The following is a 57,671-nucleotide window of genomic DNA, read 5'->3' as shown; positions in this document are numbered from 1 at the left end:
CCCTCGGCCTGTTGGAAGTACGCCGTCAGCCAGCGCTGCGCTTCTTCGATGCCGTCGCCGGCCATCTTCAGCAGCAGATGGTGTTCATATTTGTCGCGCCAGGTTTTCATCCGCTCCGGTAAATGCGCCGGGAAGACGTGGCCGAGCTTCTGCATAAAGCGGTCGGTAAAGTGCGGCTTAAACAGCGACACTTTCTCCAGCATCGCGTCGGTGCGCCCCTTCATGGTGAAGAAGAACGGCATTTTGTCGGTGCCGAGCTTGTCGATCATCAGGAAGGTGTCTTTGCCATACTTCTCGGCGATATCGTAAATATCGCGGTGCATATATTCCCCGGCCACCGGCAGATGCTGGAACTCGGCGAGGATATGGCGGCGGATCTCGGTCAATACCTGCGGCTGATTGGTGCCAATGTAAAACACCTGCTGGCGCTTCTCCGCCGGGAAGGTATCGAGACGCGCGGCGAAAACCGCCAGTTTACCGGCGCAGCCGGAGGATTCGAACAGGCGGTCCGGGTCGGCGTTGTAGCGCGCCGGGGTGTCGGCATCGACATCGCGCACGCGGGTAACATAGTCGTGATCGTGGGCGTGGCGGCCATCATGCAGCACATCGCTATCGCTGATCCGCTCGTCGTCGAGTCGGCTGAGGATCTGCTCCGGCGTACTGCCGAGATCGATGCCCAGATGGTTGACCAGCTTCAGCTTACCGTCGGCGTCAATCTGCGCGAACAGCGACATCTCGGTATAGGCTGGCCCGCGCTGCACCAGGGAGCCGCCGGAATTGTTGCAGATCCCGCCGATCACCGACGCGCCGATGCACGATGAGCCGATCACCGAGTGCGGCTCGCGCCCCAGCGGTTTGAGAGCTTTTTCCAGTGAATAGAGAGTGGTGCCGGGCCAGGCCAGCACCTGCTCGCCTTTGTCCAGCAGATGCAGCTTATCCAGGCGCAGGGTGCTGATAATCACGATCTCGCGATCGTAATCATTGCCGTTGGGGGTGGAGCCTTCGGTCAGGCCGGTGTTGGCCGCCTGCATCAAAATGATTTTATCGGCGTCGACGCAGGCGTTGAGCACGCGCCAGAGCTCCAGCAGGGTGCCGGGAAAGACAACCGCCAGCGCTTCGCCCTGACCGGAGCGGAAGCCTTTGCGGTAGCGCTGGGTTTTTGCCGGGTCGGTCAGCAGATGCGCAGGGCCAACCAGGCGCGCCAGGTCAGCCAGAAACGTTTTATGGGTGTTAGTGGGTGCAGATGACATGTTCCACTCCTTGTGGTGGTGCGCGAAATATCGAGGATAAGCATAGCGCTTTGTATGACAATTTGATGCATGAATGTTTCGCAAAAATCAGAGAAGAACCTTAGCATTCTGCGGGCGCGTTGTTTATATATATGGCAAACTGCGGTTTTTATTATGTTTTACCAAGTCCCCGTCTGAGAAAAAGCGAGATAACAATGAAATGGCTCTCCACTGTAGGCGTCGCCGTGAGTCTGGCGCTGCAACCCGCGCTGGCGGATGAACTGTTTGGTAACCACCCCCTGACCCCGCAGGCGCGGGATGCCTTTGTTACCGACCTGCTGAAAAAAATGACCGTGGACGAGAAAATCGGCCAGCTGCGTCTGATAAGCGTCGGCCCGGATAACCCGAAAGAAGCGATCCGCGAGATGATCAAAGCGGGCCAGGTGGGAGCGATTTTTAACACCGTCACCCGTCCGGATATCCGCGTTATGCAGGATCAGGTGATGCAGCTTAGCCGCCTGAAGATCCCGCTGTTCTTTGCCTACGATGTGCTGCACGGCCAGCGCACTGTCTTCCCGATAAGCCTCGGTCTGGCCTCGTCGTTTAACCTCGACGCGGTGAAAACCGTGGGCCGCGTGTCAGCTTATGAAGCCGCCGATGACGGGCTGAACATGACCTGGGCGCCGATGGTCGACGTCTCCCGCGACCCGCGCTGGGGACGCGCTTCCGAAGGCTTCGGGGAAGACACGTATCTGACCACGATGATGGGCCAGGCGATGGTGGCGTCGATGCAGGGCAAGAGCCCGGCTGACCGCTATTCGGTGATGACCAGCGTCAAGCACTTCGCCGCCTACGGCGCGGTGGAGGGCGGGAAAGAGTACAACACGGTCGACATGAGCCCGCAGCGTCTGTTCAACGACTATATGCCGCCGTATAAAGCCGGACTCGATGCCGGCAGCGGCGCGGTGATGGTGGCCCTGAATTCGCTGAACGGCACCCCGGCGACCGCCGATTCCTGGCTGCTGAAAGATGTCCTGCGCGACCAGTGGGGCTTTAAAGGCATCACGGTTTCCGACCACGGCGCCATCAAAGAGCTGATCAAGCACGGCGTGGCCTCCGACCCGGAAGACGCGGTGCGCGTGGCGCTGAAGTCCGGCATCAACATGAGCATGAGCGACGAGTATTACAGCAAATACCTGCCGGGGCTGGTGAAATCCGGCAAGGTGACCATGGCTGAGCTGGATGACGCCACCCGTCACGTGCTCAACGTCAAATATGACATGGGGCTGTTCAACGATCCGTACAGCCACCTGGGACCAAAAGATTCTGACCCGCAGGACACCAACGCGGAAAGCCGTCTGCATCGTAAAGAGGCGCGCGAAGTGGCCCGCGAGAGCCTGGTGCTGCTGAAAAACCGTCTCGATACGCTGCCGCTGAAAAAATCCGGCACTATCGCGGTGGTGGGCGCGCTGGCGGACAGCAAACGCGACATGATGGGCAGCTGGTCGGCGGCGGGCGTGGCCGATCAGTCGGTGACCGTCCTGACCGGCATCAAAGAAGCGCTGGGCGATAACGGCAAAGTGATTTACGCCAAAGGGGCGAACGTTACCGACGACAAAGGCATTGTTGATTTCCTCAATCTGTATGAGAAAGCAGTGCAGGTTGACCCGCGCTCGCCGCAGGAAATGATCGACGAAGCCGTCGCGGCGGCGAAGCAAGCCGACGTGGTGGTCGCCGTAGTGGGCGAGGCGCAGGGGATGGCCCATGAGGCCTCCAGCCGGACCGACATCACCCTGCCGCAGAGCCAGCGCAATCTGATTGCCGCCCTCAAAGCCACCGGCAAACCGCTGGTGCTGGTGCTGATGAACGGCCGTCCGCTGGCGCTGGTGAAAGAGGATCAGCAAGCCGATGCGCTGCTGGAGACCTGGTTTGCCGGCACCGAAGGCGGGCATGCCATCGCCGACGTGCTGTTTGGCGACTATAACCCGTCGGGCAAGCTGCCGATGTCCTTCCCGCGCTCGGTGGGGCAGATCCCAACCTACTACAGCCATCTGAATACCGGTCGGCCGTATAATCCGGAGAAGCCGAACAAGTACACCTCGCGTTACTTCGATGAGGCCAACGGCCCGCTGTACCCGTTTGGCTACGGCCTGAGCTACACCACCTTTAGCGTCTCCGATGTCACCATGTCGTCGGCCACCCTGCCGCGCGACGGCAGCGTGACCGCCAGCGTGCAGGTGACCAACACCGGCAAACGCGAAGGGGCGACGGTCATTCAGCTGTATCTGCAGGACGTCACCGCCTCCATGAGCCGGCCGGTGAAAATGCTGCGCGGCTTTAAAAAGGTCACCCTCAAGCCGGGTGAAACGCAAACCGTCAGCTTCCCGATCGACGTCGACGGGCTGAAGTTCTGGAACCAGCAGATGAAATACGTCGCTGAGCCGGGCAAATTCAATGTCTTTATCGGCGTGGACTCCGCCCGCGTGAAGCAGAGCGAGTTTGAGCTGTTGTAAGGCAGAGCCCTTAAGCCCAACGTCACACGTTAAAGGCCGATTAATCGGCCTTTTCTTTTTCGTATCGCTGGCAAATGGACTACGCTTTTCTCTTAAGCTTCTGTAAGCGAAGCGCAAAAGAACTGAGGGAAGCGGGATGAAGATGGCGACGAAATGGTCCGGCGCGCTGGCGCTGGCCGCCCTGATAAGTGTGCCGCTGCAGGCGGCGGAGCCGGTGAAGGTCGGCTCGAAAATTGATACCGAAGGGGCGCTGCTGGGCAATATGATCCAGCAGGTGCTGGAAAACCACGGCGTCAAAACGATTAATAAAATCCAGCTCGGCACCACGCCGGTGGTGCGCGGGGCGATTGTCGCCGGCGAGCTGGATATCTATCCGGAGTATACCGGCAATGGCGCTTTCTTCTTTAAAGATGAAAACGACCCGGCATGGAAGAATGCCCGGCAGGGCTATGAGAAGGTGAAACGCCTGGATCAGGAGAAACATCAGCTGGTATGGCTCACCCCGGCGCCGGCTAACAACACCTGGACCCTCGCCGTGCGCCAGGAGCTGGCGGAGAAAAATCATCTGACCTCGCTGGCTGACCTCAGCCGCTATCTGCAGCAGGGCGGCGAATTTAAGCTGGCGGCTTCGGCGGAGTTTATTGAACGCCCGGACGCGCTGCCGGCGTTTGAAAAAGCGTATGACTTCAAACTCAACCAGAACCAACTGCTGTCGCTGGCCGGAGGCGATACGGCGGTGACCATCAAAGCGGCGGCGCAGCAGACCTCCGGCGTCAACGCGGCGATGGCCTACGGCACCGACGGCCCGGTGGCGGCTCTGGGGTTACAGACGCTGAGCGACCCGCAGGGCGTGCAGCCGATTTACGCCCCGACGCCGGTGGTGCGCGAGGCGGTGCTTAAAGCCTACCCGCAGATCGCCGACTGGCTGAAGCCGGTCTTCGCCAGCCTCGATGAAAAGACCCTGCAGCAGCTCAACGCCCGCATCGCGGTGGAAGGCCAGGATGCGAAGCGCGTGGCGGCAGATTATCTGCAGCAGAAAGGCCTGCTGAAGTAAGCCACCGGTGACCATTCGCTGTACTCACCGCGTCGGCCTGCTGCTGACAGGCCTGCTGCTGGTTACGCTGGCGCTGCCGTTTATCGCTTACGCGCCGAATCGCTTACTCTCCGGGGAAGGGCGCGGGCTGTGGCAGGTGATGCCCTGGCTCGCCGGCGTTCAGCTGGCGGCAGCCCTCGCCGGGATCCTGCTCTGCTGGCTGCCGGGCAGGGTTGCGCCGCTTCTCCATCTGCTGCTGGCCGAACTGCTTTTCCCGCTGCTTATCTGGGGCAGCGGCCAGGCGGCGATTGAGCTCTCCCGGCACGGCTCGCCGCTGGCGCGCACCTCGCCCGGCAGCGGTTTGTGGCTGTCGCTGGCGCTCTGCCTGCTGCTGGCCAGCGAGGCCATTCGTCATCTTACCGTCCGGCCGCTGTGGCGCTGGCTGCTCAATGCGCAAGTCTGGCTTCTGCCCATCATCCTGCTCGCCGCCGGGGCGCTCGATCAGCTCTCGCTGCTGAAGGAGTATGCCAACCGCCAGGAGGTGTTTGACGACGCCCTGCGCCAGCATCTGCTTCTGCTGTTTGGCACCCTGCTGCCGGGCCTGATCATTGGCCTGCCGCTGGGGGTATGGCTCTGGCGGCGTCCGCGCTGGCAGGCGCCGGCCTTCACCGTGCTCAATGTGATCCAGACTATCCCGTCGGTGGCGCTGTTCGGCCTGCTGATTGCCCCGCTTGCCGGTCTGGCGCGCTATTTCCCGGCGCTGGGCGAGCTGGGCGTCTCCGGGACCGGCGTGGCGCCGGCCCTGATCGCCCTGACGTTGTATGCGCTGCTGCCGCTGGTGCGCGGGGTGGTGACCGGCCTGCAGCAGGTGCCGCGGGATGCGCTGGAGAGCGCGACGGCGATGGGCATGAGCGCCGGACAGCGCTTTCGTCAGGTACAGCTCCCGCTGGCGATGCCGGTGCTGTTGCGCAGCCTGCGGGTGGTCAGCGTGCAAACCGTCGGCATGGCGGTGGTGGCGGCGCTGATCGGCGCCGGCGGCTTTGGCGCGCTGGTGTTCCAGGGGCTGCTGAGCAGCGCGCTGGATCTGGTGCTGCTCGGGGTCGTGCCGACCATTGCCCTGGCGGTGGTCGTGGATGCCCTGTTCGCCCTGTGGGGCGCCTGGCTGAAAGGAGAGGCCAATGATTGAATTTGAAGGGGTCAGCAAAGCGTTTGCCGGTCACCCGGCGGTGAAGGATCTGACCCTGCAGCTGCGCGAAGGCGCTTTCTCGGTGCTGGTGGGAACCTCCGGCTCGGGCAAGTCGACGACGCTGAAAATGATCAACCGCCTGCTGGAGCCGGACCGGGGCATGATTCGCTTTGCCGGCGAAGACATCCGCCAGCAGCCGCTCCTGACCCTGCGGCGGCGGATGGGCTATGCCATCCAGTCCATCGGCCTGTTTCCCCACTGGACGGTGGCGCAGAATATCGCCACCGTGCCGCAGTTGCAAAAATGGCCGCGGGGGAGGATCGCCGACCGGGTCGACGAGCTGATGGCGCTGCTGGGGCTGGAGGCAACGCTGCGCGACCGCTACCCTCATCAGCTCTCCGGCGGCCAGCAGCAGCGGGTCGGGGTGGCGCGGGCGCTGGCGGCAGACCCGGAGGTACTGCTGATGGATGAGCCCTTCGGCGCCCTCGACCCGGTGACCCGTGAGGCGCTGCAGCAGGAGATGCTGCGCATCCATCGCCTGCTGGGGCGGACGATTGTCCTGGTGACCCATGATATTGACGAAGCGCTGCGTCTCGCGGACCACCTGGTGCTGATGGACGGCGGCGAGGTGGTCCAGCAGGGGGCGCCGCTTGAGATGCTCATGCGGCCAGAGAATCGCTTTGTGCAAACCTTTTTTGGCCGCAGCGAGCTGGGCGTGCGCCTGCTGTCGCTGCGCGAGGTGCGGGACTATCTGCGTCCCGACGAGCGGCTGGCGGGCGAGGGGCTGACCGTCACCATGACCCTGCGGGAAGCGCTGTCGCAGTTTGTCGCCCGGCGCTGCGAGGCGCTGCCGGTGGTGGATGACGAGGGGCAACCCTGCGGCACGCTGCATTTTGCCGATCTGCTGCGCCAGGAGGCGAGTCATGAAGGCGCTTCGTGAGCCGCTGTGGTGGCTTAGCGCGCTGTTTATCGGCCTGCTGGCGGGGCTGCCCTACAGCGCGCCGCTGTTCAGCCGGCTGTTTCCGGAACTGCCGCGGCCGGTCTACCAGCAGGAGAGCTTCTGGGCGCTCACTGTCGATCACGGCTGGCTGGTGGCGGCGTCCAGCCTCGCGGCGACCGCTGTCGGGCTGGGGGCAGGGGTGGCGGTCACCCGGCCCGCGGGCAGCGCGTTTCGTCCGCTGGTGGAGACCATCGCCGCTATCGGGCAGACCTTTCCGCCGGTGGCGGTGCTGGCGATGGCGGTGCCGGTGCTGGGCTTTGGCTGGCTGCCGGCGCTGATCGCCCTCGCGCTGTATGGCATACTGCCGGTGCTGCAAGGGACTCTGGCCGGTCTGGGGTCGATACCGTCGGGCGTGTCAGATGTGGCAGAAGGGATGGGCATGACCGGCTGGCAGCGTCTGTGCAAGGTGGAGCTGCCGCTGGCGGCCCCGGTGATCCTGGCGGGGATCCGCACCTCGGTCATCGTCAATATTGGTACCGCGACGATAGCCTCGACGGTGGGGGCCAATACGCTTGGGACGCCGATCATCATCGGCCTGAGCGGGTTTAATACCGCCTATATCGTGCAGGGGGCGCTGCTGGTGGCGCTGGCGGCGATTATTGTCGACCGCGCGTTTGAGCGCCTGGCCCGCTGGCTCAGCCGACACCGCCACGTACAATAAAGGAATAGCCGGCCAGCATCACGCCGCTGATCCCGCCGATGGCCATAAGTAAGAAGAGAGTGACGACCGCGATTTTCGCTGGCTTCATAATAGGCTCCTGATGTTAACAGGGGGATTATACGGTGAAGCACAGGTGTTAATGAAACATTAATTGCGGTTTAGCGCGCCGCGCCGGGCTTTTTGCCGCTTTCGCTGCGTCACGCGCCGCAAAAAAGTGTGATCCTGCCCGTCATTTTTCATTTTTATGCAGGGCTTCAAAGAAAGTCTCCGCCAGGCAGTGTAAGGTACGCGCTTTCAGGAATGTGTGGTTTGCGGGTATGTACGAGTTTGATCTGGTGTTGCTGCTGCTTCAGCAGATGTGCGTATTTTTGGTCATCGCGTGGTTGATGAGCAAAACCCGACTGTTTATCCCCCTGATGCAAGTCACTGTTCGCCTGCCGCACAAGCTGCTGTGCTACGTCACCTTCTCCATTTTCTGCATTATGGGGACCTATTTTGGCCTGCATATCGAAGACTCTATCGCCAACACCCGCGCCATTGGCGCCGTGATGGGCGGCCTGCTCGGCGGCCCGGTGGTCGGCGGGCTGGTGGGGCTGACCGGCGGCCTGCACCGCTACTCGCTGGGGGGGATGACCGCCTTAAGCTGCATGGTCTCCACCATCGTCGAGGGGCTGCTGGGCGGTCTGGTGCACAGCGTGCTGGTCAAGCGCGGCCGGCCGGACAAAGTCTTTAGCCCGCTGACCGCCGGGGCGATCACCTTCGTGGCCGAGCTGGTGCAGATGATGATTATTCTGCTGATCGCCCGCCCGTTCCAGGACGCCCTGCATCTGGTGCAGAGCATTGCCGCGCCGATGATGGTGACCAATACCGTCGGCGCGGCGCTGTTTATGCGCATTCTGCTGGACAAGCGGGCGATGTTCGAGAAGTACACCTCCGCCTTTTCCGCCACGGCGCTGAAGGTGGCGGCGTCCACCGAGGGGATCCTGCGTCAGGGGTTCAACGAAGAGAACAGCATGAAGGTGGCCCAGGTGCTGATCCAGGAGCTGGATATCGGCGCGGTGGCGATCACCGACCGCGACAAGCTGCTGGCGTTTACCGGCATCGGCGACGACCATCACCTGCCGGGCAAACCTATCTCCTCCTCGTATACGCAACGGGCGATTGAGACTGGCGAGGTGGTGTATGCCGACGGCAACGAGGTGCCCTACCGCTGCTCGATTCATCCGCACTGTAAGCTGGGGTCGACGCTGGTGATCCCCTTGCGCGGCGAGAACCAGCGGGTGATCGGCACCATCAAACTGTATGAGGCGAAAAACCGCCTGTTCAGTTCGATCAACCGCACCCTGGGGGAGGGGATTGCCCAGCTGCTGTCGGCGCAGATCCTCGCCGGGCAGTACGAGCGGCAGAAGGCGCTGCTGACGCAATCCGAAATCAAGCTTCTGCATGCCCAGGTCAACCCGCACTTCCTGTTTAACGCGCTTAACACCCTGAAGGCGGTGATCCGTCGCGACAGCGAGCAGGCCGGCCAGCTGGTGCAGTATCTGTCGACCTTCTTTCGCAAGAACCTGAAGCGGCCGACAGAAATCGTCACCCTCGCCGATGAGATCGAGCATGTTAACGCCTACCTGCAGATTGAGAAGGCCCGCTTTCAGGCTAACCTGCAGATCCAGATGGCGGTGCCGGAAGGGCTGGCGCATCACCAGCTGCCGGCCTTTACCCTGCAGCCGATCGTGGAGAACGCCATTAAGCATGGCACATCGCAACATCTTGGCGTCGGCGAAATTACCATTCGCGCCAGCCAGGACGATCGCTGGCTGCAGCTGGATATCGAAGATAACGCCGGGCTGTACCGGGCCAACCCTCAGGCCAGCGGGCTGGGGATGAATCTGGTGGACAGGCGGCTTCGGGCGCGTTTTGGCGCCGACTGCGGCATCAGCGTCACCTGCGAACCGGAGCGCTTTACCCGTGTCACCCTACGTTTGCCCCTGGAGGAGAATGCATGCTGAGAGTATTGATCGTCGATGATGAGCCGCTGGCGCGGGAAAACCTGCGTATTTTGCTGGAGACTCAGCGCGATATCGAGATCGTCGGCGAATGCGGCAACGCGGTGGAGGCGATTGGCGCGGTCCATAAGCTGCGTCCCGACGTGTTGTTTCTCGACATCCAGATGCCGCGCATCAGCGGCCTGGAGATGGTCGGGATGCTCGACCCGGAGCACCGCCCCTATATCGTGTTTCTCACCGCCTTTGATGAATACGCGGTGAAAGCCTTTGAGGAGCACGCCTTTGACTATCTGCTCAAGCCGATTGAAGCTGCCCGGCTGGAGAAAACCCTCGCCCGTCTGCGCCAGGAGCGTAATCTGCAGGATGTGTCGCTGCTGGATGACGCCCGGCAGACGCTGAAATACATACCCTGTACCGGCCACAGCCGTATCTGGCTGCTGCAGATGGAGGATGTGGCCTTCGTCAGCAGCCGGATGAGCGGGATCTACGTGACCGACCGCGAGGGCAAGGAGGGGTTTACCGAGCTAACCCTGCGCACCCTTGAGAGCCGCACGCCGCTGCTGCGCTGTCATCGCCAGTATCTGGTGAATATGGCGCACCTGAAGGAGATTCGCCTGGAGGAGAATGGTCAGGCGGAGCTGCTGATGCGCGCCGGGCAAACGGTGCCGGTGAGCCGGCGCTATTTAAAAAGTCTGAAAGAGGCGATTGGCCTGTAAAGCTGCTACACTGCGCCCCATTGCATCATCGACAGTAAAAGGCACTCATGCTCAGTAATGATATTCTTCGTAGCCTGCGCTACACCCTGAAAGTCAATAATAACGATATGGTGCGCATTCTTGCGCTATCCGATATGGAATCCACCTCCGCCAGCTTTGACACCTGGACGACGAAAGAGGATGAAGAGGGCTTTGTCCGCTGCCCGGACATTATCCTGTCGGGTTTCCTCAACGGCCTTATCTATGACAAGCGCGGTAAAGACGATTCAGCGCCGGAGCTGGCGCTGGAGCGCCGGGTGAATAACAATACGGTGCTGAAAAAGCTGCGGATCGCCTTCTCGCTGAAAACGGATGATATTGTGGCGATCATGAGCGAGCAGAAATACCGCGTCTCGGTGCCGGAAGTGACCGCCATGATGCGGTCGCCTGACCACAAAAACTACCGCGAGTGCGGCGACCAGTTTCTGCGCAATTTCCTGCGCGGCCTGACCCAGCGGGTGCATAACCCGAAGGCGTGATGGTTAGCCGGGGGGGCGGCTTCGCCTTACCCGGCCTACAAAACCCGTCGGCCCGTGCAAGCGTAGCGCCGCCGGGCAAAAAAAGCCGGAGATATTCTCCGGCTTTTTTATTATTTCACCTGCTGACCCGGCTTCGCGCCGTCGTCAGGGCTTAACAGGAAGATATCCTTCCCGCCAGGGCCGGCGGCCATCACCATCCCTTCCGAGATGCCGAAGCGCATTTTGCGCGGCGCCAGGTTGGCGACCATCACCGTCAGGCGGCCAATCAGCGGCTGCGGATCCGGATAAGCGGAGCGGATGCCGGAGAAGACGTTACGCTTCTCGCCGCCAAGATCCAGCGTCAGGCGCAGCAGCTTGTCGGAGCCCTCGACGAATTCCGCGTTTTCAATCAGCGCCACGCGCAGGTCGACTTTGGCGAAATCGTCAAAGGTGATGGTATCCTGAATCGGATCGTCCGCCAGCGGGCCGCTGACCGGCGCCGCGGTGGCTTTCACCTCTTCTTTAGAGGCTTCCACCAGGGCTTCCACCTGCTTCATCTCGATGCGGTTGTACAGCGCCTTAAACGGATTGACCTTATGCGCCAGCAGCGGCTGCTGGATGGCGTCCCAGCTCAGCTCGCTGTTGAGGAACGCTTCCGCGCGCGCGGCCAGCTGCGGCAGGACCGGCTTCAGCCAGGTCATCAGCACGCGGAACATATTCAGGCCCATGGTGCAGATGGCCTGCAGGTCGGCGTCGCGGCCTTCCTGTTTCGCCACCACCCACGGCGCCTGCTCATCGACATAGCGGTTGGCCACGTCGGCGAGGGCCATGATTTCGCGGATGGCCTTACCGAACTCGCGGCTGTCCCACGCTTCGCCGATGCTTTCCGCCGCGTCGGTGAAGGTTTTGTACAGCGCCGGGTCGGCCAGATCAGCGGCCAGCATGCCGTCAAAACGCTTGCTGATAAAGCCGGCGTTGCGCGAAGCGAGGTTAACCACCTTGTTGACGATGTCGGCGTTAACGCGCTGGATAAAGTCTTCCAGGTTGAGGTCGATATCATCGATGCGCGAAGAGAGCTTGGCGGTGTAGTAGTAGCGCAGGCTGTCGGCATCAAAGTGCTTCAGCCAGGTGCTGGCCTTAATGAAGGTGCCGCGCGACTTAGACATCTTCGCGCCGTTGACCGTCACGTAGCCATGCACGAACAGGTTGGTCGGTTTACGGAACTGGCTGCCTTCCAGCATCGCCGGCCAGAACAGGCTGTGGAAGTAGACGATGTCCTTGCCGATAAAGTGATACAGCTCGGCCGTGGAGTCTTTCTTCCAGTATTCGTCGAAGCTGGTGGTGTCGCCGCGCTTGTCGCACAGGTTCTTGAAAGAGCCCATGTAGCCGATCGGCGCGTCCAGCCAGACGTAGAAATATTTGCCCGGCGCGTTGGGAATTTCGAAGCCGAAGTACGGCGCATCGCGGGAGATGTCCCACTGCTGCAGGCCGGATTCGAACCACTCCTGCATTTTGTTCGCCACCTGCTCCTGCAGCGCGCCGCTGCGGGTCCACGCCTGCAGCATTTCGCTGAACGACGGCAGGTCGAAGAAGAAGTGTTCGGAGTCACGCATCACCGGCGTGGCGCCGGAGACCACCGATTTCGGGTCGATCAGTTCGGTGGGGCTGTAGGTCGCGCCGCACACTTCGCAGTTATCGCCGTACTGGTCCGGAGATTTACACTTCGGACAGGTGCCTTTCACAAAACGGTCCGGCAGGAACATGCCTTTTTCCGGATCGTAGAGCTGAGAGATGGTGCGGTTTTTGATAAAACCGTTCTCTTTCAGACGGGTGTAGATAAGCTCCGACAGCTCGCGGTTCTCGTCGCTGTGCGTCGAGTGATAGTTATCATAGCTGATGTCGAAGCCGGCAAAATCGGTCTGATGCTCCTGACTCATCTCGCCAATCATCTGCTCCGGAGTGATACCGAGCTGTTGCGCCTTGAGCATGATCGGCGTGCCGTGGGCGTCGTCGGCGCAGATGAAGTTGACCTCGTGGCCGCGCATTCGCTGGTAACGGACCCAGACATCAGCCTGGATGTGCTCCAGCATGTGGCCGAGGTGGATGGAGCCGTTGGCGTACGGCAGGGCGCACGTTACCAGAATTTTCTTCGCGACTTGAGTCATAGTGAGCATTACATCTTCTGTTGTAAAAAGGGCTTCCGATATTACCAAAAGGGCTGTGGGTGCGCCATAAATGGCTGCCCATATATGGATAATCCTTTCCTGTGATAAACTCTGTGATTACTGAAAGCATCTCAAAACAACAAAGGAGTCGGGATGAATTCGCAATCCCAGGCCAAATCCCCCGAGCGCCTCCGCGCGATGGTCGCCGGGACGCTGGCCAATTTCCAGCACCCAACCCTGAAGCATAATCTCACCACCCTCAAGGCGCTGCACCATGTCGCCTGGCTGGACGATACCGTTCATATCGAGCTACAAATGCCGTTCGTCTGGAGCAGCGCCTTCGAAGCGCTCAAAGAGCAGTGCAGCGCCGAGCTGTTGCGCATCACTGGCGCGAAGGCCATCGACTGGAAGCTGACCCACAGCATCGCGACCCTCAAGCGCGTGAAAAACCAGCCCGGCATCAACGGCGTGAAGAACATTATCGCCATCAGCTCCGGGAAAGGCGGCGTCGGTAAATCCTCCACGGCGGTAAACCTGGCGCTGGCGCTCGCCGCGGAAGGGGCGAAGGTGGGCATTCTGGATGCCGATATCTACGGCCCGTCGATTCCGACCATGCTTGGCGCGGAAGACAGCCGCCCGACCTCGCCGGACGGTACCCATATGGCGCCGATCATGAAGTTCGGTCTGGCCACCAACTCCATCGGCTACCTGGTGACCGACGACAACGCCATGGTGTGGCGCGGGCCGATGGCCAGCAAGGCGCTGATGCAGATGCTGCAGGAGACCCTGTGGCCGGATCTCGACTACCTGGTGCTGGATATGCCGCCGGGCACTGGCGACATCCAGCTGACGCTGGCGCAGAACATTCCGGTCACCGGCGCGGTGGTAGTCACCACGCCGCAGGATATCGCGCTGATCGACGCCAAAAAAGGCATCGTGATGTTCGAAAAAGTGGAAGTGCCGGTGCTGGGGATCGTGGAAAACATGAGCATGCATATCTGCAGCAACTGCGGGCACCATGAGCCGATCTTCGGCACCGGCGGCGCGCAAAAACTGGCCGAGAAATACCACACCCAGCTGCTGGGCCAGCTGCCGCTGCATATTACGCTGCGGGAAGATCTGGATAACGGCACGCCGACGGTGGTGGCGCGTCCGGAAAGCGAATTTACCGACATCTACCGCCAGCTGGCGGGTCGGGTGGCGGCCCAGATGTACTGGCAGGGAGAAGTGATCCCGGGTGAGATTGCCTTCCGCGCCGTTTAAGGCCGCGGCGAGCGCATCAGCCAGTATCCGCCCTCGGGCGAGGCGCCCTGTGCTTCGATGGTCCAGCCGTGACGCTGGTAGAAGCGCAGGGCGTTTTTATTTTCCATCAGGCACTTCAGCGTCCCGCTGGCGGTAAAGGTCCGTTCGACCTGCGCCAGCAGCGCGCTGCCGATATGTTTGCCCTGCCAGTCCGGGTCGACGAACAGATGGTGAAGAAAGTTATCGGCGATCCATACGGCGGCAAAGCCCACCGGCAGGCCGTCGTATTCCGCGACCCACAGCTGTTCATCCGCGGTGGCGGCATCGAAATCTTCCAGCCGCCACGTCGTGGAGGGAAGCCAGGTCCACGACACACTGCGCGCCCGCAGAAAGAGCTGGCGCAGCGCCGGAGAGTCCGCTGGTTCGCCGGGGCGGATGCGGAGTGTAAGCGGATCAGCGATGATAGAAGATCTCGCCATCGTACACCTTGAGGATTTTGCCTTCGGTGTCGGTGATCAGCACGTAGTTACCGCCCATATAGGTCCAGTGGCTGCCGGCGTCCGGCGCGGGCAGATTACGCTGCTGCCACCCTTTGATGTTGTATTCGGGGGTGAGGTACATCGCCGGAACGGTGTCGCCAATGTGAAACTGGGTGAAGTCGGCGGTGAACTCTTTCAGCGCATACTGATCGATCCCCGCGGCAGAAGCCGTCCAACTGGCGCCGGCGGTGGCAAGGAGTACGCCCAGAAGCATCATTTTTGTTTTACGCATAGTTTCCTCAATATTACCTGGACTCAAAATAGCAGCCTCGTATCATTCCTGATGCGTTGCTGAAATGGCAAGCACTGGATTTTTAAAAAGTGTAAGCAAAACACGGCGCAAGTCCTGCGCCGCTTGCGTTGCAGCGACGGTGATGCCTATTTTGGGAGCAATCTGAAGCAGGGGAGTATCGGCATGTTCAGGCTGGAAGATCTGACCTTATTTGTCCGCGCCGCGGCACTGGGCAGTTTTAGCGACGCCGCGCGCGAGGCGGGGCAGCAACCGGCGCAGGTGAGCGCGGCGATTAAGCGTCTGGAGACGATCCTCAATATTCGCCTGTTCGCCCGCTCGACCCGCAGCCTGCGCCTGACGCCGGAGGGGGAGACCTGGCTGCCGTATGCCACCCAGATGCTCGATACCCTCGAGGCCGGCCTGCAGAAGATCCAGACCCCGGACGATGAAATTCGCGGCATGCTGCAGATCGCCGTGCCGTCGGATCTCGGGCGTAACCTGCTCCTGACCCTGTTCCGCGACTTTCGGCAACGCCACCCGGCGCTGCGCCTGCGCCTGCTCTTTTCCGACCAGCTGACCGACGTGTTTAAAGATCCGGTGGACGTCGCGTTTCGCTATGGCAATAACGATGACGCCTCGTTTATTTCGCTGCCGGTGGCGCCGGAAAATCGTCGGGTGCTGGTGGCCTCTCCTGAGTGGATCGCCCGCCACGGCGAGCCGCAGACCCTTGAGGAGCTTGGCCAGCACAATGCGTTGATCTACATATTGCGCGGCCGCCCGTTCGACCGCTGGTCGCTGAGCCTCGACGGCGAAGTCCTGCAGCAGAAGGTCTCCGGCACGGTGATGAGCGATGACGCGGAGGTGATCCGCCGGCTGGCGGTGGCCGGGGAGGGCATTGCCTATAAATCGATGCTCGACGTCAGCGACGATCTGCGGGCGGGCCGCCTGCGGCGCCTGCTGCCGCGTTACCAGGGGGATGTGGTGCCGTTGAACCTGATTTGTCCGCACCGCAAACAGCTCTCTGCCGCGGTGCGTTTGTTATATGAAGAGGTGAAATCACATTGTGAAGGGCTTAATGTCTAACTAAGGTCGCGAAGTAGTAGACCAGCGGGACGGCCAGCACCCACAGGCCAATCGGGATTTCCCGCCACTTGCCGGCGATGGCCTTGATCACAATGTAAAACAGCAGCCCGCCGGCGATGCCGGTGCCGAAGCTGTTGGCGATGAGGGTGATCATCACCATCATCAGCACCGGCAGGCCGTCGGTGAAGTTGCCAAGATCCACTTTGCGCAGGCCGCTGAACATGTTCAGGCCGATCAGGATCAGCGCCGGGGCGGTGGCCTCCTTCGGGATCATCAGCGCCACCGGCGTGAACAGCAGCATCAGCAGGAACATCACCGCCGCCGACAGCGCGGTGAGGCCGGTTTTGCCGCCGGCTTCCGCCGCCGCCGAGGACTCAATCAGCGCCGTTGCCGCCGGAATACCTACCCACGGGCCGAGCGCCGCGGCAATCGAATCGACCATAAACGGGCGATTAATCTGCGGCATGTTGCCTTCTTCATCCAGCAGACCCGCCTCGCCGCCCACCGCCAGCGTCGTCCCCATGGTGGAGAAAAACTCAGAAGCGAAAAAGACGAACAGGAACGGCAGGAAGGCGATGTTTAACGCCCCCAGCAGGTCAACCTCTCCCAGCACCGGGGCCAGCGAGTGGGGGACATCGATAAAATGCGTCGGCAGTTTCGTGACGCCGAACGGGATCCCCACCAGGGTAGCGCACAGAATGGCCCACAAAATGGCGCCCGGCACCTTACGCGCCTGCAGGGCTATCGCCAGGAACAGGCCGCACAGCGCCACCAGCGCGCCGGGGGCGAGGAAGTCGCCGAGCATCAGGGCGTTGGTTTTGGCATTGGCGAGCACCAGCCCGGCGTTGCGAAAGCCGAGGACGGCGACGAACAGGCCGATGGAGGCCGTCAGCCCCAGCTTGATCGACTGCGGCACCGAGCGGGTGACCACTTCGCGCAGGCCAAAGCGGGTCAGCAGGAAGAAGAGAACCCCCGACCAGCAGGCGATCCCAAGGCCCGTCTGCCAGCCAATCCCCTCGCTACCGGCCAGCGTGACCCCCACCAGCACCGAGCCGCCAATGCCCGGGCCGACGATAAACGGCAGGTTGGCGTAAAACGCCATCAGCAGCGAGCCGACGACGAAGACCAGAATGGTGCCGGTGGTGGCGGCCCCTTTGTCCATTCCGCCTATCGCCAGCAGTCCCGGGATGACTACCAGTAAATAGGCGGCGGCGAGAAAACCGGTGATCCCGGCCAGGCATTCGCTGCGCAGCGTGCCGCCGCGCGAGCGCAGCGCAAAGCGGCGCTCCAGCCAGTTATCGCGGGCGGAAGAGTGAAGTGTGTTATCGGCCATGCTCAGGCTCCCTGAGGATTATTGTTGTGAGGCGTTGGCGCCGGGGTTTCCCGGCAGGCTATCAACGGGTCGACTATCTGGCGGCTGCCGCCGTCGGTCAGACCCAAATCGGTTAAATGCGGCCCGGCGTTACAGGCAAGACAGGTGCCTTCAATGGCCTTAAAGACCCGGTACGGCGGCTCCCAGTCGGCGACTTTGCTGCTCAGATCGCGCAGCTCGCGGAACTGACGCGCCAGCTCGGCGGCCGGGAGATCCGACAGCATGCCGGCAATCGGCATCGCCACATGGGCGAGGATCTCGCCCCGTTGCGCCAGCGCCATCCCGCCGCCGGAGGCGATAAGCTGGTTGGCCGCCTGCGCCATATCCTCAGCATTGCGCCCGAGCACCACCAGATTGTGTGAATCGTGGGAATAGCTGGTGGCGATGGCGCCGCGCAGCTCGCCCCAGCCTTCAAGCAGGGCGATTTGCGGCGTCGCCTGATGGCGGCCGTGGCGGTGCTTGACCCAGATCAGGCTGAAGCCGGCGGGCAGCTGGACCTGGCCGTCGCGGATCTGCACTTCGACCTCGCCCCACTGGGTGAAGCGCGCGCCGCGGATATGGCGCAGGCGGGCAACGCCGTGGCGAATGCCCTTGATGCGCAGGATAAAGTCATCGGCGGCGAGGGGGGCTATCTGCAAGGTATCGCGCGGCGGCGTCACGCCCGGCGCCGGGGCGATCGGCTTCAGCAGGCGGCCGGCATGGGCCAGCCGTTCCCCGCCAACGTAGACTTCGCGGGCCGCCAGTTTCTCCAGGGAATCAAACACCACCAGGTCGGCGCGTCGCCCGGCGGCAATCAGCCCGAGATCGTGGCGCTGCAGGCGAAGAGCGGCGTTGAGGGTGGCGAAACGCAGCGCATCGACCGCCGGTAATCCATGCTCGATCAGCAGGTTGAGCAGGGCGATGATCCCGCCTTTCTCCAGCAGCATATCCGGCGGCACGTCATCGGTGCAGACGGTGATCTGCGAGGAGAGGTGAGGCAGCGTTTTCAACGCCGCCACGATATCCGGCAGCAGGTAGGGGTGCGAGCCGCGGATCTCGATCGTCAGCCCGGCGCGCAGTTTTTCCAGCGCGTCGTCCGCCGAGGTCAGTTCATGATCGGAGGTGACGCCGGCGGCGAGGTAGGCCTGCAGGTCGGCGCCGCTCAGCCCGCGGGCGTGGCCTTCAATCAGTTTTCCGCTGTTGAGACCGGCCTGGACAATCTCCTGCATTCGCTCGCTGCCGTGCAGCACGCCGTGCATATCCATCACTTCCGCCACGCCGCGCACTTCCGGCCAGCCGAGCATGGTCTCCATTTCCGCGCCGGCGAAATCGGCGCCGGACATTTCGAGGCCGGGGGTGGAGGGCACGCTCGACGGCGCGGCGACCATCACCTGCAGCGGCAGGTGGCGGCTGGCGTCTACCGCGTAACGCACGCCCTCGACGCCGAGCACATTGGCCAGCTCATGCGGATCCCAGAACACCGCGGTGGTGCCCTGGGTGAGGACGATTTCGGCGTAGCGCTCGGGCGGCAGGTGGGAGCTTTCGAGGTGCACGTGGGTGTCCATCAGGCCGGGCGACAGGTAGCCGCCGGACAGGGAACGCACTTCATGGGCGTCGACGCGGCTGCCGCGCGGGTGGACGCTGGCGATCATCTCGCCGACGATACCGACGTCAGCCGGGCGGATTTCGCCCGTGGCCATATCGACGATCTGCGCATCGACCAGCAGCAGATCAAACGGGGATTCGCCGCGCGCGGCCTGCACGGCGCGACGGCGGACTTGAGCATTGCTGGACATAACCACTCCGGCACAAGGATAATGCGGATACTCTAGGGGCACAGCAAACGTTTGCCCAGATGAATAAATTTATCACCCGATAAGCTCGGGTTATTGTGCAGGACCACCGTAGCGAACCCGATGATGAACGAACCCTGGCAGCGGCTGCCCGCGCTCTCTCTTAAACAGCTTCAGTATTTCGTCACCCTGGCCCAGCTGCGCCATTTTACCGATACCGCCAGTCGGCTGGCGATTAGCCAGCCGGCGCTGAGCAGCGCTCTGCGGCAGATTGAAACGGTGCTCGGCGGCAAGCTGGTCAACCGCACCGCTTCGGCGGTCACCCTGACTGAACTGGGGGCGGCGATTTTACCCCACGCCCAGCGGATCCTCAGCGTGGCGCAGGCGGCCTTTTTCGATATGCAGCAGATCGTCGAGGCGGGCGGCGACGGGACGGTGCGCATCGGCCTGGTGCCGTCGGTCAGTTCGCTGCTGTTTCCGCTGCTGCCGCAGACCCTGGCCCAGGCCTTTCCCCGCCTGCGTATTGAATTTCACGATCAGACTAACGATGCGCTCATCCAGGCGCTGCTGCGCGGCGAGATTGATTTCGGCATCGGGGCGATCGACAGCTCACTGCCCGCAGAACTGCTGATCTATCCGCTGCGCGACGATCCCTTCGTGGCGGTGCTGCACCGCGACGATCCGCTGGCCGCGCAGGCGCATCTGCCGTGGAAACAGCTGGTGGGGCGGGACATTGCCGTCTTCTCGAAGGGCAATATTCAGCGGCTGGTGGCGGCATTAGTGGAGAGCCATCGCCTGACGCTGACCACCCGCTACCAGGTGGACTATATCGAAACCCTGTATGGCCTGGTGCGCTCGCGCTTAGCGGTGGCGATACTGCCGGAGCTGTACACCACCCATCTGCAGGACCCGGCGCTCAAGGTCGCCGAGCTGCAGCAGCCGGCGTTGACCCGCACGGTGGCCCTGATGCGCGGGCCGCAGGCGCTGCCGCCGCTTATCGAAGACTGTTTTTCCCTGCTACAGGCCGCCTTGCGCTAGCGCAGGTGCTTGATCAGCACGTCTATGGTTAAGTGGTTGATGTACTCCAGCGAGTGTGAGGAGAGGACGCCCAGCAGCCGGTTATGGTGCCCGGCAATAATTAAATCGATCTGCCGCTGTCGAACGCAGGTTTCGACATCTTCAAAGCGGCGGGTGGTCACCAGCGAGAGGGTATCCACCGGCAGGGAGACGGTGCAGGCCAGCTCGTTGAGCAGGGCTTTGGCCTGGATCACCTCCTGCGAGACCTGATCGTCGCGCAGGCTGTCGGAAACATAGTTCAGCGCCCGGTAGTCGGTGCTGATGTGGGCGATAGTGATGCGCATGCCGTTCTCTTCCGCCATTCTGGCGGCATGCTCGAGCAGCGGGACGCCGTCCTGACTGCTGTTAATCAGTACCAGCGCATGGTGATAAAGCGCCATAAATACCTCCGCGCAAAAAAGTTGTCCTCAGCGTATTTTGAGCCGCGGGCGGGGGGATGGCAAACCCTCGGCGCGTTTGTCTGCAGATAAAGTTCCCCCGCGGCCTGACAGGCGGCGGGGGAGCGTGGGGCGCGTTGCGCTTACGGGGTGACGATGTTGAACCAGAAGGCAAAGGTGTCCATATAGCTCAGCATTTCGTCGAGCTTAGCGCCATTGCCGCTAATGTTAACCTCGCCGTTAGCCTGAGCCTGCTTCAGCGTCTCCTGTTTCAGGATGATCTTATTCAGGGTGTCGCGGCTGAGCGAGATGCTGGCGTCTGCGTTGTCGGCTACCGCATTGGCGGTATGGTTAAGCACGCCGTTTTCCAGCTCCAGTTTGTACTTGCCGCCGTCTTTACCCAGGTCGATGTTAAAGACCGCTTTAGCCGCCCCGGCTTTTTCGCCGTTGATATGCACCCCGAGATAATCGAAGAACATTTCCGGCGTCATCGCCCGCACGGTATCCGGACTGGCGGTATTCGGCGTCGGCAGTTTCTGTACGCCGTTACGCAGCTCCTGAGCGCCGGTGAGGTAGAAGTTGCGCCAGGTCCCGGCTTCCGCCTGATACCCGAGCTGCTCCAGGGCGTCGGCTTCCAGATGACGCGCCTGCTGATTGTTCGGATCGGCGAAGACGATTTTGCTGGTCACCTGCGCCACCCAGCGGTAGTTCCCCTGCTGGTAGTCGGCTTTGGCTTTCTGCATGATGGCATCGGCGCCGCCCATATATTCCACGAACTTCTTCGCCGCCTGCTCTGGCGGCAGCTCGTCGAGGGTGGCCGGGTTGCCGTCGAACCAGCCGAGGTAGAAGACGTAGGTCGCTTTCACATCGTGGCTGACGGAACCGTAGTAGCCGCGGCTGGACCACTGTTTCTCAAGGGACTCCGGCAGCTTGAAGTTGGCGGCGATCTCATCGCGGGTCATGCCCAAATTCGCCATCCGCAGAGTCTGGTCGTTGATATAGCGATACATATCGCGCTGACCTTTCATCAGCTTAACGATATTATCGTTGCCCCAGGTCGGCCAGTGGTGCTGCGCGATAATCACTTCCGCATCGTTGCCCCAGCGGTCGATGGCGGCATTGATGTATTTCGACCACGCCAGCGGATCGCGGATTTTGGCGCCGCGCAGCGAGTAGGTGTTGTGCAGGGTATGGGTGACATCCTCTGCCGCCTCGATCATTTTCTTCTCTTTGACATACCACAGCATCTCAGACGGCGCTTCCGAGCCCGGCGCCATCATAAAGTCATAGGTCAGGCCGTCGATCACTTCCTGCTGACCGGTATGGGTAATGTAGTTGGTCGGCGGGATCAGCGTGACGGTACCCGCCGAGGTGGTGGTGCCGAGACCGGCGCCAACCTGACCTTTGGCGTCCGGCTTCAGCAGGTTGCCATACATATAGCTGGCGCGGCGGCTCATCGCGGTACCGGCCATGATATTTTCGGAAACCGCTTCTTTCATAAAGCCGTCCGGGGCGTAAATCTTCACTTTTCCGGCTTTGACATCGGCTTCATCCACCACCCCGCGGATACCGCCGTAGTGGTCCACATGGCTGTGGGTAAACAGCACCGCCACCACCGGTTTTTTCGGCCGGTGGGCAAAATAGAGCGCCAGAGCCTCTTTAGCCGGTTCGGCGCTTAGCAGCGGGTCGATGATGGTGATCCCGGTTTTGCCTTCAATAATGGTCATATTGGAAAGATCGAGATTACGGATCTGGTAAACGCCGTCGGTGACTTTGAACAGACCGCCGATATTCAGCAGCTGCGACTGTCGCCACAGGCTGGGATTGACGGTGTCCGGCGCCTTTTCGCCCTCTTTGACGAAATTATATTTGGCCGGATCCCAGATAATATTTCCCTGGTCACCTTTGAGCATCGCCGGCGGCAGGGGCGCGATAAATCCCTGATGGGCGTTGTTAAAGTCGGTTTTATCCGCAAACGGCAGTTTACGGTATAGCGCCTGGTTCGCCTCCCGCGTGGCCGGTGTGGCATCCTGTTGTTGCGCGGCGGCAAAGGCGGTTACCGACAAAGACGATAACATTCCGGCCAGCGCCAGATTTTTGGCTATCTGATTTAATTTCATCACTACCTCTCAGGTAATTTATTTTGCGGAAATAAAAAATATCTCCCGCTTAAAAAGTGAATGGCTTGTCGTTTATTCTAAAGACTAATATTCCGCTGAATAGTCCCATATGGGACTGGCGCGGCGCCGCCAAAGGATCCCCTCGTCTTTAGCAGGCGAGGACTGCTATACTGTCGCTAACGGCGCAGGCGAGGGCAGAGAATGAATTTCCAGGAAATACATAGTTATTATAAGACGTTAGCCATAGCCGACTTTTTTGCCGATATCCTCGTGGAAGGTGAAGAGGTTATTCTCTCCGCCAATAAAAAATGGTGCCCGCAACCGGGGTATATTTATTTTTGCACCGAGGGTTCGCTATCCATATTAATGCCGGATGATGGATTGAATATCGGTAATACTATTGAGCATATGCCGATTGGCCTGATGGAGCGGTATTGCCCGCTGGCGAAATTTGAATATACCGGAAGCGCAACCGTGACGCTGCGTAAAATTTCCTACGCCACTTTTGATCGCCTTTTTATTGCTACCCACCCGCAGCGCGTTGAGGCGCTGGCTCAGGTGTTGGTGTTCATGAGTATCTTTACCATCGACCTGCACAATGAACGTCGCCAGGTCACCAGTTACCAGACGATTCGTCCGATGCTGTATCGCTATTTGTATCGGCAGCATACGCATGAGGGTGAAAATGAGGGGCTGGCGTTATTTATCATCCGGCGTACCAATCTTTCGCGCACTCATGTGTTTCGCGTGCTGGCGGACTTAAAGGCGGGGGGATATATCACGATGAAACGTGGCAAACTGATCTCTATCGATCGACCGCTGCCTGCGGAGTACTGACCGGGCAGGAGAGGGTAACAAGGCAGAATGCTCTGTCTTGTTACCCACGACGCCTGTCAGCGAATCATTACGGCGTCACGATGTTAAACCAGAAGTCAAACGGGTCCATATAGCCTAACATTTCATCGAGTTTGGCCCCGTTACCGCTGATTTTAACTTCCCCCTTATCTTCCGCCTGCTTCAGGGTCTCTTCTTTGAGAATGATTTTATTCAGGGTAGCGCGATCCAGCGTCAGGGTGGCATCCGCCTCTTTGGCTTGCGCATTGGCGGTGTGGTTCAGCACGCCGTTTTCCAGTTCCAGTTTATATTTACCGCCGTCATTGCCCAGATCGATATTGAAGACCGACTTCGCATTGCCCGCTTTTTCGCCATTGATATGGACCGCCAGATAATCAAAGAACATTTCCGGGGTCATGGCGCGGACGGTGTCCGGGCTGGCGGTGTTCGGGGTCGGACCTTTCACCACGCCGTTGCGCAGTTCCTGGGCGCCGGTAAGGTAGAAATTACGCCACGGGCCGGACTCCGCCTGATAGCCTAATTGCTCCAGGGCATCGGCTTCCAGATGACGCGCCTGCTGGTTGTTAGGGTCGGCGAAAACGACTTTGCTCACCACCTGGGCAACCCAGCGGTAGTTACCCTGGTCGTAATCCTCTTTCGCTTTCTTCAGGATGGCATCCGCGCCGCCCATGTACTCGACGAACTTCTTCGCCGCTTCTTCCGGCGGCAGTTCGTCAAGGGTGGCCGGGTTGCCGTCGAACCAGCCGAGATACAGCACGTAGGTGGCCTTCACATCGTGGCTGACCGAGCCGTAGTAGCCGCGGTTAGCCCAGGTATTGGCGAGGCCGTCCGGCAGCTTAAAGTTAGCGGCGATTTCATCGCGGGTCAGGCCTTCGTTCGCCATCCGCAGGGTCTGGTCGTTGATGTAACGATACAGGTCACGCTGACTCTTCAGCAGGTTAACCACGTTCTCGTTGCCCCAGGTCGGCCAGTGGTGCTGGGCCATAATGATCTCAGCCTTATCGCCCCAGCGAACGATCGCCTGGTTGATATATTTCGACCACGGCAGCGGCTCACGGATCTTCGCCCCGCGCAGCGAGTAGGTGTTATGCAGAGTGTGGGTGACATCCTCTGCGGATTCGATCAATTTCTTCTCTTCGATATACCACAGCATTTCTGACGGCGCTTCGGAGCCTGGCGCCAGCATGAAGTCATAGGTCAGGCCGTCGATCACCTCTTTCTGGCCATCCTTATCAATGATGTTGGTTGGCGCAATCAGGGTGACGGTGCCTGCCGAGGTGGTAGTCCCCAGGCCCGCGCCCACCTGGCCTTTAGCGTCCGGCTTCAGCAGGTTGCCGTACATATAGCTGGCGCGGCGGCTCATGACGTTCCCGGCCATGATATTTTCCGCCACCGCCGCTTCCATAAATCCGGACGGCGCGTAGATTTTGACTTTACCCGCTTTGACGTCGGCTTCATCAACCACGCCGCGCACGCCGCCGTAATGGTCAACGTGGCTGTGGGTGTAGATCACCGCGACGACCGGTTTTTTACCCCGGTTCTTATAGTAGAGATCCATGCCGACTTTGGCGGTTTCAGCCGAGACCAGCGGGTCTACGACGGTGATCCCCTCTTTACCCTCAATGATTGTCATATTGGAGAGATCGAGGTTGCGGATCTGGTAGACCCCGTCGGTGACTTCAAACAGGCCGCTGATGTTGATCAGCTGCGACTGGCGCCACAGGCTCGGGTTTACGGTTTCTGGCGCTTTTTCCCCTTCTTTAATGAAGGCGTACTGGCCCGGATCCCAGATGACATTGCCCTGTTCGCCTTTGATGACTTCTGGCGGCAGGGCGGCAATAAAGCCTTTATGCGCATTGGTGAAATCGGTGTTATCGGAGAAGGGGAGTTGGTTGTAGAGGGCATCGTTCGCTTTTTTGGTCGCTTCGGTTGCCTCTTTGGCTGACGTATCTGCCCAGGCGGCGAAAGCGAGACTACTTAACATGCCCGCTAACGCTAACCCTTTCACTATCGGGGTTAATTTCATTGCAATCCTCATTTATTGCATGGTTCGTTCGGTTTTACCGATTTAACGCAGGTGACTGTTTGTTACAGATTTTTTAAATATAACCACACATTTACATTCATCCAGTTTTGCTTGCAAAAAACACATTTTTAATCAGAAATTACGCCTTTTGTATTAGCTGACGAACGGGGAAAAAAAGCCGGTCAGCTTGTGTTACACCGCCACATTTCGTACCCTGCTTCAGGAAAATGTTGTACCGATTTTATGACTCGGGGTGCCCTTCTTCGTTGAAGGCTGAGAAATACCCGTACCACCTGATCTGGATAATGCCAGCGTAGGGAAGTCAGAGACCGCAGGGTCATTGCTTCTACCTCGTCTGGCGGGAGCAAACCATGCCTGAGCTGTTGAATCCCGCGCCTGTCGCGCACCTGCGCCATCTGCTGCGCGCCCATTCCCCCCTTGTGCACTGCATGACCAATGACGTGGTGCAGACCTTTACCGCCAATGTTCTGCTGGCCGTCGGCGCCTCGCCGGCGATGGTGATCGATCCCCGCGAAGCGGCGCAGTTCGCCGCCATCGCCGATGCGCTGTTAATCAACGTCGGCACCCTGACCGAAGATCGCGCAGTGGCCATGCGTGCCGCAGTGGAGCAGGCCCGCCAGGCCGGCAAGCCCTGGACGCTGGATCCGGTGGCGGTCGGCGCCCTGACCGTGCGCACGGCCTTTTGTCACGCGCTGCTGGCCTTCCAGCCGGCGGCCATTCGCGGCAATGCCTCCGAAATTCTGGCGCTGGCCGGGATGAGCGCCGGCGGGCGCGGGGTGGATACCACCGATACGGCCGCCGCGGCGCTGCCGGCGGCCCAGGCGCTGGCTCGCCGGCTGGCTACCGTGGTGGCGGTCACTGGCGAGGTGGACTACGTCACTGACGGCGAGCGGGTGCTCAGCGTGGCGGGGGGTAATCCGCTGATGACCCGGGTGGTGGGCACCGGCTGCGCGCTGTCGGCGGTGGTGGCGGCGAGCGCGGCGCTGCCGGGGGACCGGCTGGAAAACGTGGCCGCCGCCTGCGGGCTGATGAAGCAGGCCGGGCAGATCGCCGCCCGTCAGGGAGGCCCTGGCAGCTTTATTCCGGCGTTTCTCGACGCGCTGTATCAGGAGGTGCAGGGATGAAACGCATCAACGCCCTGACCATCGCCGGCACCGATCCCAGCGGTGGGGCCGGTATCCAGGCCGATCTGAAAACCTTCTCCGCGCTGGGGGCCTATGGCTGCTCGGTGATCACCGCCCTGGTGGCGCAGAATACCCGCGGCGTGCAGTCGGTCTATCGCATCGAACCGGATTTTGTGGCCGCGCAGCTCGATTCGGTGTTCAGCGATGTGCGCATCGATACCACCAAAATCGGCATGCTGGCGGAGACCGATATTGTGGAAGCCGTGGCCGAGCGGCTGGCGCGCTACCGGGTGGCCAACGTGGTGCTGGATACCGTCATGCTGGCGAAAAGCGGCGATCCGCTGCTGTCGGCCTCGGCGGTGGAGACCCTGCGTCAACGATTGTTGCCGCAGGTGTCATTGATCACCCCGAACCTGCCGGAAGCGGCCGCGCTACTCGATGCCCCCCATGCGCGCACCGAGCGCGAGATGCTGGAGCAGGGGCGGGCGTTGCTGGCGCTGGGCTGCGGCGCGGTATTAATGAAGGGCGGCCATCTCGACGACGCCGAAAGCCCGGACTGGCTCTTCACCCGCGAAGGGGAACAGCGGTTTACCACGCCTCGCGTGCAGACCAAAAATACCCACGGCACCGGCTGCACGCTCTCCGCCGCGCTGGCGGCGCTGCGCCCCCGTCATGCGGACTGGGCGGCCACCGTCGCCGAGGCGAAGGCCTGGCTGTCGGCGGCCCTGGCGCAGGCCGACTCTCTGGAAGTGGGCCACGGCATCGGGCCGGTGCACCATTTCCACGCCTGGTGGTAAATGGCAGCGCAACGGGACAGCAGAATCTCCTGAAAAAATGGCCCCCCGGCTGGAAAATAGGCTAAGTCGGTACCAAGCTTAACCTGCCCAAAAAAATTGGGTTGGGATAATGCATGCCGGCTTCGGCCGGCCTTACGGGAGATTGCTATGACTGATATTACGCAGTTGCTGGGCAAAGATGCCGAGAGCCTGTTGCAGCACCGTTGTATAACCATTCCGGCCGACCAGCTGTATCTGCCTGGGGCAGATTATGTTGATCGGGTGATGGTGGATAATAACCGACCACCGGCGGTGCTACGCAATATGCAGACCCTGTACAATACCGGACGCCTGGGGGGAACCGGCTACCTTTCCATTCTGCCGGTTGACCAGGGCGTGGAGCACTCGGCGGGCGCCTCCTTCGCCGCCAACCCGCTGTACTTTGATCCGAAAAATATCGTCGAGCTGGCGATCGAAGCCGGCTGTAACTGCGTGGCGTCGACCTACGGCGTGCTGGCCTCGGTGTCGCGCCGCTACGCGCATCGCATCCCTTTCCTGGTGAAGCTCAACCATAACGAAACGCTGAGCTACCCCACCGAATACGACCAGACCCTCTATGCCAGCGTTGAGCAGGCGTTCAATATGGGGGCGGTGGCCGTGGGCGCGACGATCTATTTCGGCTCGGAACAATCGCGTCGTCAGATAGAAGAGATTTCCGCCGCCTTTGAGCGGGCCCATGAGCTGGGCCTGGTCACCGTGCTGTGGGCCTATCTGCGCAATTCGGCGTTCAAGAAAGATGGCGTCGACTATCATGTCTCCGCGGACCTGACCGGTCAGGCCAACCACCTGGCGGCCACCATCGGCGCCGATATCGTTAAGCAAAAAATGGCGGAGAATAACGGCGGCTACAAAGCGGTTAACTTCGGCTATACCGACGATCGGGTGTACAGCAAACTGACCAGCGATAACCCCATAGATCTGGTGCGCTACCAGCTGGCCAACTGCTATATGGGCCGCGCCGGGCTGATTAACTCCGGCGGCGCGGCGGGCGGGGAGACCGACCTTGCCGACGCGGTGCGCACAGCGGTGATCAATAAACGCGCCGGCGGTATGGGGCTGATCCTTGGTCGCAAAGCGTTTAAGAAATCGATGGCTGACGGCGTGAAGCTGATCAATGCCGTGCAGGACGTCTACCTTGACGGGAAAGTGACTATCGCCTGATAAGCACGAGTATCGTTGGGATCCCCGGTGGCGCAACGCGCACCGGGGTTACCGTTCTTTATGCGCCTTCAGGCCGCGCCGTTACCGCGTCAGCAGCCAGCGGGCGGTATGTTCATCGGTCACCAGACCATTGATCCAGCCGCCTTTAAGGGCCGCCAGGATCGCCGGTCGTTTGTATTCTCCACAGGCCGCGGCAATACGCGGGCAGTGGTTCTGACGGATATCATAGCTGGTGATCATGCGGTTGATCTCGCTGTCTACCACGTGGCCTTCCGCATCGATAAACCGTCCGAGGATCTCTCCGATGCCGCCGCGCGCGGTCAGCTCATCCATTTGCGCCTGATTGATAAACCCGTCTTTAAAGATCGGACTTTGCGTGCCCAGGGGACCAATGCCGACAAAAATCACGTCCGCCTCTTGGGCGACGCCGGAGACGCTGCGGAATAAGCGGTTGGTGCACCACATCTCATGCTCCTCCGCGCTCTGGGCGTAGCGCGGCGCCGGCCACTGATAGTACTTGGCCTTAATTTTGCGGGTCAGCAGCAGGGGCACGTCATCGTAATAATTGCACTGCCCGTCGGCGTTCATGGCGCTGATCAGCGCCACGCAGCGGGTATTCAGGCTGTCAAAATCGATGCGCTGCAGCGCTTTTTTCAGGGTCAGGCCCGAGCCCAGGCCGATGATTTTCTCCTTATCATCCTGCAGATAGCGAGCCATCAGCTGATAGCAGCCAAACGACACGCTGTCGAGGGTGCTTTCTTCGCTAAAGGCGGGGACCACATTGCACTCGAGAAGCCGATACTTTTCCTGCAGCAACTGCGCATAATCGAGGCAGTTTGCTACCGGATGGTGCAAATTAATCGACACTATCCCTTCTTCTTTCGCGGCGGCGATCAGCCGTTGCACCACCGGTCTGGAGGTACCCAGCTGGCTGGCAATCTCGCTCTGATTCTGACCGGCGATGTAGTACATCCATGCGGCACGCACCTTCTGATCCAACCGGATATCGTCTTCTTTACTCATGGTTTCCCGCCCTAAGTTGCTGACCAGGGCTCGCAATTGGCCCGGCGAATACCCGCATTCTCGCCGTGGTTGGCATAACTGGCAAGCTTTTGCTCTTTATTGGTCATTTGTAATTTAATTGGGTAATTGTTCTTTTGTGATCTGTGGCTCTTATTTTGGTCAAATGATCAATTACAGTGGCGCCATCAACTCAAGGAGAACAGAACATGAACAATCAATTCACATGGCTTCATATCGGTCTGGGTTCTTTTCATCGCGCGCATCAGGCGTGGTATCTGCATCGTCTGATAGCGTCCGGGGATAAGCGCTGGCACATCGCGGCAGGAAATATTCGTAACGACGCCGAGCAGGTGGTGCAGGCGCTGGCGGCGCAGGGAGGACGTTACGTCCTGGAGACCGTCAGCCCGGAAGGGGAGCGCGAATATGAAGAAATTACTTCTATCCAGAAATTGCTGCCGTGGCAGGCCGGGCTGCAGCCGCTGATTAACGAAGGGGCGAACCCGCAGACCAAAGTTATCGCCTTTACTGTGACGGAAGGGGGGTACTACCTGAACACCCGCCATCAGCTGGAAACCAGTAACCCCGATCTGCAGGCCGACCTGCAAGGCGAGTGCAAAACCATTTATGGCACCCTCGCGCGGATCCTGGAGAAGCGCATGGCCGACGACGCCGGGCCGCTGACCCTGCTCAACTGCGACAACGTGCGCCACAACGGCGAGCGTTTCCACGACGGCATGGTCGAGTTCCTGCAGCTCACCGGCAAACAGGCGGTGATTGACTGGATGGCGGCCAATACCACCTGTCCGAACACCATGGTGGACCGCATAACCCCGCGTCCGGCGGCCGATCTGCCGGCCCGTATCAAAGCGCAAACCTGGATTGATGACAAAGCGCCGGTGATGGGGGAGACCTTTATCCAGTGGGTGGTGGAGAACCACTTCCGTGATGCCCGCCCGAACCTGGAAGCGGTCGGCGTGGAGATGGTCGAGTCGGTCATCCCGTATGAAGAGGCGAAAATCCGCATTCTGAACGCGTCGCACAGCTGCATTGCCTGGGCGGGAACCTTAATTGGCCAGCAGTATATTCATGAAAGCACGCTCACCGATGCTATCTACGCCATTGCCGACCGCTACGTCACGGAGGATGTCATTCCCTGCCTCGGCGATAACGGCATTGATCTGCCCACCTACCGGGATGTGGTGCTCAAACGCTTTACCAACCCCTATATCCAGGACACCAACCAGCGCGTCGCCGCCGACGGCTTCTCGAAAATTCCGGCGATGATCGCCCCCACGCTGCAGGAGTGCTATCAGCGCGGCGTCCGCCCTGAGGCGACCGCCATGCTGCCGGCGCTGTTCTTCGTCTTTATGGAGCAGTGGCATAAGGGAACGCTGCCCTATCAGTACCAGGACGGCATCCTGGATGCGCAGGCGGTGCATGAGATGTATGAGGCTCAGGATCCGGTGGCTGTCTATGCCCGCGATAAAGCCCTGTTTGGTGACCTCGCCAATAACGCGGATTTCCTGGCGCTGATGCGCGAGAAAGTCGCCGCCGTTTACACGCTGATTAAATAAAGAGGTGGCTATGTATCTGGGTATCGATCTCGGCACATCGGAAGTCAAAGCGCTGGTCATTGATGAGAACTATGAGGTTATCGCCAGCCATAGCGCGCCGCTGAGCATTCAGCGGCCCCATCCGCACTGGTCAGAACAATCACCGGAGCTATGGTGGGAGGCGACGGAGTACCTGATGAGCACGCTACGGGAAAAATGCGCGCAGCACTGGCCGGCCATCAAGGCGATTGGCCTCTCCGGACAGATGCACGGCGCGGTGTTGCTGGATGAAAAGGGGGAGACGATCCGTCCGGCCATTCTGTGGAACGACACCCGCTGCGCCGCAGAGTGCGCCGAGCTGGAGGCGATGGCGCCGGAGCTGCATCAGGTGGCGGGCAACCTGGCGATGCCGGGCTTTACCGCGCCGAAGCTGCTGTGGGTGCGCCGTCATGAGCCGCAACACTTTCAGCGCACCGCCACGGTGCTGCTGCCGAAGGATTATCTGCGCTATCGGATGACCGGGAAGAAAGTCTCCGACATGTCGGACGCCGCCGGGACGCTGTGGCTGGACGTGGCGAAGCGCGACTGGTCCGACGCTCTGCTGGACAAGTGCGGCCTGTCGCGCAGCCACATGCCGACGCTGGTCGAAGGCTGCGAGGTTTCCGCCACCCTTGATCCGCAGGTGGCGGCGCGCTGGGGGCTGAACGCCTCGGTGGTGGTGGCCGGGGGCGGGGGGGATAACGCGGTTAGCGCCATTGGCGTCGGCGCGGTCTCGCCGGGGGATGCGTTTATTTCGCTCGGCACCTCCGGGGTGCTGTTTGTGGTGACCGACGCCTATCGTCCGGCGCCGCAGTCGGCGGTACATGCGTTTTGTCACGTGCTGCCGAACCTGTGGCACCAGATGAGCGTCATGCTGAGCGCCGCCAGCTGTTTGCAGTGGTTCTGCCGCCTGACCGGCACCACGGAGGTGGCGCTGCTGGCGGAAATTGCCGAGCTCAGCGAGGAGGAGAAAGCCCACGCCCCGTTCTTTTTGCCCTATCTCTCCGGTGAACGTACTCCGCATAACGATCCTGATGCGCGCGGCATGTTCTGGGGCCTGACCCACGCCAGCCTGCGTGCTCAGCTTGGCTACGCGGTGCTGGAAGGGGTGAGCTTCGGTATCAACGACGGCCTGCAGGTGTTGAAAGAGAGCGGTACGTCGATCGCGCAGTGCTCGCTGGTGGGCGGCGGCGCCCGCAGTCCGTTCTGGGCCCAGCTGCTGGCCGATATTCTCGCTATGCCGGTGGTGACCCATAAAGGGGGAGAGACGGGCGGCGCTCTGGGCGCGGCGCGGCTGGCCTGTCTGGCAGCGGGCAAACCGATTGCCGCGGTGTGTGAAAAACCGGAAGTCTGGCAGACCTGGCGTGCGGATCCCGTTCGCCACCACACCCTGATGCAACGCTACGCGCAGTTTAAAGACCTGTATTTAAACGATCTGAATTATCGGCAGCACTGATTTTCATCATAACAGCCGCTGCGTTGCACGTTGCGGAGCGGCCACCCTGTACCCTGAAAACGAGGTCATTATGTCTATCAATAATAAACAGTGGCTCGGTTTACCCCTGAACCTGCTCTGGGGATACATTGCCATTGCCGTATTTATGACCGGCGACGGTTTCGAATTAGCCTTTATGTCGCACTATATCAAAGCGCTCGGCTTCTCTCCGGCGGAGGCCTCCTTTGCCTTTACCCTCTACGGCCTGGCCGCCGCGCTGTCGGCGTGGATTTCCGGCGTGGTGGCGGAAATTATCACCCCGCTGAAAACGATGATGATTGGCTTCGTGCTGTGGTGCGTGTTCCACGTGCTGTTCCTCGTTTTCGGCCTCGGTCACGCCAACTATGCGCTGATCCTGATTTTCTACGGCATCCGCGGCTTCGCCTATCCGCTGTTCCTCTACTCGTTTATCGTGGCGATTGTCCATAACGTCAAAAGCGACAATGCCAGCTCGGCCATCGGTTGGTTCTGGGCGGTCTATTCCATCGGCATCGGCGTGTTCGGCAGTTATATTCCGAGCTTCACCATTCCGCACATTGGCGAACTGGGGACTTTATGGCTGGCGCTGGCCTTCTGCGTCACCGGGGGCGTGATTGCCCTGGCTTCCCTGCGCCATATTCAAAGGCCGCAGCATATGCAGAATCTCACCACTCGCCAGAAATTTTCCGAGCTGGGACGCGCCGCGACGCTGCTCTATACCAACCGCAATATTCTGCTGTCGAGCATGGTCAGGATTATCAATACCCTCTCGCTGTTCGGTTTTGCGGTCATTATGCCGATGATGTTTGTCGATGAGCTGGGCTTCACCACTTCAGAATGGCTCCAGGTATGGGCAGTCTTCTTCTTCACCACCATTTTCTCTAACGTGCTGTGGGGGATCCTGGGGGAAAAACTGGGCTGGATGAAGGTGGTGCGCTGGTTCGGCTGCATCGGGATGGCGCTCTCCAGCCTGGCGTTTTACTACATCCCTCAGCACTTTGGCCATAGCTTTGCGATGGCGCTGATCCCCGCCATCGCCCTCGGGATCTTTGTCGCCGCCTTCGTGCCGCTGGCCGCCGTGTTCCCGGCGCTGGAGCCGAAGCACAAAGGCGCGGCGATTTCGGTCTATAACCTGTCGGCGGGGATGTCGAACTTTCTCGCGCCGGCGATTGCCGTGGTGTTGCTGCCGTTCTTCAGCACCATCGGGGTGGTGATCGCCTACACCGCATTGTACGTGGTGGCCTTTTTCCTCTGCGCCTTTATCCGCGTGGAGCAGCCGGGGTTCTCCCACAAGGAAGCAACCGCCCGCGAGCAGGTTGAATTCTCTTAGGTGATGCGGCTGGCATGAAGCGCATGCCAGCCTTAATGAGGTGAACGAATGAGTATGCAGGCGGTTATTTTTGACATGGATGGCGTAATTATTGATTCCGAGGCGCTGTGGCGACAGGCGCAGATTGACGCCCTCGCGCAGTGGGGCGCAACGGCGAGCGTGGATGAGTGTGAAACCCTCACCAAAGGCAAACGCCTCGACGAAATCGCTGGCACCTGGTGCCGCTATTTTCAGCTTGATCTTGACCCGCAGCGGCTTGAAGCCGCGATATTGCAGCGTATTACCGGCCTGATCGCCACCGAAGGCGAGCCGATGCACGGCGTGCATGAGGCGTTACGCTATTTTCGCGAGGCGGGCTATCAGATTGCGCTCGCCACGTCATCATCCCGCCAGGTTATTGCCGCTGTGCTGAACAAGCTCTCGCTCTGGCACTTTTTCGACGTGGTTTCCAGCGCGGATGATGAACCACGCGGCAAACCGCACCCGGCGGTGTACCTGACGACGCTGCGCAAGCTCAATCTCAACGCCAGCCAGTGCCTGGTGATTGAAGACAGTTACAACGGTTTTTGCGCGGCTCAGGCCGCCGGTATTCCCACGGCGGTGGTTGCCGAAGATAGCCGACAGGGGCGCTATCAGGCCGCTGTCGGCCGCTATCAAACTTTACCTGAACTGCTGGAAGCGCTTAACGCCGAGCCAGCGGCGGTCGCATAACTTACGCTTTCGTGAGCGCAGAAAATCCCGGGATGTACACGGTCGGTCACTCTCTTTTCTGCGCTCACGCCCTTTTTTCTCCATGCCGATCCGCCTCATATTTCGCTCATCTTTTGTGAAAACAGTCACGTCTTGTTGTGCCAATGCCCAAATTTATGGCCTTGCTTAGCGGTGTTTGTCCGAGGCACTGCTACGTAATTGTGCTTAGATTATATATTGAAACATATTTTCAATAATGTGAAACCGCTTTGCCGATTTACCTCTGTCGATCGGATTTGGCCGTGATAAGGATTGAGCATGAAAATTGAATCTGTGAATGTCACCGTTTTCCAGTATCCCACTCGTCGGGTTTCCGACAGCGCCGGGCACTCCCATCCAGGGGCTGAAAGCATGGCCAAAATGGCGATGCTGACCATCACCGCTGATGATGGGGCGCAGGGTTTTTCGTTTGCGCCTCCGGAAGTCGTGCGCCCGTTCGTGGTGAATACTTTTTTTCGCAAAGTGCTGGTGGGGCAGGACCCGTTTAACCGCGAGCGTATCTGGCAGGATCTTAACCACTGGCAGCGCGGCAGCGCACATCAGCTAACGGAGCGCGCGCTGTCGTTTGTTGAACAGGCGCTGTGGGACCTGATAGGCCGCAGCCTTAAGATGCCGGTTTACAAGCTGCTCGGCGGCTATCGCGACACCGTCCCGGCTTACGGCAGCACGATGTGCGGCGACGATCTGCCGGGTGGTCTGTCGACCCCGGAGGAGTATGCCGCCTTTGCCGAAAAGCTGGTCGCCCGCGGCTACAAGGCCATCAAGCTGCACACCTGGATGCCGCCAATCTCTTTTGCGCCCAATCCCAAAATGGATATTAAAGCCTGCGCGGCGGTGCGCGAAGCGGTAGGGCCGGATATTGACCTGATGATTGACGGCTATCACTGGTACAGCCGCGCCGAGGCTCTGTGGATCGGCAAAGAGCTGGAAAAACTCAATTTCGCCTGGTTTGAAGAGCCGATGGAGGAGGATTCGATGTCCTCCTACGCGTGGCTGGCGGAAAACCTGTCGATCCCCATCGTCGGGCCGGAGAGCTTCGGCGGCAAGCACCACATGCGCGCCGAATGGGTGAAAGCCGGAGCGTGCGACATTCTGCGCGCCGGCGCTAACGGCGTGGGCGGTATTACCCCGACCATGAAGGTCGCGGCGCTGGCGGAATCTTTCGGCATGGATTGCGAAGTCCACGGCAACGGCGCGGCAAGCCTGGCGGTGGTCGGCGCGATCCGCAACTGCCGCTGGTACGAGCGCGGCCTGCTGCATCCGTTCCTCGACTACGATGAACCGGCGGCTTATCTCAATAGCATTGTTGACCCGATGGATGACCAGGGATTTGTGCATTTGTCACAACGTCCGGGCCTCGGCGAAGACATTAATTTTGCGTATATCGAAGCCAATACCGTTAGCCACGACTGATTCAAAAAAATAAATGCCCGATGGCGCTGCGCTTATCGGGTCTGCGGCCCGGTAGGCCGGATAAAGCGAAAATGCCGCCATCCGGCAACATGTACCCTACAGTACAGGCAAACAGAGATATGAAAAAAAACTCCCTACTGGCAGCGTGCTTATTCACGCTCGCCGTGTCGATGGGAAGCGGGGCGGCGGTGGCGAAAACGCCGCCCGATCAGCTTATCATCGGCATGAATATGAATAACCTGCTCACCCTTGACCCGGCGGCGATGACCGGTAACGAAGTGGTGGGAATCGTGGTCAACCTCTACGACTCGCTGGTAGAGCTTGACCCTGAACAGCTCACCGACGTTAGGCCCGCGCTGGCGAAATCCTGGGATATCAGCCCCGACGGCAAAACCCTGACCTTTCATCTGCGCGACGACGTCAAGTTTCACTCCGGTAACCTGCTGACCGCCGCCGATGTGGTGTGGTCGATGCGGCGCATCCTGCACCTCAACCTGGCCCAGGCCTCGGTATGGAAATCCTATGGCTTCAGTAAGAAAAATATCGACAGCCAGGTCAGCGCGCCGGACCGCTTCACGGTGCAAATCGTATTACCCAAAGATAACGATCCGCAACTGGTGATTTACTCGCTGGCGGCGCTGGGCAACCTCGGGGTGCTGGACAGTAAAACGGTGCAAAGCCACCAGCAGGATAACGATTGGGGCAACCGCTGGCTAACCACCCATGAAGCCGGTTCCGGGCCGTTTACGCTGGAAACCTGGCAGGCAAAAGAGGTGCTGCGCATGAAGCGCAATCCTGACTACTGGCGCGGCGAGGCGAAAATGAGCCGCGTGGTGCTGCGCCATTTCCAGGAGTCGCAAACTCTGCGCCTGATGATCGAAAAAGGCGACCTCGATATTGCCAACAACATGGCGGTTTCCGATATCAACGCCCTGCGCAGCGACCCGCAGCTGACCGTCGATGCGGTGCAGCGCGGCACCATGTACTACGTGGCGATGAGCATGAAAGAGGCGCACTTCGCCCAACCGAAAGTGCGCGAAGCGGTGCGCTATCTGATTGATTACCAGGGTATCAATAAAGCGCTGATGCCGGGCTACGGTGTGCTGCACCAGCGACCGATTAAGGCGGGCATACCGTCTACGCTGCCTGACCCTGGCTATAAGCTGGACGTGGCGCGGGCGAAAAAGCTGCTGGCGGAAGCGGGTTATCCCAACGGCTTTGATACCACGCTGCGGGTCCTCTCCGATCAGCCATTTCTTAACATCGCTATCGCCGTGCAGTCGACGCTGATGCAGGCGGGGATTAACGCCAAAATCATCACCGGCACCGGTAACCAGATCTACGGCGCGATGCGCGAGCGTAAATTTGACCTGCTGGTGGGACGCGGCGGCAGCGGAATGGAGCCGCATCCGCACTCCAGCCTGCGCGCGCTGGTCTATAACCCGGATAACAGCGATGAGGCGCGTCTGACCAACTTTCAGGGCTGGCGTACCGGTTTTTACGACCCGCAGCTTAATACGATGATTGACCAGGCCCTGCTGGAACGCGATCCGCAAAAACAGGTGGCTGACTACCAGGCCATCCAGACACGCTACGACCAGCTGGTTCCGGCTTTAATTCCGCTTTCGCAGATGGTTGATTCGGTCGTCGTGCGCAACGAGGTACGGGAGTATCAGCCGCACCCCTCCGCCACCACTTTTCTGCGTGACGTCTATAAAGTCCGCGAAGGAGAGAAAGGATGAGTACCGCAATCCTTGCGCCCGGCTCACGCGGCCGGCGCTTATCCAAACGGCTGCTGCAGGTGGTGATTACGCTGTTCGGCCTGCTGCTGCTGACCTTTACCATTGGCCGCGTCATGCCTATCGACCCGGTGCTGGCGATCGTCGGTCCGGATGCTGACCAGAGTACCTATCAGCAGGTTTACCAGCAACTGGGGTTTGATAAATCGCTGGCCACCCAGTTTGGCATCTATTTCGTCAACCTGCTGCACGGCGATCTGGGCAATGCGCTGCTGACCGGGAAACCGGTGGTGGACGATATTATCCGCGTCTTCCCGGCCACCATGGAGCTGGCGACGATGGCGATTCTCGTCGGCGCGGGTCTCGGAATTCCGCTGGGCGTGCTGGCGGCGGCGCGACGCAATAGCTTCTCCGATTATGTGGTACGCATTATCAGCCTGGCGGGCTACTCGACGCCGATTTTCTGGGTCGGAATGATGGGGCTGCTGGTTTTCTATGCCTGGCTCGGCTGGGTGGGCGGCGCCGGGCGGGTAGACCTCGGTCTGGACGGCATTGTGCCGCGCCGTACCGGCCTGATGACCGTTGATGCGCTGCTGGCAGGAAACGGACAGGTGTTCTGGAACGCCATTAATCATCTGATTCTTCCCGCCTCGCTGCTGGGTTTTCACTCGCTGGCTTATATCAGCCGTATGACCCGCAGCTTTATGCTGGCCCAGCTGTCGCAGGAGTTCATTATTACCGCGAGGGTGAAAGGGCTGACCGAGCGTCAGGTTATCTGGAACCATGCGTTTCGTAACATCCTCGTGCAGCTGCTGACGGTGGTGGCGCTGGCCTACGGCGCGCTGCTGGAAGGCGCGGTGCTGATTGAAACCGTCTTCTCATGGCCGGGTTTCGGCTCCTACCTTACCGGTAGCCTGCTGCTGGGCGATATGAATGCGGTGATGGGCTGCGTGCTGCTGGTGGGCGTGATCTTCGTGATGCTCAACCTGCTCTCCGACCTGCTGTATCAATTCTTTGACCCGAGGACAAAATCATGACCGTTTCTCTGGATTCGCCGCTTTCGGGCGGTGCGGGCGAAGGCCGTCAGCGGCTGCAACGCGCGGCGGCGCGGGCCGTCGGGTTTATCGGCAAAATGGCGCGCAATCCGCTCACGGCCATCGGCGGAGGCATTATCTTTCTGCTGCTGGTGGTGGCGATTTTCGCGCCGCTGATTGCGCCTTATAACCCGCTGGTACAGGACCTGAATAGTGCGCTGGTCGCGCCGAATGCACAGCACTGGTTCGGCACCGATGAGTTTGGCCGGGATATCTTTAGTCGTCTGGTGTACGGCTCCCGCATCACGCTCTATATCGTGCTGCTGGTCTCGGTGACCGTCGGTCCGCTCGGGCTGCTGCTGGGCGTCAGCGCCGGCTATTTCGGCGGTAAAGTCGATATGGTGCTGATGCGCGTCACCGATATTTTCATCTCCTTCCCGAGTCTGGTCCTCGCGCTGGCGTTTGTCGCCGCTTTAGGACCGGGGCTGGAGCACGTGGTTATCGCCATCACGCTGACCGCCTGGCCGCCGATTGCCCGTCTGGCGCGCGCCGAAACGCTCTCTCTGCGCCAGGCCGATTTTATCTCCGCCGTGCGTCTGCAGGGCGCTTCATCGGCCCGCGTCCTCTGGCGCCATATCGTGCCGCTGTGTCTGCCCTCGGTCATTATCCGTATCACCATGAATATGGCCGGGATCATTCTGACCGCGGCCGGCCTCGGCTTTCTCGGCCTCGGCGCGCAGCCGCCAGAGCCGGAGTGGGGAGCGATGATCTCCAGCGGGCGCACTTATATGATGGAGTGCTGGTGGGTCGTAACCATTCCGGGGCTGGCGATTCTGATCAATAGCTTAGCGTTCAACTTCTTAGGAGATGGCCTACGTGACATCCTCGATCCCCGCAGTGAATAATGCTCCGCTGCTCGACGTGCGCGATTTGTGTGTCGACTTTGTTAACGGTAGCGCGGTGACCCACGCCGTGCGCGGCGTCTCCTTCCAGCTGGGGCATGAGAAGCTGGCCATTGTCGGCGAGTCCGGTTCGGGTAAGTCCACCGTTGGGCGCGCGCTGCTGCAGCTGCATCCGAAAAAGGCCCGCGTCAGCGCCAGCCGGATGCAGTTTGCCGACCTCGATCTGCAGCATCTTAGCGAAGCGCAGATGCGCGGCGTACGCGGCAAACGTATCTCTATGATTATGCAGGACCCGAAATATTCGCTTAATCCGGTGGTCTGCGTGGGTAAGCAAATCGCCGAGGCCTGGCTTACTCATCATCCCGGGCGCAAAGATGAGGCGAAAGCCAGGGCGCTGGAGATGCTGGAGGTGGTGCGTATTCGCCAGCCGGAGCGCGTTTATCAGCTTTATCCGCATGAAATATCCGGCGGACAGGGGCAGCGCATCATGATCGCCATGATGCTGATTACCGACCCGGAACTGATCATTGCCGATGAGCCCACCTCCGCGCTGGACGTGTCGGTGCGCCTGCAGGTGCTGGGCCTGTTGGATGACCTGGTTCAGTCGCGCGGGCTGGGGCTGATTTTTATCAGCCACGATATCAACCTGGTGCGCAGCTTCTGCGACCGCGTACTGGTGATGTACGCCGGACGGGTAGTGGAGTCCATCGCCGCTAAAGATCTCGATAACGCCCGTCACCCCTACACTCAGGGATTGATTAACTCGCTGCCGGATATGCAGCATCGTCGCCCGATACTGCCGGTGCTGCAGCGTCAGGCCAGCTGGTTAACGGATTAAGGAGCGGATAATGATTGAAGTTCAACATCTCAACCTCGCGTTTGGCGAGGGGGAGAAGCGTAACCAGGTGCTGTATGACGTCAGTTTCCACGTTAAGCCCGGCGAGATCTACGGTCTGGTAGGAGAGTCCGGTTCCGGTAAAACGACGGTGCTCAAGTGCCTGGCGGGGCTGTTTACCCACTGGCAGGGGGAACTGACCATCGATGCTCAGCCCTTAGGGCATGAAATTAGCCGCGAGCGCTGCCGTCAGGTGCAGATGGTATTTCAGGACCCCTACGGATCGCTGCATCCCCGTCACACCATTGGCGATATCCTCGAAGAGCCGCTGCAGATCCATCGTTTCAATGACCGCGACCGGCGGATCAATGCGCTGCTGGATAAAGTTGGCCTCAACCGCGCTTTTCGTGAGCGCTATCCGCATCAGCTCTCCGGCGGGCAGCGGCAGCGCGTGGCGATAGCCAGAGCGCTGATTCTTGAGCCTCAGGTGCTGCTGCTGGATGAGCCGACGTCGGCGCTGGATGTGTCGGTGCAGGCTGAGATCCTTAACCTGCTGGCGGAATTGCAGCGGGAGGCGAAGCTCACTTACCTGATGGTCACCCACGATCTTGGGGTTATTGCCCACTTATGCCAGAAAGTGGCGGTGATGCAGTACGGGAAGATCCTCGAAACCCTGACGGTCGATGCGTTGGTCAGCGGCGAGGCGCGGACGGCCTATACGCAGATGCTGGTTAACGCCAGTCGGCAATATACGCGCGAAATGGCGCGCGAGGTGGCGGAGTACTAAGCTTGATGGCGCATTGTCTCACGGCAGATGCGCCCATTTTAATGGGTAATTATTTGATATTATAGGAGTTTGAGGTTGTAGATATCGTCTATTAATGTAAGTGCGGTGTTTGGATCGATATCCTGCCCAGGTTTTTCCTGCAGCCGCAGGTGCCGTTTTACCTTAACATTCAGAGGCTCAATCAACGAACCCGGCTGCTGTATACCAGCCGGGCGCCGTCTTTGCTTTGCGAAGCCTGATCAACGTAGCAGCGGGCAGTCGGGCGGCAGCCGGCAGCGCAGGGCCGCCGGTAACAGCTCCATGCGGAAGGTTTTGCCGCTGAGCGGCTCGCCGTCGAGGTTAAAGGTCATCTCATGGGGGGCGGTGATCTCAAACCATGAGGAGACACCGTCAACAATATTCGGCGAGTTTTCCGGATTCGCCAGGGTGCTGAACAGGGCAGGGATCAGCTCTTCGCCGGTGAAAATGCGCAGATGCAGCAAACCATCGTTAATCAACGCCTCCGGGCACAACTGCTGGCCGCCGCCGGCCTGGCGGCCGTTGCCGATGCCGATGACCAGCGCATCGCCCTGCCAGTGAAAGTTCTCTCCGCGGATCTCGCAGCGGTCCGGCTTCAGGGTATCCATACGCATCAGACCATGGATTAAATAAGAGACACCGCCGAGCGCGGCTTTGAGTTTTTCCGGCGTTTCGGTGGTGATTCGGGTGCCGAACCCGCCGGTCGCCATATTAATAAAGCCGGTTTTATCATTCACCCGGGCGATATCTATCGGCACATCGCGGCCGACGATCGCCAGCTTGAGGGCGCTGGCCAGATCCTGCGGAATGCCGACGCTGGTGGCAAAGTCGTTGGCCGTGCCCAGCGGTAAAATCCCCAGCGCCATCTTGCTACCGCGCTCCACCAGCGCGGTCGCCACTTCATTAATGGTGCCGTCGCCGCCGCCGGCGATCACCGTTTCAACGTTCAGCTGCAGGGCTTCATCGATAAACCGCACGGCATCGCCCTTTTCCCAGGTGACGCGGACGTGAATATCGATCCCTTCGTCGCGTAACAGGTTAACCGCCTCGCGTAACTGCGGTTCATTGGCACCTTTGCCGTTAAGGATCAGTAAGCTGGCAGGAAACGTAGACATCATCAAGGGAACCTTTATTGCTTAATGTTGCATAAAGTGTACCGCATGACGCAAGCGAAGACCGGAGGAGAGGCAAAAAAATAAGCCCGCGTAAGGGAGATTACGCAGGCTAAGGAGGTGGTTCCTGGTACAACTAGCATTTATGGGTTATGTTTTTCAGCGAAATGGATGATACCTGTTTCGATCGAAACGGTATGTGATCCGATTCTAATATCCTTACATCATGAAAAAATAACGCAAATTAACTAGTTACCGTGCGGATTTCTGGTTGTCTGACCAGTGAAGTTGCGCATCAGCAGCGCATACTGCAGGGGCAAGTCGTCCGGCACAGGCAACCATACGGTATAACCATCGCCCGGGGCCACCGGCATGGCTTCGCCTTTGCCATTTTCCATATGCTCGAGGGTGAAGTTGACGTTACCCTGCGGGGTCATCAGCTCGAGGCTGTCGCCGACGCTGAACTTATTTTTGACCGCCACGGCCGCCAGCGGGCCGTTACGCTCCCCGGTGAATTCGCCGACAAACTGCTGGCGCTCGGAGAGGGAGTAGCCGTACTCATAGTTCTGGTAATCGTCATGGGTATGGCGGCGCAGGAAGCCTTCGGTGTACCCGCGGTGGGCCAGCCCCTCCAGGGTCTCCAGCAGGCTGGTATCGAACGGTTTGCCGGCGGCGGCATCGTCGATGGCCTTGCGGTAAACCTGAGCGGTGCGCGCGCAGTAGTAGAAGGATTTGGTGCGGCCTTCGATCTTCAGCGAGTGAACGCCCATCTGGGTCAGACGCTCAACGTGGGCGATAGCCCGCAGATCTTTCGAGTTCATGATGTAGGTGCCGTGCTCGTCCTCAAAGGCGGTCATGTACTCGCCTGGACGTTTGGCTTCCTCAATCATAAAGACTTTATCGGTCGGCGCGCCGATGCCGAGAGTGGGCTCCACGGTCTGCACCGGGATCGGCTCATATTTGTGGACGATGTTGCCGACGTCGTCCTCTTTGCCTTCCGCCACGTTGTATTCCCAGCGGCAGGCGTTGGTGCAGGTCCCCTGGTTCGGGTCGCGCTTGTTGATATACCCGGAGAGCAGGCAGCGGCCGGAGTAGGCCATGCACAGCGCGCCGTGGACGAAAATCTCGATCTCCATCTCCGGCACCTGGCGGCGAATCTCTTCGATTTCATCCAGCGACAGTTCACGCGACAGGATCACGCGGGTGAGCCCCATCTGCTGCCAGAATTTGACCGTCGCCCAGTTGACAGCGTTGGCCTGCACTGAAAGATGGATCGGCATCGCCGGGAAGTGTTCCCGCACCAGCATGATTAAACCCGGATCGGACATGATCAGCGCGTCCGGCCCCATCTCCACCACCGGCTTCAGATCGCGAATAAACGTTTTCAGCTTGGCGTTATGCGGGGCGATGTTGACCACCACATAGAATTTTTTACCCAGCGCGTGGGCTTCATTGATGCCGAGCTGCAGATTTTCGTGATTGAATTCGTTGTTACGCACGCGCAGCGAGTAGCGCGGCTGGCCGGCATAAACGGCGTCAGCGCCATAGGCGAAAGCGTAGCGCATATTCTTCAGCGTTCCCGCCGGGGAGAGGAGTTCTGGTTTAAACATGGTGTTCTCGTTCTGATGACAGGTCAGATTCGCCGCACCTGGCGCGGCGAGTTGGGGAGTGTCCCCACATTAAGGGCGGGCATTGTAGCGCCGCGGCGAAGGGGAGTAAATATCGGATGGATATCTTTCAGTATGGCTAATTTGTTTGCCATTTTGAACCTGGGCAGTGCTCACACTGACAGCACTCATAACGCCTGGGGGGATAGGCTCTGGAGTTCCCCGGGTTGCGGCATAAACGCCTTACCCGGGCTACGGTGTGCAGATGGCGGTGAACTTGTAGCCCGGCTAAGCGCAGCGCGAGCCGGGAAAAGGCTAACTACGCCAGTCGGCAGGCGTCTGCTTCCCAGCGATAGCCAACGCCATACACCGCGCGAATAAACGACTGCTCGGCGTCCAGCGCCTCCAGCTTGCGCCGCAGGTTTTTGATGTGGCTGTCGATGGTGCGGTCGGTGACTACCCGATAATCGTCATACAGATGGTTGAGCAACTGTTCGCGGGAGAAGACCTTGCCCGGCTCCTGGGAGAGGGTTTTCAGCAGCCGGAACTCGGCGGGAGTGAGGTCCAGCAGCTTGTCGCGCCAGGAGGCCTGAAAACGACCTTCGTCGACAATCAGCGGGCTCTGGGCGTCCAGCGCCTGCAGATCGCGCTGCGGCTTGCAGCGGCGAAGAATGGTTTTCACCCGGGCGACCACTTCCCGCGGGCTGTAGGGCTTGCAGATATAGTCGTCGGCGCCAATTTCCAGCCCCAGCAGTCGGTCGATCTCTTCGATTTTCGCCGTCACCATCACCACCGGAACGTCGGAGAAGCGGCGAATTTCCCGGCACAACGTCAGACCGTCGGTGCCGGGCAGCATCAGATCCAGCAGGATCAGGTGCGGCGGCGTCTGCCGAACGTAGGGCAGGACCTTGTCACCGTGGTTAATCAGCGTAGGCGCATAGCCGGCGGCTTGCAGATAATCAATCAGCAGCTGGCCGAGCTTCGGTTCATCTTCCACGATAAGAATGCGTGGGGTGTTTTCATCTACAGGCAATTCAGTCATACGTCTCTCGGTAAATCATGTTCCAGAGGTAACTCAACTTTAATGCTAACCCCGCCAAAAGGCGAATGGTCGGCACGCAGGGTGCCGCCGTGGGCCGCGACAATATTGAGGCAAATCGCCAGTCCGAGGCCGGAGCCGCCGCTGGCGCGATTGCGCGATCCTTCCGCCCGGTAAAAGCGTTCGCACAGGCGGGCCAGCTGCTCATCGCTGACGCCGGGGGCGCTGTCGGCGAAGTCAATCACCAGCATCCGGCCGCTGCGGCGGGCGGTGATGTGCAGGCTGCCGCCGCTGTCGGTATAGCGCAGGCTGTTCTCCAGCAGATTGTTGAAGAGCTGCATCAGGCGGTCGCGGTCGCCGAAGATCATCGCCTGCTCGGGGAGCGACACCTGAATGCTCAGCTGCCGGCTGGCGAAGCGCTCGCGAAAAGCGCCCGCGGCCACCTCCAGCAGGGTGATGATATCCAGCGACGTTTTCTGGTAGGCCAGCGCCCCCTCATCGGACATCGACAGCTGATGGAGGTCGTCCACCAGCTTGGTGAGGGTAGCCACCTCGGCCTGCAGGGAGGGGATGGACTCGGGGGTGAAGCGCCGGACTCCGTCCTGAATCGCCTCCAGCTCGCCGCGCAGCACCGCCAGCGGAGTACGCAGCTCATGGGAGATATCGGCCATCAGATCGCGACGCATCTGCTGGTTGCGCTCCAGGGTGCTGGCGAGCTGGTTGAAATCCTGCGCCAGGCGGCCGAGCTCGTCGCCGCCGGTCACCGTCACGCGGGTGGAAAAGTCGCCCGCCGCCAGCTTATGGGTGCCTTCCACCAGCCGCTTCACCGGCGCCAGCAGGCCGCGGGCCAGCGGGAAAGTGGCCAGCGCGGCAAGCAGGGTGGCAAGGGCGACAATCAGCCAGCTGGTGCGCTTTTGCTGCCGGTCGAAGTTAATATCGGTATTGCGCGTCAGCCGCTCTACCGGCGAGGCGATCACTTTGCCTACCTCCACGCCGTTGACCACAATGCTGCGCTGGGTGCCGTCCTCCGGTACGCGCTCACGGGGCCCCACCAGCACGCGGCCCGACTGATCGACCACCCAGAACATGGTGCGCCAGCCGTGGGGCGGCATTTCCGGCCTCGGCGGCGGGGTGTCGCTGGGGCCGTCGGGCGGCCCATCCGGCGGCGGCCCATCCGGCCCCTGACCCTCCATCGGACCCGGCTTCATGCCGTGTCCCGGCGGCGAACGGTCGTCGTTATCCCGTTCGAAGGTGCGCAGCAGCTGGAAGATAAAGCGGTCGTTGTTGCGCAGAAACGCCCAGCTGCCGTGCTGGGCATACTGCTCACTCAGCGCGTCGCTGAGCATGGTTAACCGCTGCTCATTACCGCGCTTGATGTAGTCGATAAACCCACGTTCGAAACTGATACGCACCGCCCAGTGCATGCTGATCAGCAGCACGATGCAGGTGGCGAAAATAGCGAGGAACAGCTTACCGGTAATGCCCGGGCGCCAAAATTTCACGATCCACTCCTGTTGCGTCGACGGATGACGGTATTAGTGCCGACGTCATCCGGTACCCGGGAAAAGATGAGCGCCGGGAGGGCGATGATCGCCGCCATGCTAAGATAGGTATAGAGAAAGACCTGATGGGTGCTGGCGGCGTCGAGGCTCATATGCTGCTGGCCATACAGCCCCAGCAGCAGCCCGGCGATGGTCACGCCGATACTCATCGACAGCTGCATCACCATCGACAGCAGGCTGTTGCCGCTGCTGGCCAGATCGTCCGGGAGATCTTTCAGCGTCAGGGTATTCATTGAGGAGAAGCGGCTGGAGTTGATCATCCCCTGCAGAAACAGGACCAGCGGCAGCGCGTAATACCAGCCGGCCAGGGCGCTAAACATAAACAGCAGACTGACGGCGGCCAGGCCCAGGGTGCTGGCGACCAGTACGCGGCGGTAGCCAAAGCGGTTGACCACCTGGACCACGATCCGCTTCATGCCCATGCTGCCGAGCACCATCGGGATCATCATCAGCCCGGCGTGAAAGGGGGAGAAGCCGAGGCCAATCTGCAGAAACACCGGAGTCATAAACGGCAGCATGCCGCTGCCGATGCGTCCGGCGAAGCTGCCGCCGAGGCCGAGGGAGAAGGTGCGGTTACGAAACAGGTTGAGGCTGAACAGCGCCCGGGCGTTACCGCGGGCGTGCCACAGGTACAGCAGCAGGGCGGCGAGGCCGACGGCCACCAGCCCCGCCAGCCAGTGTGACGATATACCGAGCCCTCGCTGGCCGTCCAGCGCCAGGGTCAGGGTCGCCATCCCGGCGGCCAGCAGCAGAAAGCCGGAGAGATCGAAGCGCCGGGTCTGCAGAGTGTAGTTGGGCATCAGGCAGAGGGTGGCGATGGCGCCGACGATCCCCACCGGGATATTGATGAGGAAGATCCAGTGCCAGGAAGCGTACTCCACCAGCACCCCGCCCAGCGCCGGGCCGAGCAGCGGGCCAACCTGGCCCGGCAGGGTGACGAAAGTCATCGCCGCCATGTACTGATCGCGCGGGACGATCTTCATTACCGTCAGGCGACCGACCGGCACCATCATCGCGCCGCCGACCCCCTGCAGCACCCGCGCCATCACCAGCTGGTCAAGGGTGCTGGCCTGGGCGCAAAACAGCGACCCGGCGGTAAACAGCACGATGGCGGTGAAGAAGATATTGCGCACCCCGACCCGGTCGGCCAGCCAGCCGCTGGCCGGGAGCATGACCGCCACCGTCAGGACATAGGAGACGATGATCATATGCATATGCAGCGGGCTCTCCCCGAGGCTTTTGGCCATCGAGGGGAGGGCGGTGTTAACGATGGTGGTGTCCAGCGACTGCATAAAGAAGCCGAACGCCACTATCCATAGCTGCCAGCGCACGCTGGCCGGGAGGTCTGTCATGTTATTCGCTTACCGGTTGAGAGGAGTGACGCGAAAAACGCAACCGCAGACGGTCAAAGAAAAGATAGACCACCGGCGTGGTGTAGAGCGTTAACAGCTGGCTCATCACCAGACCGCCGACGATGGTGATCCCCAGCGGCTGGCGCAGCTCAGAGCCATCGCCCCCGGAGAGCACCAGCGGCAGGGCGCCGAACAGCGCCGCCAGGGTGGTCATCATAATCGGCCGGAAACGCAGCAGGCAGGCCTGGAAAATCGCCTCTTCCGGCGCCAGATTGCCGGTGCGCTGCGCCTCAAGGGCAAAATCAACCATCATGATGGCGTTTTTCTTCACGATGCCAATTAATAACATGATCCCGATAAGGGCGATTAGGCTGAACGGGGCATCGAATATCTCCAGCGCCAGCAGGGCGCCCACTCCGGCGGAGGGCAGCGTCGAGAGGATGGTCAACGGATGCACATAGCTCTCATACAGCATCCCCAGCACGATATAGACCGTGGCGATGGCCGCGAGGATCAGGATCACCTGCGCGTTCATGGTCTGCTGGAACACCTGAGCGGTACCGGCAAAGGAGCCGCGCACGCTCGACGGCACCCCGAGCTGGGTCATCGTGCGGTTAATGGCGTCGCTGGCTTCCGACAGCGAGCGGCCGGTGGGGAGGTTAAAGGAGATAGTGGACGCCGCCGACAGCCCCTGGTGGTTCACCGACAGCGGGGCGTTGGCCGGCTGCCATTTGGCGAAATAAGCCAGCGGGATCGGCTTGCCCTCGCTATTGATAACAAACATCTTGTCGAGGGCGCTGACGTCCTGGGTGTAGGCCGGATCCACCTCCATCACCACCTTGTACTGGTTGAGCGGCTGGTAGATGGTGGAGATTTGCCGCTGGCCGAAGGCGTTGTTCAGCAGGTTGTTGGCGTCCTGGACGCTGATGCCGAGGCGCGACATCGTGTCCCGGTCATAGACCAGGTCCATTTCGGCGCCATTGTCCTGCTGATCCGAGTTGACGTCCGCCAGCTCAGGCAGCGCCGCCAGCGCTTTGCGGATCTTCGGCTCCCACTCGCGAAGCGCCGACAGGTCGTCGGACAGCAGGGTGTACTGATAGCTGGCGTTCGACTGCCGGCCGCCGACGCGAATATCCTGCACCGCCATCAGGAACAGGTTGGCCCCGGGCTCGTTGGCCAGCTTTTTGCGCAGCCGGTCGATCACCTGCTGCGCCGTCTCGTGGCGCTGGTCGCGCGACTTGAGGGTGATAAACATCATCCCGCTGTTGACCCGCGAGCCGCCGGTAAAGCCGGTGACGTTATCCACCGCCGGATCTTCGCGAATGATCTTCATAAAGTCCTGCAGCTTGCCGCGCATCGCCTGGAAGGAGATGCTCTGGTCGGCCTGAATGCCGCCCATCAGCACCCCGGTGTCCTGCTCCGGGAAGAAGGTTTTCGGGATCGAAATGTAGAGCCAGACGCTGAGGGCGATGGTGCCGAGCACCACCAGGCCGGTCAGCCGGCTGTGCCTGAGCACCCATTTTAACGATTTCCCATAGCCGCCCTGCACGGCCACCAGCAGGCGGCCAAAGCCGCGGTTGCGCGTCGGCTGGTGGGGCTTACCGCTTTTCAGCAGCCAGCCGCACATCATCGGCGTCAGGGTGAGGGACACCGCCAGCGAGATGCCGATCGCCACCGACAGGGTGACGGCGAACTCGCGCAGCAGGCGGCCGGGCAGGCCGCCCATCAGCAGCAGCGGCAGAAACACCGCCACCAGCGACAGGCTCATCGACAGCACGGTAAAGCCGACTTCGCGGCTCCCCTGCAGCGCCGCCTGCAGAGGTTTCATCCCCGCTTCCAGATGGCGGGAGATATTCTCCAGCACCACGATAGCGTCATCCACCACGAAGCCGGTGGCGATGGTCAGAGCCATCAGCGACAGGTTATTGAGGCTGAAGCCGCACAAATACATCGCGGCGAAGGTACCGATTAAGGAAACCGGGACGGCGACGGCCGGGATCAGCGTGGCGCGCCCCGAGCGCAGGAACAGGAATACCACGAGGATCACCAGCGCCACCGATATCACCAGCGTCTGCTCCACCTCCTCCAGCGAAGCACGGATGGTCGGCGAGCGGTCCTGGGCGATCTGCAGGTCGATAGCCGCCGGAATGGTCTGCTGCAGCTCCGGCAGGCGGGCGCGGATGCTGTCCACTGTCTGGATAATATTGGCTTCCGGCAGTTTGCGGATCATCAGCAGGATCGCCGGTTTGGCGTTGGTCATCCCGGCGTTGCGCACGTCCTGCACCGAATCCGAGACGGTGGCGACATCCCCCAGTCGCACTGCGGCGCCATTCTGGTAGTGGACGATCAGCGGCTGATAGTCGGCGGCGGTCTTCAGCTCATCGTTGGTCTGCACCTGCCAGCGGTGCGCGCTGTCCTCCAGCGCCCCCTGCGGTTTGCGCACGTTAGCGTCGCTGATGGCGGTGCGCACCGCGTCCAGCGACACGCCCTGGTTGAACAGCGCCTGCGGATTGAGGTCGACGCGCACCGCCGGCAGGGAGCTGCCGCCGACGTCGACATCACCCACGCCGTCGATCTGCGCGATGGTCTGCGCCAGCTGGGTGGAGGCGAAATCATACAGCTCACCCTGGGAGTAGGTGTCCGAGGTCAGCGTCAGGATCATGATCGGCGCATCCGACGGGTTGGCTTTGCGGTAGGTCGGCCGGCTGGGCATCCCGCTCGGCAGCAGGCTTTGCGCGGCGTTGATCGCCGCCTGAACGTCGCGCGCCGCGCCGTTGATATCGCGGTCGAAGTTAAACTCAAGAATGATGCGCGTACTGCCCAGCGAACTGGAGGAGGTCATCTCATTGACCCCGGCTATCCGTCCCAGGGAGCGTTCCAGCGGGGTGGCCACCGACGAGGCCATGGTTTCCGGGGAGGCTCCCGGCAGCGAGGCGCTAACCATGATCACCGGGAAGTCCACCTGCGGCAGCGGGGCTACCGGCAGCAGCCGGAAGCCAAGAATGCCGCACAGGGTGATGGCCAGCGAGATGAGGATCGTCGCCACCGGGCGGTAAATGAAGAGGGCGAAAAACTTCACTTACGCCTCCTCTTCCTGACGCGGGAAGCGGCGCTTCAGGTGCAGCGACAGGCGGTCGAACAGCAGATAGATCACCGGGGTGGTGAACAGGGTCAGCACCTGGCTGAGCATCAGACCGCCGACCATGCCGATCCCCAGCGGACGCCGCAGCTCCGCGCCGACGCCGGTGCTCAGCATCAGCGGCAGGGCGCCGAGCAGGGCGGCGAGGGTCGTCATCAGGATCGGCCGAAAACGCAGCAGGCAGGCCTGGTAGATCGCTTCCCGCGGCGGCATGCCCTGTTCGCGTTCGGCGGCCAGCGCGAAGTCGATCATCATGATGGCGTTCTTCTTCACGATGCCGATCAGCAGAATGATGCCGATGATGGCGATCACGTCCAGCTCGCTGCCCGCCAGCCACAGCGCCAGCAGCGCCCCGACCCCGGCGGTGGGCAGGGTGGAGAGGATCGTGATCGGATGGATAAAGCTTTCATACAGCACCCCCAGCACGATATACATCGCCACCACCGCGGCGACCACCAGCCAGACGGTGCTGCCGAGCGCCGACTGGAAGGCCAGCGAGCTACCCTGGAACTGGGTGCGGATATCGGTCGGGAAATCCAGCGACTGTTCGGCGGCGAGGATCGCGTCCACCGCTTCGCCCAGCGAATAGTTGTCCGGGACGTTAAACGAGATGGTAGTCACCGGGAACTGATCGAGGTGGTTCACCGACAGCGGGGTAAAGCGCTGCTCCACCGTGGCGATGGCGGTCAGCGGCACGATGCCGCCGTCGCTGCTGGTCAGGCGGATATTATCCAGCGCCGCCAGGCCCGGCGTCGCCTCGGTATCCTGCTCGAGCACCACGCGATACTGATTCGCCTGAGTGTAAATGGTGGAGATCAGCCGCTGGCCGAAGGCGTTGTATAGCGCGTTATCGACATCGGCCATTGAGATGCCGAGGCGGCTGGCGCTGTCGCGATCCACCTTGATATAGGCGGCCAGGCCTTTGTCCTGCCAGTCGCTGCTGACGTCGGCCAGCTGCGGCTGGGCCTGCAGGCGGCTGAGCAGCGGCGGCACCCAGGTGCTCAGCGCCTCGAGGGAGTTTGCCTGCAGGGTGAACTGGTACTGGGTGCGGCTCACCGTGGTGTCGATGGTCAGATCCTGGGTCGGCTGCAGGTAGAGCGCCACGCCCGGGACGCCGTCCACCGCCTGCTGCAGGCGGCTGATCATCGTCTGGACGCGGTCATCGCGTTCATCCAGCGGCTTGAGGTTGATCTGCAGACGGGCGCTGTTCAGCGCCGGGTTGGTGCCGTCGACGCCGACGAACGAGGTCAGGCTCTCCACGGCCGGGTCCTTAAGGATAATGCTGGCCACCTGCCGCTGGCGCTCGGCCATGCTGGCGAAGGAGACCGACTGCGGCGCCTGGAGGGTGCCCTGAATAATGCCGTTATCCTGGATCGGGAAGAAGCCTTTCGGGATAAAGACCCACAGGATAATCGACAGCGCCAGGGTGCTCAGCGCGACGCCGAGCGTCAGCCATGGATGGTTCAGCACCCGGCTCAGCCAGCGGCCATAGACGGCGATCACTCGGTCGAAGAAACGCTCGCTGGCCCGGGAGAAACGGTTCTGCTTGCGCAGCGATTCGTGGCTTAACATGCGGGCGCACATCATCGGCGTCAGGGTCAGGGAGACCACCGCCGAGATAAGAATAGCGACGGCAAGGGTGACGGCGAATTCGCGGAACAGACGGCCGACGATATCGCCCATAAACAGCAGCGGGATCAGCACCGCGATCAGCGAGAAGGTAAGGGAGATAATGGTGAAGCCGATTTCCCCGGCGCCTTTCAGCGCGGCGGCCAGCGGCTTCTCGCCTTTCTCGATATAGCGCGAGATGTTCTCGATCACCACGATGGCGTCATCCACCACAAAGCCGGTGGCGATGGTCAGGGCCATTAGCGTCAGGTTATTGATCGAGAAGTCGAGGAACACCATCACCGCGAAGGTGCCCACCAGCGACAGCGGCACCGCGACGCCGGGAATAATGGTCGCCGGGACGTTGCGCAGGAACAGATAGATGATCATCACCACCAGGGCGATGGCCAGCATCAGCTCAAACTGGGTGTCGCGCACCGAGGCGCGAATGTTGGTGGTCCGGTCGGAGAGGACCTGCACCTTCACCGATTTCGGCAGGCTCTCGGTGAGCTGCGGCAGCATCTGGCGAATGCTGTCGGCGGTGTCGATGATGTTGGCCCCCGGCTGACGCTGAACGTTCATCACGATGGCCCGCTGCTGGTTGGCCCACGCCCCGAGCCAGCTGTTTTCGGCCACTTGTTCGACGCTGGCGACATCGCCGAGACGGATCGGCGCCCCGTTCTGATAAGCGATAATCAGCCGGCGATAATCCTCAGCGGACTGCATCTGATCGTTAGCGGAAAGCGTCACCGCGCGAGCCGGGCCGTCGAGGCTGCCTTTCGCCGAGTTAACGTTGGCGCTGGTGATAGCGGTACGCACGGTTTCGCTGGTCAGGCCGAGGGCGGCAATGGCCTGGGCGTTAAGCTTCACCCGCACCGCCGGGCGCTGGCCGCCGGCGAGGGTCACCAGACCGACGCCGGAAACCTGGGAGATCTTCTGCGCCACCCGGGTCTCCACCATATCCTCTACCTGGGTCATCGGGATCGCGGAGGAGGTGACGGCGAGAGTCATGATCGGCGGATCCGCCGGGTTCACCTTGCTGTACACCGGCGGGTTGGGCAGATCGCTCGGCAGCAGGTTGGTGGCGGCGTTAATGGCCGCCTGCACTTCCTGCTCGGCGACGTCCAGCGGCAGGGTCAGCTGGAACTGCAGCGTGACTACCGAGGCGCCGCCAGAGCTTTGCGACGACATCTGCTTAAGGCCGGACATCTGGCCGAACTGGCGCTCCAGCGGGGCGGTGATAGCGGAGGTCACCACATCCGGGCTGGCGCCCGGATAGAGGGTAACCACCTGAATGGTCGGGTAATCGACTTCCGGCAGAGCGGAGACCGGCAGGAAGCGGTAGCCGATGATCCCGGCTAACAGGATCGCCACCATCAGCAAAGTGGTGGCGACCGGACGCATAATAAACAGCCGGGACGGGCCGCCGGTGCGGCCTGGGGGTAACACCTGCATCAGGAACGCGCTCCGTGTTTACCGCTCTGGCGCGGAGCGGGCTGCGCCTGCTCGCTGCCGCTGGCGGTGACAACTTCCACCTTCGCCCCCTCGGTCAGACGGTCAATCCCGTCGGTGACTACGCGATCCCCGGCGGAAAGCCCGGCGCTGATGACCACTTTCTGGCTGTCCTGGATGCCGGGCGTCACGCTGTGTTTGCTGACCTTGTTCTCGTCGTTCAGCACCCACACAAAATGCCCTTCGTTGCCCATCTGCAGGGCGGCGGCGGGGATCACCACCGCGTTCTCTTCGGTATCCACCAGCAGGCGGGCGTTAACGAACTGGTTGGGGAACAGCGCGTCATCCAGATTGCTGAAGCGCGCCTTCAGCTTAATGGTCCCGGTGGTGGCATCGATCTGGTTGTCGAGACTCAGCAGCTCGCCGACGCTGATTTTCTGCTTATTGGTGCGATCCCAGGCTTCGACGCTGAGCGCTTTGCCCGCTTTCTGCGCCTGCACCACCGTGGCGATGCTGTTTTCCGGCAGGGTGAAGACCACATCGATCGGGTGCGTCTGGGTGAGAACCACAATCCCGGTGGTATCTCCGCTGGAGATCTGGTTGCCAATATCCACCTGCTTTAAGCCGACGCGGCCATCAATCGGCGCGGTGATGCGGGTCCAGTCGAGCTGCAGCTGGGCGCTGGCGACGGCGGCTTCATCGGCCTTTACGGTGCCAGCGGATTCCACCACCAGCGACTGCTGGGTGTCGAGCTCCTGGCGGGAGACGAGGTTGGTTTTCACCAGCTGCTGGTAACGGGCGAGATCGCGGCGGGCGTTCGCCAGGGTGGCGTTATCTTTCGCCAGCTGACCCTGCGCCTGGGCGAGGGCGACTTTAAACTGGCTGGGGTCGATCTGCGCCAGCAGGTCGCCGGCTTTGACCTGCTGTCCCTCCTGGAAGTGAAGGCTCAGCAGCTGGCCGTCGACCCGGCTGCGCACGGTCACGGTATTGGCCGCCGTCACGGTACCCAGCCCGGTGAGATAGCGCGGCACCGCTTGTTCGGTCGCGGTCGCCGCCTGCACCGGCGCCAGCGCGCCGCCGAAACGGCCATGACGCGCGCCGCCCGGCCCCTGCGGGCCTTGTCCTGCTGCGGGAGCGCTGCTGCCGCTCGTGCCACGATCGTGCCAGAACCAGTAGGCGGCTCCGGCGATAATCACTACCGCCAGCGCGGCGCCCCAACGACGTATGTTACTGCCTTTCATTAGTTTACGGTCTCATCCTGAAGCGTTTCGCTGAATGATACTAGTTTAGTGAGGGAAGGGGCCGTAAAAATGGAGGAATTATGAAAAGAAGGTTGAGAAATGTCTGGATAACCGCCGCGACGCCGGGCGGTCTCGTTGGAGATTTCCGGGGTGATATCAACTTTTAGTTTAAAAAAGTAAAAAATAGTTGTATCCGGGAGGGCTTTAATTAGATTTATGCGGTGAATAAATCAGTGCATTTTCATAATAATAACATATGCACTTAAAAATCAACGTGTTAAATAATCAGGGGTCATTGCTGTGGCAAACGCAAACAAACTCACGCTCTTCATCGTCATTTTTATGCTGATGGGGATCCTCTCCGGCGCGGCTATCCATGCCTACGCGACGCCGACCACCATCTCCGCCTGGGCGGACAACATTACGCTGCTGACCGATCTGTTTCTGCGGTTGATCAAAATGGTCATCGCGCCGTTGGTATTCAGCACCCTGACGGTCGGCATTATGCGTCTCGGCGAGACGGCGACCATTGGCCGGGTAGGCGGGAAGGCGATGGTGTGGTTCATCACCTCCTCGGTATTATCCATTCTCGTCGGGCTGGTGATCGTCACCTTCCAGCACCCGGGCGCCGGGTTAAACCTGGCGGTGCCGAAAGAGGCGGTGGATACCGGCCTGGCGGTCAGCGGCATGAGCCTGAAAGGATTCCTGTCGCACACCATCCCCACCAGCATCACCGAGGCGATGGCCAACAACGAGATCCTGCAGATCGTGGTGTTCTCGATGTTCTTTGGCATCGCCGGCGCGTCGCTGGGCGAGAAGTTTAATGCCCCGCTGGTGGCGGCCCTCAATGTGGTGTCGCACATTATGCTGAAGGTGACGGGCTATGTGATGTACGTTGCGCCGCTGGCTATCTTCGCCGCCATTTCCTCGGTGATTGCCTCGCAGGGGCTGGGGATCCTGCTCAACTACGCTTCATTCATCGGCGGTTACTACCTGGCGGTGCTGTTGACCAGCGCGGTGCTGATTGCCGTCGGCTATATGGTGCTGAAGAAAGAGGTCTTCCGTCTGCTGAACATGCTGAAGGACCCGGTGCTGGTGGCGTTTACCACCAGCAGCTCCGAAGCGGCCTATCCGAAAACTCTTGAGCGCCTGGTGAAGTTTGGCTGCTCGCGCAATATCGTCTCGTTCGTCCTGCCAATTGGCTACTCGTTTAACCTCGTTGGCTCGATGGTCTACTGCTCCTTCGCCGCGATGTTTATCGCCCAGGCCTATAACGTACCGCTGAGCTTTAGCGAGATTACGGTCATGATGCTGACCCTGATGCTGGCCTCGAAAGGCATCGCCGGGGTTCCGCGTTCGGCGCTGGTGGTGCTGGCGGCCACGATCCCCAGCTTCAATATTCCGGTTGCCGGGATCCTGCTGCTGATGGGTATCGACCATTTCCTCGACATGGGGCGCTCCGCCATCAACGTGTTGGGTAACGGCATCGCCACCGCCATGCTGTCGAAAAACGAAGGTCTGCTGACCGACGAGGAAGCACAGCCGGACTGGGAAGCCGAGAAAGCGGAAGCCTGATCCTGCCGCGCCCTTTCACAAAGGGCGCCATTCCGCACGGAAAAAAAAGACCCCTGACAGGCACGTCAGGGGTAATGTGACGAAGTATCAGTTTTCCTCGTAACTAGTCTTTTTTCTTATATAAAAACGCGCGGTAACGTCTTTATACCGAGGAAGCGTCAGAGTTTAACGGGCTTTGTTGAATAAATCGAACTTTTGCTGAGTTGAAGGATCAGATCACGCATCTTCCCGACAACGCAGACCGTTC

The 57,671-nt window shown here is 60.7% G+C and carries 45 protein-coding genes and 1 riboswitch (1 of these 46 running past the window's edge); of the genes, 26 read left to right on the top strand and 19 right to left on the bottom strand.

Annotated elements, in window-relative coordinates; translation table 11 throughout:
• On the bottom strand, positions 1–1,250 hold the 5' portion of the coding sequence (gene dld, locus L2I46_RS23840) for a D-lactate dehydrogenase (protein WP_065812292.1). The gene continues 496 nt to the left of window position 1, outside the view; 1,250 of the gene's 1,746 nt are visible here — the first part of the coding sequence; the start codon lies at positions 1,248–1,250; its stop codon lies off the left edge, out of view.
• A gap of 194 nt (positions 1,251–1,444) precedes the next feature.
• Between dld and bglX the strand changes: the two genes are divergently transcribed.
• The 5 genes from bglX to L2I46_RS23815 all read left to right on the top strand — a co-directional run bounded on the left by bglX (position 1,445) and on the right by L2I46_RS23815 (position 7,622).
• Positions 1,445–3,742, top strand: a complete 2,298-nt coding sequence (gene bglX / locus L2I46_RS23835; RefSeq protein ID WP_236948277.1) for a beta-glucosidase BglX — start codon at positions 1,445–1,447, stop codon at positions 3,740–3,742.
• Between the two features lie 136 nt (positions 3,743–3,878).
• The gene (osmF, locus tag L2I46_RS23830; protein ID WP_236948276.1) at positions 3,879–4,796 is read left to right on the top strand and encodes a glycine betaine ABC transporter substrate-binding protein OsmF; all 918 of its coding nucleotides are present in this window, start codon (positions 3,879–3,881) and stop codon (positions 4,794–4,796) included.
• Between the two features lie 7 nt (positions 4,797–4,803).
• A complete protein-coding gene (locus tag L2I46_RS23825) occupies positions 4,804–5,961 on the top strand; it encodes an ABC transporter permease (RefSeq protein ID WP_072422111.1) in 1,158 nt (385 codons plus the stop codon).
• A complete protein-coding gene (locus tag L2I46_RS23820; RefSeq protein ID WP_236948275.1) occupies positions 5,954–6,901 on the top strand; it encodes an ABC transporter ATP-binding protein in 948 nt (315 codons plus the stop codon). The genes L2I46_RS23825 and L2I46_RS23820 overlap by 8 nt, the downstream gene beginning before the upstream one ends.
• Positions 6,885–7,622 (top strand): ABC transporter permease, encoded by a 738-nt coding sequence (locus L2I46_RS23815; RefSeq protein ID WP_023290422.1) that lies wholly within the window; start codon positions 6,885–6,887, stop codon positions 7,620–7,622. Before L2I46_RS23820 ends, L2I46_RS23815 begins: the two co-directional genes overlap by 17 nt.
• Here the strand turns inward: L2I46_RS23815 and L2I46_RS23810 are convergent.
• Positions 7,597–7,710 carry a protein YohO gene (locus L2I46_RS23810; RefSeq protein WP_002912762.1) on the bottom strand — a complete coding sequence of 38 codons (114 nt, stop codon included), beginning with the start codon at positions 7,708–7,710 and terminating at the stop codon, positions 7,597–7,599. The two genes, L2I46_RS23815 and L2I46_RS23810, sit on opposite strands and share 26 nt — an antisense overlap.
• 229 nt (positions 7,711–7,939) lie before the next feature.
• Here L2I46_RS23810 and L2I46_RS23805 point away from each other — a divergent pair, with 229 nt between their 5' ends.
• The 3 genes from L2I46_RS23805 to L2I46_RS23795 are packed head-to-tail and all read left to right on the top strand — an operon-like array spanning position 7,940 to position 10,859.
• On the top strand, positions 7,940–9,628 hold the full coding sequence (locus tag L2I46_RS23805; protein WP_004189065.1) for a sensor histidine kinase: 1,689 nt from the start codon (positions 7,940–7,942) through the stop codon (positions 9,626–9,628).
• Positions 9,622–10,341 (top strand): two-component system response regulator BtsR, encoded by a 720-nt coding sequence (gene btsR, locus L2I46_RS23800; protein ID WP_023290421.1) that lies wholly within the window; start codon positions 9,622–9,624, stop codon positions 10,339–10,341. The genes L2I46_RS23805 and btsR overlap by 7 nt, the downstream gene beginning before the upstream one ends.
• Positions 10,342–10,388: 47 nt before the next feature.
• The gene (locus L2I46_RS23795) at positions 10,389–10,859 is read left to right on the top strand and encodes a DUF1456 family protein (protein WP_023290420.1); all 471 of its coding nucleotides are present in this window, start codon (positions 10,389–10,391) and stop codon (positions 10,857–10,859) included.
• A 110-nt stretch (positions 10,860–10,969) separates the two neighbouring features.
• Here L2I46_RS23795 and metG read toward each other — a convergent pair whose 3' ends face one another.
• On the bottom strand, positions 10,970–13,003 hold the full coding sequence (gene metG, locus L2I46_RS23790) for a methionine--tRNA ligase (RefSeq protein WP_236948278.1): 2,034 nt from the start codon (positions 13,001–13,003) through the stop codon (positions 10,970–10,972).
• Between the two features lie 153 nt (positions 13,004–13,156).
• On the opposite strand from metG, the gene apbC reads away from it, so the two are divergent.
• Positions 13,157–14,266, top strand: coding sequence for an iron-sulfur cluster carrier protein ApbC (apbC, locus tag L2I46_RS23785; RefSeq protein ID WP_023290418.1), 1,110 nt, complete (start codon positions 13,157–13,159; stop codon positions 14,264–14,266).
• On the opposite strand, the gene L2I46_RS23780 is transcribed toward apbC, so the two are convergent.
• Both L2I46_RS23780 and L2I46_RS23775 read right to left on the bottom strand, forming a co-directional pair.
• Positions 14,263–14,724 carry a GNAT family N-acetyltransferase gene (locus tag L2I46_RS23780; protein WP_236948274.1) on the bottom strand — a complete coding sequence of 154 codons (462 nt, stop codon included), beginning with the start codon at positions 14,722–14,724 and terminating at the stop codon, positions 14,263–14,265. The genes apbC and L2I46_RS23780 overlap by 4 nt on opposite strands.
• Entirely contained in the window at positions 14,699–15,016 is a 318-nt protein-coding gene (locus tag L2I46_RS23775) for an RcnB family protein (RefSeq protein WP_004201590.1), read from the bottom strand. Before L2I46_RS23775 ends, L2I46_RS23780 begins: the two co-directional genes overlap by 26 nt.
• A 183-nt stretch (positions 15,017–15,199) precedes the next feature.
• On the opposite strand from L2I46_RS23775, the gene L2I46_RS23770 reads away from it, so the two are divergent.
• Complete coding sequence (locus tag L2I46_RS23770; protein ID WP_032453496.1) at positions 15,200–16,099, top strand: LysR family transcriptional regulator; 900 nt, start codon at positions 15,200–15,202, stop codon at positions 16,097–16,099.
• Here the strand turns inward: L2I46_RS23770 and L2I46_RS23765 are convergent.
• Positions 16,089–17,432, bottom strand: a complete 1,344-nt coding sequence (locus L2I46_RS23765) for an NCS2 family permease (protein ID WP_023290415.1) — start codon at positions 17,430–17,432, stop codon at positions 16,089–16,091. The genes L2I46_RS23770 and L2I46_RS23765 overlap by 11 nt on opposite strands.
• A 2-nt stretch (positions 17,433–17,434) precedes the next feature.
• On the bottom strand, positions 17,435–19,246 hold the full coding sequence (locus L2I46_RS23760) for an adenine deaminase (protein ID WP_172740547.1): 1,812 nt from the start codon (positions 19,244–19,246) through the stop codon (positions 17,435–17,437).
• A 120-nt stretch (positions 19,247–19,366) separates the two neighbouring features.
• On the opposite strand from L2I46_RS23760, the gene L2I46_RS23755 reads away from it, so the two are divergent.
• Entirely contained in the window at positions 19,367–20,281 is a 915-nt protein-coding gene (locus L2I46_RS23755; RefSeq protein WP_158240115.1) for a LysR family transcriptional regulator, read from the top strand.
• Here the strand turns inward: L2I46_RS23755 and L2I46_RS23750 are convergent.
• Entirely contained in the window at positions 20,278–20,700 is a 423-nt protein-coding gene (locus L2I46_RS23750) for a universal stress protein (RefSeq protein ID WP_101978505.1), read from the bottom strand. The two genes, L2I46_RS23755 and L2I46_RS23750, sit on opposite strands and share 4 nt — an antisense overlap.
• Positions 20,701–20,840: 140 nt before the next feature.
• Positions 20,841–22,817, bottom strand: a complete 1,977-nt coding sequence (locus L2I46_RS23745; protein ID WP_023290411.1) for an alkyl/aryl-sulfatase — start codon at positions 22,815–22,817, stop codon at positions 20,841–20,843.
• 201 nt (positions 22,818–23,018) lie between these two features.
• On the opposite strand from L2I46_RS23745, the gene L2I46_RS23740 reads away from it, so the two are divergent.
• On the top strand, positions 23,019–23,654 hold the full coding sequence (locus tag L2I46_RS23740; protein WP_123822858.1) for a helix-turn-helix domain-containing protein: 636 nt from the start codon (positions 23,019–23,021) through the stop codon (positions 23,652–23,654).
• A 67-nt stretch (positions 23,655–23,721) separates the two neighbouring features.
• Here the strand turns inward: L2I46_RS23740 and L2I46_RS23735 are convergent, their stop codons facing one another.
• Positions 23,722–25,698: an alkyl/aryl-sulfatase gene (locus tag L2I46_RS23735; protein WP_023290409.1), complete on the bottom strand. Its 1,977-nt coding sequence runs from the start codon at positions 25,696–25,698 to the stop codon at positions 23,722–23,724.
• 239 nt (positions 25,699–25,937) lie between these two features.
• Positions 25,938–26,035: riboswitch (TPP riboswitch) on the top strand.
• Positions 26,036–26,069: 34 nt separating this feature from the next.
• Between L2I46_RS23735 and thiM the strand changes: the two genes are divergently transcribed.
• From thiM to fbaB, 3 genes are all read left to right on the top strand, one after another.
• Positions 26,070–26,843, top strand: a complete 774-nt coding sequence (gene thiM / locus L2I46_RS23730; protein ID WP_236948273.1) for a hydroxyethylthiazole kinase — start codon at positions 26,070–26,072, stop codon at positions 26,841–26,843.
• Positions 26,840–27,640: a bifunctional hydroxymethylpyrimidine kinase/phosphomethylpyrimidine kinase gene (thiD, locus tag L2I46_RS23725; protein ID WP_008804064.1), complete on the top strand. Its 801-nt coding sequence runs from the start codon at positions 26,840–26,842 to the stop codon at positions 27,638–27,640. The genes thiM and thiD overlap by 4 nt, the downstream gene beginning before the upstream one ends.
• A 147-nt stretch (positions 27,641–27,787) precedes the next feature.
• Positions 27,788–28,840, top strand: coding sequence for a class I fructose-bisphosphate aldolase (gene fbaB, locus L2I46_RS23720; RefSeq protein ID WP_004201578.1), 1,053 nt, complete (start codon positions 27,788–27,790; stop codon positions 28,838–28,840).
• A gap of 81 nt (positions 28,841–28,921) precedes the next feature.
• On the opposite strand, the gene L2I46_RS23715 is transcribed toward fbaB, so the two are convergent.
• Positions 28,922–29,863, bottom strand: a complete 942-nt coding sequence (locus L2I46_RS23715; RefSeq protein ID WP_012541054.1) for a sugar-binding transcriptional regulator — start codon at positions 29,861–29,863, stop codon at positions 28,922–28,924.
• Between the two features lie 206 nt (positions 29,864–30,069).
• Between L2I46_RS23715 and dalD the strand changes: the two genes are divergently transcribed.
• The 10 genes from dalD (at position 30,070) to L2I46_RS23665 (ending at position 41,719) form a co-directional block, all read left to right on the top strand.
• Positions 30,070–31,437 carry a D-arabinitol 4-dehydrogenase gene (gene dalD / locus L2I46_RS23710; protein ID WP_236948272.1) on the top strand — a complete coding sequence of 456 codons (1,368 nt, stop codon included), beginning with the start codon at positions 30,070–30,072 and terminating at the stop codon, positions 31,435–31,437.
• A 10-nt stretch (positions 31,438–31,447) separates the two neighbouring features.
• The gene (gene xylB / locus L2I46_RS23705) at positions 31,448–32,911 is read left to right on the top strand and encodes a xylulokinase (protein ID WP_236948271.1); all 1,464 of its coding nucleotides are present in this window, start codon (positions 31,448–31,450) and stop codon (positions 32,909–32,911) included.
• Positions 32,912–32,981: 70 nt separating this feature from the next.
• A complete protein-coding gene (gene dalT, locus L2I46_RS23700) occupies positions 32,982–34,259 on the top strand; it encodes a D-arabinitol transporter (RefSeq protein WP_236948270.1) in 1,278 nt (425 codons plus the stop codon).
• 48 nt (positions 34,260–34,307) lie between these two features.
• Complete coding sequence (locus tag L2I46_RS23695; protein WP_023340529.1) at positions 34,308–34,970, top strand: HAD family hydrolase; 663 nt, start codon at positions 34,308–34,310, stop codon at positions 34,968–34,970.
• Positions 34,971–35,267: 297 nt separating this feature from the next.
• Complete coding sequence (locus L2I46_RS23690) at positions 35,268–36,422, top strand: mandelate racemase family protein (protein WP_004175129.1); 1,155 nt, start codon at positions 35,268–35,270, stop codon at positions 36,420–36,422.
• A 119-nt stretch (positions 36,423–36,541) separates the two neighbouring features.
• The gene (locus tag L2I46_RS23685) at positions 36,542–38,164 is read left to right on the top strand and encodes an ABC transporter substrate-binding protein (protein WP_236948269.1); all 1,623 of its coding nucleotides are present in this window, start codon (positions 36,542–36,544) and stop codon (positions 38,162–38,164) included.
• Positions 38,161–39,198: an ABC transporter permease gene (locus L2I46_RS23680; RefSeq protein ID WP_236948268.1), complete on the top strand. Its 1,038-nt coding sequence runs from the start codon at positions 38,161–38,163 to the stop codon at positions 39,196–39,198. The genes L2I46_RS23685 and L2I46_RS23680 overlap by 4 nt, the downstream gene beginning before the upstream one ends.
• Positions 39,195–40,100, top strand: a complete 906-nt coding sequence (locus L2I46_RS23675) for an ABC transporter permease (protein WP_002912641.1) — start codon at positions 39,195–39,197, stop codon at positions 40,098–40,100. The genes L2I46_RS23680 and L2I46_RS23675 overlap by 4 nt, the downstream gene beginning before the upstream one ends.
• The gene (locus tag L2I46_RS23670; RefSeq protein WP_032736203.1) at positions 40,072–40,935 is read left to right on the top strand and encodes an ABC transporter ATP-binding protein; all 864 of its coding nucleotides are present in this window, start codon (positions 40,072–40,074) and stop codon (positions 40,933–40,935) included. Before L2I46_RS23675 ends, L2I46_RS23670 begins: the two co-directional genes overlap by 29 nt.
• Positions 40,936–40,945: 10 nt before the next feature.
• Positions 40,946–41,719, top strand: coding sequence for an ABC transporter ATP-binding protein (locus L2I46_RS23665; protein ID WP_012967575.1), 774 nt, complete (start codon positions 40,946–40,948; stop codon positions 41,717–41,719).
• 239 nt (positions 41,720–41,958) lie between these two features.
• Here the strand turns inward: L2I46_RS23665 and yegS are convergent, their stop codons facing one another.
• The 8 genes from yegS to L2I46_RS23625 all read right to left on the bottom strand — a co-directional run bounded on the left by yegS (position 41,959) and on the right by L2I46_RS23625 (position 55,849).
• Positions 41,959–42,855, bottom strand: coding sequence for a lipid kinase YegS (gene yegS, locus L2I46_RS23660; RefSeq protein ID WP_008804075.1), 897 nt, complete (start codon positions 42,853–42,855; stop codon positions 41,959–41,961).
• 242 nt (positions 42,856–43,097) lie between these two features.
• Positions 43,098–44,459 (bottom strand): prephenate-dependent tRNA uridine(34) hydroxylase TrhP, encoded by a 1,362-nt coding sequence (gene trhP / locus L2I46_RS23655; RefSeq protein ID WP_023322988.1) that lies wholly within the window; start codon positions 44,457–44,459, stop codon positions 43,098–43,100.
• A 316-nt stretch (positions 44,460–44,775) separates the two neighbouring features.
• Positions 44,776–45,498, bottom strand: coding sequence for a two-component system response regulator BaeR (gene baeR / locus L2I46_RS23650; RefSeq protein ID WP_004201558.1), 723 nt, complete (start codon positions 45,496–45,498; stop codon positions 44,776–44,778).
• A complete protein-coding gene (gene baeS, locus L2I46_RS23645; RefSeq protein WP_012541063.1) occupies positions 45,495–46,997 on the bottom strand; it encodes a two-component system sensor histidine kinase BaeS in 1,503 nt (500 codons plus the stop codon). The genes baeR and baeS overlap by 4 nt, the downstream gene beginning before the upstream one ends.
• Positions 46,994–48,409 carry an MFS transporter gene (locus tag L2I46_RS23640; protein WP_101859482.1) on the bottom strand — a complete coding sequence of 472 codons (1,416 nt, stop codon included), beginning with the start codon at positions 48,407–48,409 and terminating at the stop codon, positions 46,994–46,996. The genes baeS and L2I46_RS23640 overlap by 4 nt, the downstream gene beginning before the upstream one ends.
• A gap of 1 nt (position 48,410) precedes the next feature.
• Entirely contained in the window at positions 48,411–51,488 is a 3,078-nt protein-coding gene (mdtC, locus tag L2I46_RS23635) for a multidrug efflux RND transporter permease subunit MdtC (protein WP_008804079.1), read from the bottom strand.
• On the bottom strand, positions 51,489–54,611 hold the full coding sequence (locus tag L2I46_RS23630) for an MdtB/MuxB family multidrug efflux RND transporter permease subunit (RefSeq protein ID WP_236948267.1): 3,123 nt from the start codon (positions 54,609–54,611) through the stop codon (positions 51,489–51,491). It abuts the gene before it with no gap.
• Positions 54,611–55,849, bottom strand: coding sequence for an MdtA/MuxA family multidrug efflux RND transporter periplasmic adaptor subunit (locus tag L2I46_RS23625; RefSeq protein ID WP_012541067.1), 1,239 nt, complete (start codon positions 55,847–55,849; stop codon positions 54,611–54,613). The genes L2I46_RS23630 and L2I46_RS23625 overlap by 1 nt, the downstream gene beginning before the upstream one ends.
• Positions 55,850–56,149: 300 nt before the next feature.
• Here L2I46_RS23625 and L2I46_RS23620 point away from each other — a divergent pair, with 300 nt between their 5' ends.
• Entirely contained in the window at positions 56,150–57,424 is a 1,275-nt protein-coding gene (locus L2I46_RS23620) for a dicarboxylate/amino acid:cation symporter (RefSeq protein ID WP_008804082.1), read from the top strand.
• Positions 57,425–57,671 lie beyond the last annotated feature (247 nt).

Source organism: Klebsiella sp. 2019SCSN059 (genome assembly GCF_021739525.1).
Lineage (GTDB): Bacteria > Pseudomonadota > Gammaproteobacteria > Enterobacterales > Enterobacteriaceae > Klebsiella > Klebsiella quasipneumoniae.
The sequence above is the reverse complement of the archived record's forward strand: the minus strand, read 5'-3'. Positions and strand labels throughout refer to the sequence as shown.

Coding starts and splice junctions, on each gene's coding strand:
- L2I46_RS23715 (WP_012541054.1), bottom strand. CDS start 29,863: ATGAGTAAAGAAGACGATATCCGGTTGGATCAGAAGGTGCGTGCCGCA.
- yegS (WP_008804075.1), bottom strand. CDS start 42,855: ATGATGTCTACGTTTCCTGCCAGCTTACTGATCCTTAACGGCAAAGGT.
- L2I46_RS23760 (WP_172740547.1), bottom strand. CDS start 19,246: ATGTCCAGCAATGCTCAAGTCCGCCGTCGCGCCGTGCAGGCCGCGCGC.
- L2I46_RS23765 (WP_023290415.1), bottom strand. CDS start 17,432: ATGGCCGATAACACACTTCACTCTTCCGCCCGCGATAACTGGCTGGAG.
- apbC (WP_023290418.1), top strand. CDS start 13,157: ATGAATTCGCAATCCCAGGCCAAATCCCCCGAGCGCCTCCGCGCGATG.
- L2I46_RS23740 (WP_123822858.1), top strand. CDS start 23,019: ATGAATTTCCAGGAAATACATAGTTATTATAAGACGTTAGCCATAGCC.
- L2I46_RS23680 (WP_236948268.1), top strand. CDS start 38,161: ATGAGTACCGCAATCCTTGCGCCCGGCTCACGCGGCCGGCGCTTATCC.
- dalD (WP_236948272.1), top strand. CDS start 30,070: ATGAACAATCAATTCACATGGCTTCATATCGGTCTGGGTTCTTTTCAT.
- bglX (WP_236948277.1), top strand. CDS start 1,445: ATGAAATGGCTCTCCACTGTAGGCGTCGCCGTGAGTCTGGCGCTGCAA.
- L2I46_RS23675 (WP_002912641.1), top strand. CDS start 39,195: ATGACCGTTTCTCTGGATTCGCCGCTTTCGGGCGGTGCGGGCGAAGGC.
- L2I46_RS23630 (WP_236948267.1), bottom strand. CDS start 54,611: ATGCAGGTGTTACCCCCAGGCCGCACCGGCGGCCCGTCCCGGCTGTTT.
- L2I46_RS23755 (WP_158240115.1), top strand. CDS start 19,367: ATGATGAACGAACCCTGGCAGCGGCTGCCCGCGCTCTCTCTTAAACAG.
- L2I46_RS23815 (WP_023290422.1), top strand. CDS start 6,885: ATGAAGGCGCTTCGTGAGCCGCTGTGGTGGCTTAGCGCGCTGTTTATC.
- L2I46_RS23820 (WP_236948275.1), top strand. CDS start 5,954: ATGATTGAATTTGAAGGGGTCAGCAAAGCGTTTGCCGGTCACCCGGCG.
- dalT (WP_236948270.1), top strand. CDS start 32,982: ATGTCTATCAATAATAAACAGTGGCTCGGTTTACCCCTGAACCTGCTC.
- L2I46_RS23690 (WP_004175129.1), top strand. CDS start 35,268: ATGAAAATTGAATCTGTGAATGTCACCGTTTTCCAGTATCCCACTCGT.
- L2I46_RS23735 (WP_023290409.1), bottom strand. CDS start 25,698: ATGAAATTAACCCCGATAGTGAAAGGGTTAGCGTTAGCGGGCATGTTA.
- L2I46_RS23745 (WP_023290411.1), bottom strand. CDS start 22,817: ATGAAATTAAATCAGATAGCCAAAAATCTGGCGCTGGCCGGAATGTTA.
- fbaB (WP_004201578.1), top strand. CDS start 27,788: ATGACTGATATTACGCAGTTGCTGGGCAAAGATGCCGAGAGCCTGTTG.
- L2I46_RS23780 (WP_236948274.1), bottom strand. CDS start 14,724: ATGGCGAGATCTTCTATCATCGCTGATCCGCTTACACTCCGCATCCGC.
- L2I46_RS23640 (WP_101859482.1), bottom strand. CDS start 48,409: ATGACAGACCTCCCGGCCAGCGTGCGCTGGCAGCTATGGATAGTGGCG.
- L2I46_RS23685 (WP_236948269.1), top strand. CDS start 36,542: ATGAAAAAAAACTCCCTACTGGCAGCGTGCTTATTCACGCTCGCCGTG.
- metG (WP_236948278.1), bottom strand. CDS start 13,003: ATGACTCAAGTCGCGAAGAAAATTCTGGTAACGTGCGCCCTGCCGTAC.
- L2I46_RS23810 (WP_002912762.1), bottom strand. CDS start 7,710: ATGAAGCCAGCGAAAATCGCGGTCGTCACTCTCTTCTTACTTATGGCC.
- L2I46_RS23665 (WP_012967575.1), top strand. CDS start 40,946: ATGATTGAAGTTCAACATCTCAACCTCGCGTTTGGCGAGGGGGAGAAG.
- L2I46_RS23805 (WP_004189065.1), top strand. CDS start 7,940: ATGTACGAGTTTGATCTGGTGTTGCTGCTGCTTCAGCAGATGTGCGTA.
- btsR (WP_023290421.1), top strand. CDS start 9,622: ATGCTGAGAGTATTGATCGTCGATGATGAGCCGCTGGCGCGGGAAAAC.
- osmF (WP_236948276.1), top strand. CDS start 3,879: ATGAAGATGGCGACGAAATGGTCCGGCGCGCTGGCGCTGGCCGCCCTG.
- trhP (WP_023322988.1), bottom strand. CDS start 44,459: ATGTTTAAACCAGAACTCCTCTCCCCGGCGGGAACGCTGAAGAATATG.
- L2I46_RS23770 (WP_032453496.1), top strand. CDS start 15,200: ATGTTCAGGCTGGAAGATCTGACCTTATTTGTCCGCGCCGCGGCACTG.
- baeR (WP_004201558.1), bottom strand. CDS start 45,498: ATGACTGAATTGCCTGTAGATGAAAACACCCCACGCATTCTTATCGTG.
- L2I46_RS23750 (WP_101978505.1), bottom strand. CDS start 20,700: ATGGCGCTTTATCACCATGCGCTGGTACTGATTAACAGCAGTCAGGAC.
- L2I46_RS23795 (WP_023290420.1), top strand. CDS start 10,389: ATGCTCAGTAATGATATTCTTCGTAGCCTGCGCTACACCCTGAAAGTC.
- L2I46_RS23775 (WP_004201590.1), bottom strand. CDS start 15,016: ATGCGTAAAACAAAAATGATGCTTCTGGGCGTACTCCTTGCCACCGCC.
- thiM (WP_236948273.1), top strand. CDS start 26,070: ATGCCTGAGCTGTTGAATCCCGCGCCTGTCGCGCACCTGCGCCATCTG.
- L2I46_RS23695 (WP_023340529.1), top strand. CDS start 34,308: ATGAGTATGCAGGCGGTTATTTTTGACATGGATGGCGTAATTATTGAT.
- xylB (WP_236948271.1), top strand. CDS start 31,448: ATGTATCTGGGTATCGATCTCGGCACATCGGAAGTCAAAGCGCTGGTC.
- thiD (WP_008804064.1), top strand. CDS start 26,840: ATGAAACGCATCAACGCCCTGACCATCGCCGGCACCGATCCCAGCGGT.
- L2I46_RS23625 (WP_012541067.1), bottom strand. CDS start 55,849: ATGAAAGGCAGTAACATACGTCGTTGGGGCGCCGCGCTGGCGGTAGTG.